The 56,608-nt window shown below is 45.6% G+C and carries 57 protein-coding genes and 2 other RNA genes (1 of these 59 running past the window's edge); 31 read left to right on the forward strand and 28 right to left on the reverse strand.

Going from position 1 to position 56,608, the window contains the following annotated elements; genetic code table 11:
• The 5 genes from rnpB to ABIX36_RS05240 form a co-directional block, all read right to left on the reverse strand.
• Positions 1-115: RNase P RNA component class A (rnpB, locus tag ABIX36_RS05220), an RNA gene on the reverse strand (it extends 259 nt beyond the left edge of the window).
• A 98-nt stretch (positions 116-213) separates the two neighbouring features.
• On the reverse strand, positions 214-855 hold the full coding sequence (gene msrA, locus ABIX36_RS05225) for a peptide-methionine (S)-S-oxide reductase MsrA (protein ID WP_348081106.1): 642 nt from the start codon (positions 853-855) through the stop codon (positions 214-216).
• Between the two features lie 292 nt (positions 856-1,147).
• Entirely contained in the window at positions 1,148-1,381 is a 234-nt protein-coding gene (locus ABIX36_RS05230; RefSeq protein ID WP_348081107.1) for a DUF3820 family protein, read from the reverse strand.
• Positions 1,382-1,410: 29 nt separating this feature from the next.
• Complete coding sequence (locus ABIX36_RS05235) at positions 1,411-2,352, reverse strand: MBL fold metallo-hydrolase (protein WP_348081108.1); 942 nt, start codon at positions 2,350-2,352, stop codon at positions 1,411-1,413.
• Between the two features lie 77 nt (positions 2,353-2,429).
• Positions 2,430-2,876 (reverse strand): SRPBCC family protein, encoded by a 447-nt coding sequence (locus ABIX36_RS05240; RefSeq protein ID WP_348081109.1) that lies wholly within the window; start codon positions 2,874-2,876, stop codon positions 2,430-2,432.
• Positions 2,877-3,283: 407 nt separating this feature from the next.
• On the opposite strand from ABIX36_RS05240, the gene ABIX36_RS05245 reads away from it, so the two are divergent.
• Positions 3,284-4,390: an acyltransferase gene (locus ABIX36_RS05245; RefSeq protein WP_348081110.1), complete on the forward strand. Its 1,107-nt coding sequence runs from the start codon at positions 3,284-3,286 to the stop codon at positions 4,388-4,390.
• Between the two features lie 163 nt (positions 4,391-4,553).
• Here ABIX36_RS05245 and corA read toward each other — a convergent pair whose 3' ends face one another.
• Both corA and ABIX36_RS05255 read right to left on the reverse strand, forming a co-directional pair.
• Positions 4,554-5,678 (reverse strand): magnesium/cobalt transporter CorA, encoded by a 1,125-nt coding sequence (gene corA / locus ABIX36_RS05250; RefSeq protein ID WP_348081111.1) that lies wholly within the window; start codon positions 5,676-5,678, stop codon positions 4,554-4,556.
• Positions 5,679-6,290, reverse strand: a complete 612-nt coding sequence (locus ABIX36_RS05255; protein ID WP_348081112.1) for a WbqC family protein — start codon at positions 6,288-6,290, stop codon at positions 5,679-5,681. It abuts the gene before it with no gap.
• A 41-nt stretch (positions 6,291-6,331) separates the two neighbouring features.
• Between ABIX36_RS05255 and ABIX36_RS05260 the strand changes: the two genes are divergently transcribed.
• Complete coding sequence (locus tag ABIX36_RS05260) at positions 6,332-7,216, forward strand: lysophospholipid acyltransferase family protein (protein WP_348081113.1); 885 nt, start codon at positions 6,332-6,334, stop codon at positions 7,214-7,216.
• Complete coding sequence (locus ABIX36_RS05265; protein ID WP_348081114.1) at positions 7,213-8,250, forward strand: glycosyltransferase family 2 protein; 1,038 nt, start codon at positions 7,213-7,215, stop codon at positions 8,248-8,250. Before ABIX36_RS05260 ends, ABIX36_RS05265 begins: the two co-directional genes overlap by 4 nt.
• A gap of 163 nt (positions 8,251-8,413) precedes the next feature.
• Here the strand turns inward: ABIX36_RS05265 and ABIX36_RS05270 are convergent, their stop codons facing one another.
• Both ABIX36_RS05270 and aroQ read right to left on the reverse strand, forming a co-directional pair.
• Entirely contained in the window at positions 8,414-10,945 is a 2,532-nt protein-coding gene (locus ABIX36_RS05270) for a mechanosensitive ion channel domain-containing protein (protein WP_348081115.1), read from the reverse strand.
• Positions 10,946-11,008: 63 nt separating this feature from the next.
• A complete protein-coding gene (gene aroQ, locus ABIX36_RS05275; protein ID WP_348081116.1) occupies positions 11,009-11,428 on the reverse strand; it encodes a type II 3-dehydroquinate dehydratase in 420 nt (139 codons plus the stop codon).
• Between the two features lie 41 nt (positions 11,429-11,469).
• On the opposite strand from aroQ, the gene xerD reads away from it, so the two are divergent.
• Positions 11,470-12,369: a site-specific tyrosine recombinase XerD gene (xerD, locus tag ABIX36_RS05280; protein WP_348081117.1), complete on the forward strand. Its 900-nt coding sequence runs from the start codon at positions 11,470-11,472 to the stop codon at positions 12,367-12,369.
• A 67-nt stretch (positions 12,370-12,436) separates the two neighbouring features.
• Here xerD and prmC read toward each other — a convergent pair whose 3' ends face one another.
• Positions 12,437-13,348: a peptide chain release factor N(5)-glutamine methyltransferase gene (gene prmC, locus ABIX36_RS05285; RefSeq protein ID WP_348081118.1), complete on the reverse strand. Its 912-nt coding sequence runs from the start codon at positions 13,346-13,348 to the stop codon at positions 12,437-12,439.
• A 33-nt stretch (positions 13,349-13,381) separates the two neighbouring features.
• Between prmC and ribD the strand changes: the two genes are divergently transcribed.
• The 9 genes from ribD (at position 13,382) to ABIX36_RS05330 (ending at position 21,924) form a co-directional block, all read left to right on the forward strand.
• Positions 13,382-14,437 carry a bifunctional diaminohydroxyphosphoribosylaminopyrimidine deaminase/5-amino-6-(5-phosphoribosylamino)uracil reductase RibD gene (ribD, locus tag ABIX36_RS05290; protein WP_348081119.1) on the forward strand — a complete coding sequence of 352 codons (1,056 nt, stop codon included), beginning with the start codon at positions 13,382-13,384 and terminating at the stop codon, positions 14,435-14,437.
• On the forward strand, positions 14,437-15,306 hold the full coding sequence (locus tag ABIX36_RS05295; RefSeq protein WP_348081120.1) for an EamA/RhaT family transporter: 870 nt from the start codon (positions 14,437-14,439) through the stop codon (positions 15,304-15,306). Before ribD ends, ABIX36_RS05295 begins: the two co-directional genes overlap by 1 nt.
• Positions 15,307-15,921, forward strand: a complete 615-nt coding sequence (locus ABIX36_RS05300; RefSeq protein ID WP_348081121.1) for a YigZ family protein — start codon at positions 15,307-15,309, stop codon at positions 15,919-15,921.
• A 183-nt stretch (positions 15,922-16,104) separates the two neighbouring features.
• The gene (gene mgtE, locus ABIX36_RS05305; protein WP_348081122.1) at positions 16,105-17,460 is read left to right on the forward strand and encodes a magnesium transporter; all 1,356 of its coding nucleotides are present in this window, start codon (positions 16,105-16,107) and stop codon (positions 17,458-17,460) included.
• Positions 17,461-17,511: 51 nt separating this feature from the next.
• Positions 17,512-18,528 carry a biotin synthase BioB gene (gene bioB, locus ABIX36_RS05310; RefSeq protein ID WP_348081123.1) on the forward strand — a complete coding sequence of 339 codons (1,017 nt, stop codon included), beginning with the start codon at positions 17,512-17,514 and terminating at the stop codon, positions 18,526-18,528.
• 10 nt (positions 18,529-18,538) lie between these two features.
• Complete coding sequence (locus tag ABIX36_RS05315; RefSeq protein ID WP_348081124.1) at positions 18,539-19,225, forward strand: DUF6624 domain-containing protein; 687 nt, start codon at positions 18,539-18,541, stop codon at positions 19,223-19,225.
• Positions 19,226-19,285: 60 nt separating this feature from the next.
• Positions 19,286-19,600, forward strand: coding sequence for a hypothetical protein (locus tag ABIX36_RS05320; RefSeq protein ID WP_128533661.1), 315 nt, complete (start codon positions 19,286-19,288; stop codon positions 19,598-19,600).
• A 94-nt stretch (positions 19,601-19,694) separates the two neighbouring features.
• The gene (locus ABIX36_RS05325; protein WP_348081125.1) at positions 19,695-19,958 is read left to right on the forward strand and encodes a hypothetical protein; all 264 of its coding nucleotides are present in this window, start codon (positions 19,695-19,697) and stop codon (positions 19,956-19,958) included.
• Positions 19,959-20,319: 361 nt separating this feature from the next.
• Positions 20,320-21,924 carry a hypothetical protein gene (locus ABIX36_RS05330; protein WP_348081126.1) on the forward strand — a complete coding sequence of 535 codons (1,605 nt, stop codon included), beginning with the start codon at positions 20,320-20,322 and terminating at the stop codon, positions 21,922-21,924.
• Positions 21,925-22,018: 94 nt separating this feature from the next.
• Here ABIX36_RS05330 and ABIX36_RS05335 read toward each other — a convergent pair whose 3' ends face one another.
• On the reverse strand, positions 22,019-22,819 hold the full coding sequence (locus ABIX36_RS05335; RefSeq protein ID WP_348081127.1) for a hypothetical protein: 801 nt from the start codon (positions 22,817-22,819) through the stop codon (positions 22,019-22,021).
• Positions 22,820-22,936: 117 nt separating this feature from the next.
• Between ABIX36_RS05335 and ABIX36_RS05340 the strand changes: the two genes are divergently transcribed.
• Positions 22,937-23,281, forward strand: a complete 345-nt coding sequence (locus ABIX36_RS05340) for a phosphoribosylpyrophosphate synthetase (RefSeq protein ID WP_348081128.1) — start codon at positions 22,937-22,939, stop codon at positions 23,279-23,281.
• Positions 23,282-23,351: 70 nt separating this feature from the next.
• On the opposite strand, the gene ABIX36_RS05345 is transcribed toward ABIX36_RS05340, so the two are convergent.
• Positions 23,352-23,912, reverse strand: a complete 561-nt coding sequence (locus tag ABIX36_RS05345) for a hypothetical protein (RefSeq protein ID WP_348081129.1) — start codon at positions 23,910-23,912, stop codon at positions 23,352-23,354.
• Between the two features lie 146 nt (positions 23,913-24,058).
• Here ABIX36_RS05345 and ABIX36_RS05350 point away from each other — a divergent pair, with 146 nt between their 5' ends.
• From ABIX36_RS05350 to ABIX36_RS05365, 4 genes are all read left to right on the forward strand, one after another.
• Positions 24,059-25,324 carry a pitrilysin family protein gene (locus ABIX36_RS05350; RefSeq protein WP_348081130.1) on the forward strand — a complete coding sequence of 422 codons (1,266 nt, stop codon included), beginning with the start codon at positions 24,059-24,061 and terminating at the stop codon, positions 25,322-25,324.
• 24 nt (positions 25,325-25,348) lie between these two features.
• Positions 25,349-26,632 (forward strand): pitrilysin family protein, encoded by a 1,284-nt coding sequence (locus ABIX36_RS05355; protein WP_348081131.1) that lies wholly within the window; start codon positions 25,349-25,351, stop codon positions 26,630-26,632.
• Between the two features lie 170 nt (positions 26,633-26,802).
• On the forward strand, positions 26,803-28,272 hold the full coding sequence (guaB, locus tag ABIX36_RS05360; RefSeq protein WP_348081132.1) for an IMP dehydrogenase: 1,470 nt from the start codon (positions 26,803-26,805) through the stop codon (positions 28,270-28,272).
• Between the two features lie 84 nt (positions 28,273-28,356).
• Entirely contained in the window at positions 28,357-28,941 is a 585-nt protein-coding gene (locus tag ABIX36_RS05365; RefSeq protein WP_348081133.1) for a TIGR00730 family Rossman fold protein, read from the forward strand.
• Between the two features lie 118 nt (positions 28,942-29,059).
• Here the strand turns inward: ABIX36_RS05365 and ABIX36_RS05370 are convergent, their stop codons facing one another.
• Positions 29,060-29,659 (reverse strand): hypothetical protein, encoded by a 600-nt coding sequence (locus ABIX36_RS05370; RefSeq protein WP_348081134.1) that lies wholly within the window; start codon positions 29,657-29,659, stop codon positions 29,060-29,062.
• A 164-nt stretch (positions 29,660-29,823) separates the two neighbouring features.
• Here ABIX36_RS05370 and ABIX36_RS05375 point away from each other — a divergent pair, with 164 nt between their 5' ends.
• The 5 genes from ABIX36_RS05375 to trxB all read left to right on the forward strand — a co-directional run bounded on the left by ABIX36_RS05375 (position 29,824) and on the right by trxB (position 35,022).
• Entirely contained in the window at positions 29,824-31,452 is a 1,629-nt protein-coding gene (locus ABIX36_RS05375) for an acyl-CoA carboxylase subunit beta (RefSeq protein WP_348081135.1), read from the forward strand.
• A 50-nt stretch (positions 31,453-31,502) separates the two neighbouring features.
• Positions 31,503-31,859: a DUF3592 domain-containing protein gene (locus tag ABIX36_RS05380; RefSeq protein ID WP_348081136.1), complete on the forward strand. Its 357-nt coding sequence runs from the start codon at positions 31,503-31,505 to the stop codon at positions 31,857-31,859.
• A 25-nt stretch (positions 31,860-31,884) separates the two neighbouring features.
• Positions 31,885-33,060 (forward strand): dipeptidase, encoded by a 1,176-nt coding sequence (locus ABIX36_RS05385; protein WP_348081137.1) that lies wholly within the window; start codon positions 31,885-31,887, stop codon positions 33,058-33,060.
• 37 nt (positions 33,061-33,097) lie between these two features.
• On the forward strand, positions 33,098-33,967 hold the full coding sequence (locus ABIX36_RS05390; protein WP_348081138.1) for a hypothetical protein: 870 nt from the start codon (positions 33,098-33,100) through the stop codon (positions 33,965-33,967).
• 98 nt (positions 33,968-34,065) lie between these two features.
• Entirely contained in the window at positions 34,066-35,022 is a 957-nt protein-coding gene (gene trxB / locus ABIX36_RS05395) for a thioredoxin-disulfide reductase (RefSeq protein ID WP_348081139.1), read from the forward strand.
• Between the two features lie 239 nt (positions 35,023-35,261).
• Here trxB and purE read toward each other — a convergent pair whose 3' ends face one another.
• From purE to ABIX36_RS05420, 5 genes are all read right to left on the reverse strand, one after another.
• Entirely contained in the window at positions 35,262-35,753 is a 492-nt protein-coding gene (purE, locus tag ABIX36_RS05400; RefSeq protein ID WP_348081140.1) for a 5-(carboxyamino)imidazole ribonucleotide mutase, read from the reverse strand.
• 88 nt (positions 35,754-35,841) lie between these two features.
• Positions 35,842-36,681: a TlpA disulfide reductase family protein gene (locus ABIX36_RS05405; protein ID WP_348081141.1), complete on the reverse strand. Its 840-nt coding sequence runs from the start codon at positions 36,679-36,681 to the stop codon at positions 35,842-35,844.
• Between the two features lie 138 nt (positions 36,682-36,819).
• The gene (locus ABIX36_RS05410; protein WP_348081142.1) at positions 36,820-37,362 is read right to left on the reverse strand and encodes a hypothetical protein; all 543 of its coding nucleotides are present in this window, start codon (positions 37,360-37,362) and stop codon (positions 36,820-36,822) included.
• A 6-nt stretch (positions 37,363-37,368) separates the two neighbouring features.
• Positions 37,369-37,872, reverse strand: coding sequence for a hypothetical protein (locus ABIX36_RS05415; protein WP_348081143.1), 504 nt, complete (start codon positions 37,870-37,872; stop codon positions 37,369-37,371).
• Positions 37,873-38,064: 192 nt separating this feature from the next.
• On the reverse strand, positions 38,065-39,204 hold the full coding sequence (locus ABIX36_RS05420) for a 5-(carboxyamino)imidazole ribonucleotide synthase (protein ID WP_348081144.1): 1,140 nt from the start codon (positions 39,202-39,204) through the stop codon (positions 38,065-38,067).
• Positions 39,205-39,377: 173 nt separating this feature from the next.
• On the opposite strand from ABIX36_RS05420, the gene ABIX36_RS05425 reads away from it, so the two are divergent.
• Positions 39,378-40,832, forward strand: a complete 1,455-nt coding sequence (locus tag ABIX36_RS05425; RefSeq protein ID WP_348081145.1) for an NADP-dependent isocitrate dehydrogenase — start codon at positions 39,378-39,380, stop codon at positions 40,830-40,832.
• Between the two features lie 98 nt (positions 40,833-40,930).
• On the opposite strand, the gene proC is transcribed toward ABIX36_RS05425, so the two are convergent.
• Both proC and argB read right to left on the reverse strand, forming a co-directional pair.
• Positions 40,931-41,746, reverse strand: a complete 816-nt coding sequence (gene proC, locus ABIX36_RS05430) for a pyrroline-5-carboxylate reductase (RefSeq protein ID WP_348081146.1) — start codon at positions 41,744-41,746, stop codon at positions 40,931-40,933.
• Position 41,747: 1 nt separating this feature from the next.
• Complete coding sequence (gene argB / locus ABIX36_RS05435) at positions 41,748-42,539, reverse strand: acetylglutamate kinase (protein ID WP_348081147.1); 792 nt, start codon at positions 42,537-42,539, stop codon at positions 41,748-41,750.
• A gap of 323 nt (positions 42,540-42,862) precedes the next feature.
• On the opposite strand from argB, the gene ABIX36_RS05440 reads away from it, so the two are divergent.
• The 4 genes from ABIX36_RS05440 to ABIX36_RS05455 all read left to right on the forward strand — a co-directional run bounded on the left by ABIX36_RS05440 (position 42,863) and on the right by ABIX36_RS05455 (position 48,209).
• On the forward strand, positions 42,863-43,231 hold the full coding sequence (locus ABIX36_RS05440; RefSeq protein ID WP_348081148.1) for a BlaI/MecI/CopY family transcriptional regulator: 369 nt from the start codon (positions 42,863-42,865) through the stop codon (positions 43,229-43,231).
• Positions 43,228-45,438: a M56 family metallopeptidase gene (locus ABIX36_RS05445; protein ID WP_348081149.1), complete on the forward strand. Its 2,211-nt coding sequence runs from the start codon at positions 43,228-43,230 to the stop codon at positions 45,436-45,438. Before ABIX36_RS05440 ends, ABIX36_RS05445 begins: the two co-directional genes overlap by 4 nt.
• A gap of 180 nt (positions 45,439-45,618) precedes the next feature.
• Positions 45,619-46,917, forward strand: coding sequence for an NAD(P)/FAD-dependent oxidoreductase (locus ABIX36_RS05450; RefSeq protein ID WP_348081150.1), 1,299 nt, complete (start codon positions 45,619-45,621; stop codon positions 46,915-46,917).
• A gap of 47 nt (positions 46,918-46,964) precedes the next feature.
• Positions 46,965-48,209: a sodium:proton antiporter gene (locus ABIX36_RS05455; protein WP_348081151.1), complete on the forward strand. Its 1,245-nt coding sequence runs from the start codon at positions 46,965-46,967 to the stop codon at positions 48,207-48,209.
• A 172-nt stretch (positions 48,210-48,381) separates the two neighbouring features.
• On the opposite strand, the gene ABIX36_RS05460 is transcribed toward ABIX36_RS05455, so the two are convergent.
• From ABIX36_RS05460 to ABIX36_RS05495, 8 genes are all read right to left on the reverse strand, one after another.
• Positions 48,382-48,993 (reverse strand): FMN-binding negative transcriptional regulator, encoded by a 612-nt coding sequence (locus ABIX36_RS05460; RefSeq protein WP_348081152.1) that lies wholly within the window; start codon positions 48,991-48,993, stop codon positions 48,382-48,384.
• Between the two features lie 56 nt (positions 48,994-49,049).
• Positions 49,050-49,997 (reverse strand): acetylornithine carbamoyltransferase, encoded by a 948-nt coding sequence (locus ABIX36_RS05465; protein ID WP_348081153.1) that lies wholly within the window; start codon positions 49,995-49,997, stop codon positions 49,050-49,052.
• A gap of 68 nt (positions 49,998-50,065) precedes the next feature.
• Positions 50,066-51,196, reverse strand: a complete 1,131-nt coding sequence (locus tag ABIX36_RS05470; protein ID WP_348081154.1) for an aminotransferase class III-fold pyridoxal phosphate-dependent enzyme — start codon at positions 51,194-51,196, stop codon at positions 50,066-50,068.
• 22 nt (positions 51,197-51,218) lie between these two features.
• Positions 51,219-51,599 carry a four helix bundle protein gene (locus tag ABIX36_RS05475; protein WP_348081155.1) on the reverse strand — a complete coding sequence of 127 codons (381 nt, stop codon included), beginning with the start codon at positions 51,597-51,599 and terminating at the stop codon, positions 51,219-51,221.
• A 39-nt stretch (positions 51,600-51,638) separates the two neighbouring features.
• Complete coding sequence (argC, locus tag ABIX36_RS05480; RefSeq protein ID WP_348081156.1) at positions 51,639-52,634, reverse strand: N-acetyl-gamma-glutamyl-phosphate reductase; 996 nt, start codon at positions 52,632-52,634, stop codon at positions 51,639-51,641.
• Positions 52,615-52,965 carry a cupin domain-containing protein gene (locus ABIX36_RS05485; RefSeq protein ID WP_348081157.1) on the reverse strand — a complete coding sequence of 117 codons (351 nt, stop codon included), beginning with the start codon at positions 52,963-52,965 and terminating at the stop codon, positions 52,615-52,617. Before ABIX36_RS05485 ends, argC begins: the two co-directional genes overlap by 20 nt.
• The gene (gene argG / locus ABIX36_RS05490; RefSeq protein ID WP_348081158.1) at positions 52,958-54,157 is read right to left on the reverse strand and encodes an argininosuccinate synthase; all 1,200 of its coding nucleotides are present in this window, start codon (positions 54,155-54,157) and stop codon (positions 52,958-52,960) included. The genes ABIX36_RS05485 and argG overlap by 8 nt, the downstream gene beginning before the upstream one ends.
• Before the next feature lie 94 nt (positions 54,158-54,251).
• Entirely contained in the window at positions 54,252-54,911 is a 660-nt protein-coding gene (locus tag ABIX36_RS05495; RefSeq protein WP_348081159.1) for a GNAT family N-acetyltransferase, read from the reverse strand.
• Positions 54,912-55,039: 128 nt separating this feature from the next.
• Here ABIX36_RS05495 and ABIX36_RS05500 point away from each other — a divergent pair, with 128 nt between their 5' ends.
• The 3 genes from ABIX36_RS05500 to ABIX36_RS05510 all read left to right on the forward strand — a co-directional run bounded on the left by ABIX36_RS05500 (position 55,040) and on the right by ABIX36_RS05510 (position 56,566).
• Entirely contained in the window at positions 55,040-55,177 is a 138-nt protein-coding gene (locus ABIX36_RS05500; RefSeq protein ID WP_348081160.1) for a hypothetical protein, read from the forward strand.
• 227 nt (positions 55,178-55,404) lie between these two features.
• Positions 55,405-55,503, forward strand: an RNA gene (gene ffs, locus ABIX36_RS05505) — signal recognition particle sRNA small type.
• Positions 55,504-55,606: 103 nt separating this feature from the next.
• Positions 55,607-56,566: a YpdA family putative bacillithiol disulfide reductase gene (locus ABIX36_RS05510; protein ID WP_348081161.1), complete on the forward strand. Its 960-nt coding sequence runs from the start codon at positions 55,607-55,609 to the stop codon at positions 56,564-56,566.
• The last annotated feature ends 42 nt before the right edge of the window (positions 56,567-56,608 follow it).

Genomic DNA, 56,608 nt, shown 5'->3' on the forward strand with positions numbered 1-56,608 from the left:
GTGGCACTTGCTGTCGCCCGCTGCGGGCGCCTTCCCGTTAGGAAGCAGGATGCTCTGCGTTGCCCGGACTTTCCTCCACCCACTAAGCGCGGGTAGCGATAGAACGTTTTGCGGTGTAAAGATAAGTTTTTAGTTCATAGATGATGGTTGATAGTTCATAGCAAAATGCCAAAAAAGGTTTTTTACTATGAACTATCAACTATTAGCCATGAACTATTTAAACTCCGGTTTCAAATATTCCTTCATCGCTTTGCGCATCTTCAGCACTTTTGGGGTAGATACCGCGCCGATGTAGGGGTTATCGCCATTGGTGCGGTAATAGCCCTGGTGATATTTTTCGGCAGGGTAAAACACTTTAAAAGGCACTACCTGGGTAACCACTGGGTTTGGGTAATGCTTGGAGTCGTTCATTTTTTTGATAGCGGCCTCCAAAGTTGCTTTTTCATTCGCGTTGCGGTAAAAAGCGATAGAACGGTAATCGGTACCAACATCAGGCCCCTGACGGTTAAGCGTGGTTGGGTCGTGGGCCGACAAAAATGCCTCGGCAAGCGTGGCGTAAGTGATCACCTTGGGGTCGTAATATACCTGTACGGTTTCCGCATGGTTGGTTGTGCGGGTGCTCACTTCTTCGTAGGTTGGGTTGGCGGTGTTACCACCGGCATAACCGGCTATTACCTTGTTAACGCCTTTCAATTCGGTCATGGCTTCTTGTGAGGCCCAGAAACAACCGCTGCCAAAGGTGGCTACCGCTTCGCCAGCTGCGGGTTTTGGCAATACGGCCATGCTCTTTGGCTGCCCGTTGGCGCATCCTACAATGAGTAATACCAATGCTACATATAATGCTAATTTTTTCATAATTCTTGTTTTACTCTTTGTAGTAATAAACGTAAAAACCTTACAGGGAAGATGTGAATAGTGAGTGGTGAGCAGTGAATAGTTGGAAAAAGGGCTGAATTTTGCAATCCGCTGACTTAACAAGTAAAACCACTCACTCATCTTTATTGATGGCACCCCTGCGGGCCGGGCTTTTCAGGGCTGCGCTGCGCTCCGGTCCCCAACCCTGGTGAGGACTAAACCCTTCCAATCCCTGTTGCGTTTTAGTTTGGGCAACAAAACCACTCACCACTCTCTATTCACCATTCACCGATTATCTTTTCCCCGCTTTTATCATCCAGAGCAGCTTATCCAGCCCGTTTAGTTTTATTTCGTACGTAGTGCTCATCAGCATCCCAATCTTGCCGGGAGGGAAGCCCTTGCGCTGCATCCACTCCAGGTAACTGATAGGGATATCGCATATCAGGGTATCTTTATACTTGCCAAAAGGCATCCGGGTCTTCACAATATCCACCAAAATCTGCGGGTCGGCATTTATATTTTCCACGGAGTAAATGTAGGGAATTTACAGGCGGGCTACCACAATTTTGTTGCCTTGCTCACCACCAAAAACCCTACCAAAGCCGCGGCTATTGCCAGGGTGGCTTTTGCGCGTTTGTTGCTTACCGCAGGCGGAATATAGCGCACACCGTTCTCATCACTCACTGCCGCGTGGCCTACGTAGCGCCCTTGTTTTGGCACGGCGACCTCCTCGAAACGGTTGGCCAGGAAATTAAGTTCGGTTGCCAATTCGCGGCCTCGCATTACGGGGCCATGCCCTGTTGCCGCTATCCGCGGTTGCAATGCCGCAAGCTTACGTACAGATTTTGCGGCTGCTATCCAGTCGCTGGTGATATATTTTGGCGGGCCGCTTACTTTCTTTTTATAAAGCGCCAGGTGCCAGGCAGATTCTGCCTGCGTGGTGGTGAAGGCATCGCCGGCTATCAATGTGGTATTCAGCGGCATAAACAAGGAAATATGCCCGGGCGTGTGGCCGGGAGTATGGATCACCTTCCATTCGGGCAATACTGGGATCCCTTCAAGCATGTCTATATCTATTAAATTGCGGCGCACATTAATAGGTTTTGTAGGGAATAGCACCGATGCAAGGCTCATGAGCCCGCCGCCGGTTTGCGGGTCGGCAGGAGGGTAGGAGGATTTACCGGTGAGGTAGGGTGCTTCTAAATGGTGCGCGTAAACAGCAACGTTCCACACTTTTAGTAGTTCGTACAGTGAACCGGCATGATCGCTGTGCCCATGAGTTAAGACAATAGCCGACGGACGGGTTCCCGGGCCGAATAGTGCTTCGGCCATAGCGATGATTTTATCCCCGGAGCCCTTGGTGCCGGTATCTACCAGTACCCAGCCTTTGCCCGCGCCACGGCGGTTGGCTATCATATACACGTTTACAAACAGGAGCCTCATGCCCCAAACACCCTGCGCTACCTGGAAATATTTAACATTTTTATTAGCAAACATAATTTATTATAATGGTTGCTAATTAACATGCAGAAGGGGTGAATGGTTTTATTTTAACGGGGTCGCCTCTGTTTTTATCAGGTTGCTTCCACGCATTTCTTCAGGTCTCTTAGCCTTTGCCGTACGTTGAGACGTAACCGGCGTTTAATAATGCCACCCACGATAGTAAATGGGAAACGCAGCCTGTAATTGTAATAAAAGGTAACCTTGGCGGTTTCGGTGCCCGCATCTCTAAACGTCCATGATCCTGCAAAGGTTTTAAACATATAGGGGCCTTTGGTCATTTTTACGGCGGCCACACCCGGGCGGCTAAAAGTTACATACCTGGTTTCCATCCCTATACCATTGCGGGCCACACACCAGGCTTTAACGCCTTTACCTGCTTCGGTAGCGCCGTTTACAAGTTCGGCCTGTTTTAAAAAATTATCCCAATCCAGCCGTTTGGTGTAATCCTGGGTGTAATCAAAAATAATCGCGGCGGGTTTTTTGATGATGATCTTTTCGGAGAAATTGAAAGATGACATGAAATATGATGTGTAGGGGTATGGGTAAAGTTACTGTTTTAAGATGGCTAATTACAGTGTTCCAAAACGTTTTTTTAATTTTTATTGTTTTTCTATAAATTCTTTATAATAAACAACTTATATTAATTGATTAAAGAGGATGGGTGTTCCAAAGTGTTTCACGAAAAACTGTAAAGTATTGATATTCAATATTGTTTTAAAAATAAGTGTTTCACGCGCAAGTTGGAACACTTTGGGCAATAATATTGAATAGTGCCGGAGACCCATCACCATCCGGAAGCTTTAAAAGTGCTAACGCCGGCAAAGCCACCCTTCATGATCTGCATCAACTATCTGCACATCCGTAACTTGCACATTTGTACATCTTCACTTATCTTGCCGCCTCAACCTGATTATTTTAAACTTTGATGAGTAAACCCCATTACCCTATCCTGGATGGCCTGCGCGGTACTGCCGCTGTGCTGGTAGTTGTATTTCACTTGTTTGAAGCGTACTTTCCCGAACTGCCAAAACATCCCATGCATCATGGCTACCTCGCGGTAGATTTTTTTTACCTGCTCTCGGGCTTTGTGGTAGGTTACGCGTATGACGACCGATGGGCAAAGGGTATGACGATAAAGCAATTTTTTAAGATCAGATTCATCCGCTTGCACCCACTTGTAATATTGGGTACCATCGTTGGTGCCATCTGCTTCTGGTTAGACCCTTACAAGGATATGCAGATCATCGATCTCGGTAAGTTTATCGCGGTGATATTGTTAGGTTTTACACTTTTGCCTGCCACTGCAGATGTACGCGGCTGGGGCGAAACACACCCGCTGGATGGCCCCTGCTGGAGTTTGATGCAGGAATACATCGCCAATATATTATATGCTATCATCGGGCGAAAGCTGAGCAAAGGCGCGCTTTGGGCGGTTGTTACCATCAGTGGTATAGTGCTCCTGGTGGTATCTGTAGACCATGGCGACCTGGGTACCGGCTGGGGTTACGCTAAGATCAAATCGGCCTTTATTGCCAGTTGGTTCTACGGAAATGGTGCCGAAGGGTACCCTAATATCTGGGTGGCACCGGTGCGTATGATGTTCCCTTTCTTTGCAGGACTACTGCTTTTTCGTACAGGTAAACTCATCCGCGTACCTATGGCTTATATCGTTTGTTCTCTGTTGTTAGCCGCATTGTTCTTCTTCCCATATTATAGCTGGAACGGTTATTTCGACGCGCTGTGCATTATTATCTTCTTCCCGTTAATTGTTGCGGCAGGGGCAGGCGGGCAAATCAGTGGGCGCTGGGCAAAACTCTGTAAATTTTCGGGCGATATATCGTACCCCATTTACATTATGCACTACCCTTTCATTTACGTGTATACATTCTGGATCATCAAAGCAAAACCCGAACCATCAGCCATTATACCTATCGCGGCAGGTTTGTTCTTCTTCTTTATTATACTGGCTTACGCTGCACTGAAGTTGTACGATGAGCCGGTAAGGAAGTGGTTGAAAGCGAAGTTAGCGTAGTCTGAATTAGAATTTACAGAATTTTAGAATGAACAGAATGTGAGGTAGCCCATTATTCTGTTTATTCTAAAATTCTGCATAATGCACCATCGTTTTGTAACACCCAAAAAAGTGCGAGAAAAGTCGTACCATGCCGAGTTCTGTAAATTCTGATTCGGACAGATTATAGTTTATTAAACCAGCCCTTTTTCCAAAAGATAAACAGCAACCCAACGCCAATGCCGAGCATCAGGATAATGGCGTAAACATAACCGTGATGCCAATATAGTTCGGGCATGTTGTCGGCTATCAGGTGCCCGTGGTCGTCCGTGCGGCTGAAGTTCATGCCGTAGATGCCTGCGATAAAGGTAAGCGGGATAAATACTACCGAGATGATGGTGAGCACCTTCATGATCTCGTTCATGCGGTTGCTTACCATACTTAGATACAGGTCGATGATGCTGCTGGTGACCTCCTTGTAGCTTTCTACCATATCCATGGCCTGAATGCAATGGTCGTAAGCGTCGCGCAGGTAGATCTTTACATCTTTGGTGATCAGTTCGCTTTCGCTACGGATCATGTCGTTTATCTTATCGCGCTCCGGCCAGCAGGAGCGGCGGATAACAATGAGGGTGCGCTTGAGTTGCTGCGCCTCAAACATGATGCTTTTATCCGGGCTCTCGTAAAGCTTGTCTTCGGTTTGGTCTATCCGGTCGCCAATTTGGGAGAGCACCACAAAGTAATTATCCAGAATGGTATCGGTAAGCGCGTAAAAAATATAGCCCGGCCCGGCGGTGCGGATAATGCCTTTGCCTGCCTGTAAACGTGTTTTTACAGGCTCAAAATAATCCATGTTGCTTTCTTCAAAACTGATGATGATGTTATCTTTTACGATGCCACTGAATTGACAGTTAACCAGTTCGTTATCGTCATTAAAGAAAATAATGCGGCTTGTGCCAAACACGTAGTTATCGTATTCATCAAACTTTGGGCGCTGATGCGTATTTACCACATCCTCTAAAACCAGCTGATTGATGCCCATAAACGTGCCGATATCTTCTATCAGTTTGGCATCGCCCAGGCCATTTATCTTAATCCAATGGGTATGGTCGGGACACTTTTTTACCTGCTGCGTTATGGTTCGCATATCACAGCCCTCACTAATTTGCAGGTCGGTTTCGTTAAACGAGTAGATAACTATTTCGGGCGGCAAAGCGTCATCCGGAATATTGATGGTTCCGGGGCGTGCGCCAACCTCAAATTTGTGCTTGCGATTTTTAAAGTGTACCCGTTTGGTATAAGAGCTCATTTATAAATAATTTACAGCCTGCGGCCCCTGGTTAAACAGCAGATCTACGATGCTTTGGTTCTTCAGAAAGCCTATCCGATCTTCAAAAACCTGAAAGTAGGGCTTTTGTTCCATGTCCGCAGGGTTTTTAGCGCTCATGCTATAACGCAGGTCGGTAAGGGTAGGGTATGCGGCCTGGTAAGTTTCGGTAAATTGCAGGGGCAGCTTTATTTTCAGCAGGCGTAGCAGCAATTCCAGCAGCTCTAAATTATAATCGAACAGGTAGGGGTAATGCTTCTCGTAAAAGGGCGCGAAATCAGCCTCGTAATATTCAAAATAAGCGGAACTGCGGTAACAGGCTTGCAGGCTTAGCCAGTGCAGGCGCTGCCATTTAAAATCGTAGCTTATCTGCACTTCCTTTATTTTGGTGTGATTCTTGGCACCTTTTATAACCGGCACCGTAAGCGACAGCGAACCGTCGGGCGAGTAGATGTTTGTGCGGTTACGGTAAGTTTGTTTGGGGAAGTGTTCCTCCTTTTCTATCAGCACATGTGGCTTAAATTGCTGCAGTTTGGTAAAGTACTCCACCGGTGGCAGATAGAACATTGGTAAAACAGCACCATTCTCAATCATATATATTTTTTATGTTTGTGGCAGCAAAATTGGTTAAAATAATGTTAAAAAAGGCGGCAGACAGTATAGGTATATTTTTTTGGTACCTGTTTTCCTTACTCCCCTTTTGGTTTTTGTACCTCATATCAGATGGTTTGTACGTACTAATCTACTATGTAACCAAGTACAGGCGACGTGTAGTACGCGAGAACCTCAAAAATTCCTTCCCGGAAAAAAGCGATGCCGAACGGCTTAAAATAGAGAAGCAATATTTCAGATACATGGGCGATCTGCTGGTGGAAACGTTTAAGATGATCAGCATATCTGAGAAAGAACTGCGCGCCCGTATGCACATGAAAAACCCCGAAATTGTAGAGCATTACTTTAGCCAGGGCAAAAGCATTATAGCGGCGGCAGGGCATTACGGCAACTGGGAAATGGCGGCACTGGAGTTTGGGATGCTGTCGAAAAATAAAACCATAATCGTTTACAAACCATTGAACAACCCGCGGTTCGACGCGTTTTTGAACAAGCAAAGGGCGAGGTTTGGTTCTATGCTGGTGACGATGAAGCAAACCCTGCGCACCATGATCTCGCTGAAGGATGAGCGCACGGTGAGCGTACTCGCGTCCGACCAAACCCCCGGCGTGAATGAGGTTACTTACTTTACTAATTTTTTAAACCAGCCAACCGCCGTATTTTTAGGGATAGAAAAGATAGCGAAAATGACCGATGCCGCAGTGGTGTTCTACCGGATAGAATGCGTAAAGCGAGGCTATTACACCTACGAGTTGGTGCCCCTGGTAGATAACCCAAAAGAAACCGCGCAATACGAGATCACCAATATGCAAGTTGGTTATTTGGAAAAGCAGATACAGGAAACCCCGCAATACTGGCTTTGGAGCCACAGGCGCTGGAAATTTAAGCCAGAGGATTTTAAACGATGAGCACATTCCCAAAAGTTGCCGTTGTGATATTAAACTGGAACGGCTTAAAACACCTGGAGCAGTTTTTACCAAGCGTACTGGCATCTACTTACCCCAATCTGGATATTATTGTTGGCGACAACGCCTCTACGGATGGTTCTATCGCCTTTTTAAAGGGCAGGTATCCATCTATAAGGATAATTGAGAACGATCAGAATTACGGCTTTACAGGTGGCTATAACCGCGTGCTGACGCAGGTGGAGGCCGATTACTATGTGCTGCTGAACTCTGATGTTGAGGTTACGCCCGACTGGATAGAACCCGTGATCACCTTAATGGAAAGCGACGAAAGTATCGCCGTCGCCGGCCCCAAGCTCAAATCCTTCGCGCAAAAAACGCATTTTGAATACGCCGGTGCGGCAGGTGGCTTTATCGACCGCTTTGGCTATCCATTTTGCCGCGGCCGCATCTTTGATGTGCTGGAAGAAGATATGGGCCAGTACGATACACCGGGCGAAGTTTTCTGGGCATCGGGCGCGGCTTTGTTCATCAAAAAGAAACTATGGGATGCTGCAGGTGGCTTTGATGAAAGCTTTTTTGCCCACATGGAGGAGATAGACCTTTGCTGGCGCTTAAAAAATATGGGGTGTAAGGTAATGTATTGTCCGCGGTCTACAGTGTACCACGTTGGCGGCGGTACGTTGAATGCCGAAAGCCCGTTTAAAACTTACCTCAACTTCCGCAACAACCTGTTGCTGCTAAAAAATAACCTACCCTTTTGGAAAGCGTTTTTTACCATAGGCCTCCGCTTTTGGCTGGACCTGCTGGCTTTGGTGAAATTCCTTGCCGATGGTAAAAGTAAAAACGCCTGGGCAATAAGCAAGGCGCACCGGAATTTTGTGCGGCGGCTATTCTCTAAGTCAAAAGTTAAAAGTCAAAAGTTAAAAGTTTCTTCGGGAACTCTCAGTGGATACTACGCGCGCAGCATTGTTTGGGATTTTTTTGTGGGGAAAAAGAAGAAATTTAACGAATTGGTGGAGAAGGAGCTTCATTAAAGCAAGTTCTGGTTTAATGAAGTCGCTCGGCTCCAGCCGAGTGACAAGCTATTGTAAGGCCTCCGGCCGCGGCAAGATGCCTGCTAATAATCGTCACTCGGCTGGAGCCGAGTGACTGCGAAAAATATGTCGTTCAGGCCTTGGACAGGCTCAGACTGACAATTTATATCCCCGTATCCGTCACATCTGTGTTCGTTACTTGCGCTTCCTCGCCGGGTGGCTTGGTATTTTTCCTGGCGGTTTCGGTTACTTTATCATCCATTTTTACATGAATATCGCTCTGCGGGAATGGTATTTCGATGCCTTCTTTAGCGAATATGGTGTAAATATCCGACAGGATATGGCTCTTCAGCGATAGCCATGTGGTAATATCGGCTGCCCAAAACAGTAGCCTGAAATCTACCGAGCTTTGGTTGAGGTTATGCACAAACACAAGTGGGGCGGGCGTTTCCATAATATCCGTACGGCCGCAAAGCAGGTTGGTAAGAATGGTTTTTACCTTTTCAATATCCGAACCGTAGGCCACGCCAATAATCAATTCTATCCGGCGGTTGCTATTGCTCAGCGTCCAGTTAATTACGTGATGAGATATCAGGTCGCCATTGGGGATAATCACCTCGGCGCCGTCGCTGGTGGCAATTTTGCTGCTGCGGATGCCAATTTCCATAATGGTACCGCTGCGGTTGTCCACTTCGATGATATCGCCTATCTGGATCGGTTTCTCAAAAGCAAGTATGAGGCCCGATACGAGGTTGTTCACTATATTCTGCAAGCCGAAACCGATACCTATACCAAAGGCACTGATGATAATGGTGATCTTATCCAACGGAAAGCCCGAAGCGGTAATCGCCACTAAAAAGCCCACCGCGAATACCGCGAGTTTAATGAGCAGGGTAGAGGTGCGGTTCTTCTTTTTCAGGATATCGATATCCGAACCACTTTTGCCCGCAACATCGTACAGGTAACTGATGATCTTGGCCGCTACCGAGGATAGCCAGATCACCGCGATAAATATGATAATACTCTGGAAAGTGAACTGCGTATTGGTGCCGCCAAGGCTGCGGGTATCGGTTAAGAATTTTTGAATATAATCAAAAACGGCGTCCTCAATGCTCAGGTTTTGGGTAAGCATAATTAGCCAGAGCAAACTGGCCAGCACCGTTAAAATACTGCGGAATTTGGTTTGCAGCATTTTAAAATCGATGAAAGAGCTGAGGTTATTGCTGTTCTTATTGGCCTCCAATTGTACAAACAGGCTTTGCATAATAATCTGCACCAGGTAGTACATGCCCAATGCAAGCCATAAATTATACACCGCTGTTACGCCGATAATTTTAGAGAGTGTTACCCTGCCGAAAATATTACAAAGCGCCGAAATTACCAGCAGGATGATGAAGATGCGCAAGATGGTTTTGGTATGCGGCAGGTAATCTTCGGGCGCGTTTTTAACCACCCGGTAAAAACGAACGGTGATAAACGTGGTGGCCAATGCCAGTAATAGCACAATTACCCTATCGGTATTGCTTACCTCTACAAATAGATTGCTGAAGCTATAAACGCATGTAAGGCAGAATAATAGCGCGAGATACTTAAACAGTTGTTGTGGGCAGGTTTTACCAACCAGGTACAAAAGCGAGGCGATGAGCACAGTGAAAAAGATTTCGAGTACCACTACCGGCGGATGGTCATAAAAATTGGGCACAATGGCAAACGCGACGATCATGGCCGATACTACCGGGTAGAACGAAACATATTTAGCGTGGCTGAAAACCGTTTGCGGCGACTCCTTTATTCGCAACAGTTTGCGCCTATTGGAATAGATCCAGGTGTAAAACAGCACCAAAATCAATATACCTGCAAAGTGAATAAGCGGATCGCGGGTTGCGAAAAAGGTTAACAGCCGCGTGTTCATGTTCACCGTTTTGCTGAGCGCTGTTCTGAAAGTACTCTCGGTGTTGCGGTCCATCTCCCAAATGCTGTTGTTCTCGTCAGAGAGGGCAGAAATGCTGAACTCGCGGATCTTCAGGTCAATTTGGTCACGCAGATCAATCAGGGCAATGTATACCGATGTGGCCCTGTTTTGCAGCGAGCCAATTTTGAGCAGCAATTTTTTATTGGTGGTATCCAGACGTTTATACTTGCTGTCGATAGCTATTTTTTGAATGAGGAAAGATGTTGCCAGGGCGCTATCCGCGGGCACCATTTTAAGCGATGAGTCTTTGCCCATCGCCGAAAGTTCGTTTTGGTTTTGGATGAGTTTGGAGTTAATCACCGCAAGGCGTTCCTGCCATATATCCAGCTGGTCGTCGCTGCGGGTAAGGATATCGCGGATAGCGTACAAGTAGCGCAGGGTACTGCTACGGTCGTTATCTATCAGGGTTTTGATCATCCCCACGCGTTTCTCAAACGACGGCAGCTTAGCGCTGATATCCACCGTATCAATATTGCGCGACAGGCTCGTTTTTATCTGGTTGAAGGACGAGGTGTAATACTCTATCTTTTGCAGCAGCCCGTTGATGGAGGTGTCGGATTTTTTAAGGCTCCGCATCATCGAATCGCGCCGCAGAATGGTTTGCCGCAACGAATCGCGAACGCTTAGTTTTTTGCCCTTCTTGGTGGTTTGCCCCAAGCCGTCAGCTGTAAATAACGCGAATAGGAACAGCAGGGGAGCGGCTATTTTGAGGACTTTATTCATGGGACGGGCTAAGCATAAGCAATGTGGAAACTTACCAACTGAAAACGTTTTAATTATTTCGGGCTAAGCCAGTTGAAGGCTCTCAATAGCCAACCGGTACGAGTGCATTCCGAAGCCTGCAATAACCCCACGGCAACTGGCGGCCAGCATAGAGGTATGCCTAAATTCCTCGCGCTTGTAAACGTTGGAAATATGCACTTCTATCACGGGTGTGTTGATGGCCGCGATGGCATCGGCAATGGCAATGGATGTGTGGGTATAGGCACCGGCGTTCATCACAATGCCATCGCAAGTAAAGCCAACTTCGTGCAATTTATTTATTAATTCGCCCTCAATATTACTTTGGTAATAACTAATGCTGATGTTTGTAAAATGCTTTTGCAATTCGGTTAAATAGTCCTCAAAGCTGGCGCTGCCGTAAATAGATTTTTCGCGCACGCCAAGCAGGTTTAAATTTGGGCCGTTTATAATTTGTATATTCATTTGTTTCAAACTTAGGTATAAATCATCAAAACTAAAATCTATTGAACTGGGCTTCGGCAATAAAGGGATTTAAGGCTTACCTCAAACTGGAAAGGAGTTTGGCCGGTAACTCTATCGAAGCTTATAGTAGAGATTTAGAAAAACTATATCAATACGCTGATTCACTGTTAGATAAAAAATCGCCTAAAGATTTTTCTTTACATGATCTGCGCCAATTTATTGCTTGGGTAAACGAATTGGGCATGATCCCTTCCACCCAGTCGCGGATAATTTCGGGCATCAAAGCTTTCTATAAATTCTTGCTGATGGAGGACTACATCAGCGCCGATCCGTCCGAATTATTGGAAACACCCAAGATCCAGCGCAAGCTGCCGGACACTTTAAGCGTGGTAGAAATTAACGAACTCATCGCCGCTATCGACCTCTCCAAACCCGAAGGTACCCGCAACAAGGCGATGCTGGAAGTACTCTATGGTTGCGGCCTCCGCGTATCGGAATTAACTGAACTAAAGCTCTCCAACCTGTACCCGGAAATAGAATTTATAAAAGTGACCGGCAAGGGCAGTAAAGAGCGTTTGGTACCCATTGGCGGCGAGGCTATCCGTGCCCTAAAAATATGGACTGACTTTGTAAGGGTGCACATCCCCATTAAAAAAGGAGAGGAGGACCTGGTTTTCCTCAACCGCAGGGGCAGCAGGCTAAGCCGGGTGTATGTGTTTTTGATGATCAAAGATTTGGCGGCGACCGTCGGCTTAAAAAAGAAGATCAGTCCGCATACCTTTCGCCATTCCTTCGCTACCCACCTCGTAGAAGGAGGTGCCGATCTTCGCGCCGTACAGGAGATGTTGGGCCATGAGAGCATCACCACCACGGAGATATACACGCATCTGGATAGGGAATATCTGAAGAGTACCATCATAGGGTTTCACCCGAGGAATTGACCGGTGATTTTAATGATTTAAAGATTTCGTCGATGAGTTTGAAAAGACATCAGCGAAATCAAACGAATCAACGTAACTCAGCGATCACCATCCTATCCCTGCCACTCATATCCTTACGTAACTCAATGTTAGTAAATCCTTTATTAGCTAATAGTTCAATGATTTCTTTGCCAAATGCTTCGTTGATCTCAAAGAAAAGCAGACCGCCTGTTATAAGCTTATCCGCAGCAAAATCAGCAATCGCCTTGTAAAAAAGTAAGGGGTCATCCTCGGGCACAAACAAAGCCGAATGTGGCTCAAAATCGGTTACGTTAGTATGCATTAAGGTTTTATCGTGCAGGGTAACGTAGGGAGGGTTAGAGATGATTAGTGAGTAGTGAGTGGTGAGTAGTGAATGGTTGGCGGTGAGTGGTGAGTGGTGAGTAGCGAGTAGTGAGTGGTTGGGTTGAAGAATATCTACCTCAATAAACGCTACATCAACCTCGTTGATAACCGCGTTTTGCCTGGCAGTTTGCAAGGCTTCTGCAGAAATATCTACAGCCGTAACCGCAGCATCAGGCAGGTTCTTTTTCAAGCTGATGGCAATGCACCCGCTCCCAGTACCGATATCTAAAATTGAAAACGACTTTTGACTTTCAACTTTCAACTTTAAACTTAATAAAGCCCACTCTACCAATTCCTCCGTTTCGGGGCGGGGTATGAGCGTGGCGGGGTTCACTAAAAAGGGGAGTCCGTAAAACTCGGTACTGCCTAAAATGTACTGTATGGGCTTGCCGGTTTTGAGTTCGGTAAGTATAGCGGGGACCTTTTCCTGAGCCTCCGCGGGGACATCATCCTCCGGAAAAGCTTTTATTTTTGCTCTGGATAAGTCCGTTATTTCGCTGAGCACCATAAGCGTTATGGCTTCTGTTTCCTGTACGCCGTAAAGTTCGTCAAGCACCTGGTGAAAATTGAGGAACACATCCTTAATAGTTTTCATGCAACAAAGTAACATAAAACCTACTTTTGTACCATGCCGCAACACCAAATATATATGCACCGCTGCCTGGAGCTTGCCGCTTTGGGCGCAAGCCGGGTAAGCCCGAACCCAATGGTTGGCGCTGTAATTGTGCATAACGACAAGATAATAGGCGAAGGTTACCACCAAAATTATGGTGAAGCACATGCGGAGGTTAACGCCATTAACATGGTGATAAACAGCTATGATAACTATGCCGAACTATTAAGTGAAGCTACCATTTACGTTTCCCTGGAGCCCTGTGCGCATTACGGTAAAACGCCGCCTTGTGCTGATCTGATCATTAAACATCATATCCCAAACGTGGTTGTTGGCAGCCGCGACCCATTCCCCCAAGTGGATGGTAAGGGGATAGAAAAACTGATAGCCGTTGGTGTGGATGTAACCGTGGGCGTGCTGGAAGATGAATGCCGCTGGCTGAACCGCCGCTTTTTTACGCGTGTGCAAAAGCATCGGCCTTATATCATTTTAAAATGGGCGCAAACTCTTGATGGCTTTTTTGCGCCTTCAGATGGTAGCCAGCATTGGATAACAGGCGCCGAAGCACGCAAACTGGTACACCAATGGCGTGCCGAAGAAGATGCCATTTTAGTGGGCAAAAATACCGTAATGGCCGATAACCCGCAACTTAATACGCGCTACGCCGAAGGGAAATCGCCGAAGCGGGTGGTGATAGACAGGAGGCTTGAATTGTCACCTGATCTTAACATCTTCGACAGGTCGGTTGAAACCTTGATTTTTAACGAAATTAAAACCGATATTGACGGGAGTATAAAATACATAGCTCTGGAAGACTTTGACCGCTACGTACCGCAGTACATGATGTACCAGTTGTACCTGCAAGATATCCAGTCGGTTATTATTGAGGGCGGCGCTCATACGCTAAATTCGTTTATAAAAGATGGATTGTGGGATGAAGCACGTATTTTTACCGGGGCGGATGTTTTAACCAATGGCATACCGGCACCAAAAATAAGTGGCCAAAACGGCGGGCAATATCCCGTAGGGCACAACCAATTACAGGTGTTTTATAATAAGCCTAAAAGCTAATGTTATACGTTTTTCTGAGTGTGTGCTGCAGTGTTATCGTGTCGGTTTTACTAAAACTGGCAAGGCGGTACAGTGTTGATATTTCGCAGGCCATCACCTGGAACTACCCGGTAGCTATTTTGCTTACCTGGTTCTTTTTTCGCCCCAAATTAGATGTTACCGCGCTGCAGACCGGCCCTGTATCCATCTACATTGCCGTAGGTGTTTTGCTGCCGGTGATATTTATGGTTATGGCATCATCGGTAAGGGTGGCGGGCATTGTACGTACGGATATAGCCCAGCGGCTCTCGCTGTTGATACCATTGGTAGCTGCGTTCTGGCTGTTTAAAGAGCCCTTAACTCCTATGAAAATTGTAGGGATCGTTATCGGTTTCGCGGCTATTGTATGTTCTATCCCCTGGCAAAAACAAACGGCAAACCGTAAGGTACTCAGCAACGCCTGGTTTTACCTGCTCATTGTTTTCTTTGGTTTTGGGACGATAGATATCCTGTTTAAGCAAGTCGCCGCCCATAAGGAAGTTGCATACACCACTTCGCTGTTCGTTATTTTTATACTGGCATTCATCATCGCGCTGATAGGCTTGATCTTCCGAATATTAACCAAAGGCGCACGTATTTCCTGGCCGCACGTCATGTTCGGCTGGATCATCGGTGTGGCCAATTTTGGTAATATTCTGTTCTACCTAAAGGCACACCAGCAATTATCTGCAAGCCCTTCGTCCGTATTCTCCGCCATGAATATTGGTGTAATTACCGCCGGTGCTGTTGTTGGCCTGGTGGTGTTTAAAGAGCGGCTGAGCCTGCTCAATAAAATTGGCATAGCTTTAGCAATAGCTGCCATTATTGTTATTACCCTTTCGCAAAAATAAATGCTTTTCGACGATACGTACAAAACTATTACCCAACCAGCGGAGGGCATCTTTCGCGACCGTGGCAGTAAATTTCTGGGCTACGCTTATCCCATCAGCTCGGATGCTGATATAAAACCCATCATAGCCAAACTAAAGGCAGAGCATCCCAAAGCCAATCACCATTGCTGGGCCATCCGACTGGGTATCGACCGCTCCGTTTTCCGCGTGAATGATGATGGCGAACCTTCCGGTACTGCGGGCAGGCCTATCTTGAATATCCTGCTATCAAAAAACATCACCAATGTACTGGTAGTGGTGGTGCGCTATTTTGGCGGCACACTGTTAGGCGTTCCCGGCTTGATAAACGCCTATAAACTCACAACCGAAGCCGCGCTGGAACAGGCCGAGGTTATTGAGAAAACAGTAAACGATATTTATACCATCACTTTTGAATACCCGCAGATGAACGATGTAATGCGCATTATTAAAGAGGAGCAATTGCAGGTGCTAGAGCAAACTTCGGAGTTGAACTGCAGTATCAGGTTCTGTATCCGCAAAACGCAGGTGGAGCAGGTGATGAGCAAATTAAACAAGGTAGAGAAGGCGAAAGTGGTTTACAATTACAGCGGCTAATACACGATTAAGGGATTTTAGGATTAACACGATTTGATTTTGTGGAATGATCAAAACACTCGTCCACTTCATTGCCGCCGGTTTCAACCGGCGGAACACAGCCCACAGGCATTGCCCTAAAACGTTTCTAAATTGCATTTTTAAGGCGCTATTACTCGCCAATTTTGCCTAATTTGCCTCCATATGCAATCTTTTGAAATAGATAAATCGGACCTGCTGCGCATTAAAACCGCGCTTGAAGGGGATGATGCTGGTTTAGAGGTGGTTCTGCAAGAGTACCACGCCTCTGAAATAGCTATCCTATTTGAAAAGCTGCCGCAAGAAGCCAAGGAGCGCATCATTAACATGCTGCCGGCTGATATCGCCTCGGAGGTATTGTCCGAAATGACAGAGGAGTCGCACCCGGAGGACTTGTTGCTGAACATGCATCCCGATAAGCGGTCGGACATTGTTGAGGAACTGGATTATGACGATGCTACGGATATTATTTCGCAGCTGGAAGAGCATGAGCAGCACGAGATCCTGCAGGATATTGATCAGGAGGATGCCCACAATATCCGCGCGCTTTTAAAGTACGACGAGGACACTGCGGGAGGTCTGATGAACTCCGAAATTATCAAGGTGAACATCAACCTCGATAAAAAAGAAGCGCTGGAAGAGATCATCCGCCAATCGGAAGAGATGGAGGAGTTTTACACTATTTACGTGGTGGATGATGAAAACGTGTTACAAGGCATACTTTCCATCAAATCAATTATAAAAGCTCGTTCAGACGCTCGCGTAAGCGACCTGGTAGATAAAAACTTTATCTACGTAAAGGCAGAACTCGACCAGGAGGATGTTGCCGGCCTGATATCGCAATACAATCTCACTACCATCCCCGTGGTGGACGATAATATGAAACTGCTGGGCCGTGTTACGGTAGATGATATTATCGACGTAATGGAGCAGGAGAGTACCGAGGATATCCTGAAGATCTCCGGCGTATCCGAAGACGAGGAATTAAGCGGTAACTGGAAAGAGGCCGTAAAAAGCCGCTTACCCTGGCTGGTTATCAATTTGGGCACGGCATACCTGGCGGCATCCATCATCAGGCATTTTGATAGTACAGTATCGCAATTACCGCAGATAGCGGCATACATGACCATTATTGCCGGTATGGGTGGGAACGCCGCCACGCAATCATTAGCGGTAACTGTCCGTAGGATCTCTTTAAGCGATCTGAGCGATGCACAGGCCTACAATACTGTGCTGAAAGAGTTTTTGGTAGGTTTGTTAAACGGTGCAGCCAACGGATTAATTGTTTTTGCCATCGCCATGTTTTATGATGCCGACCCGTTACTTGGCCTGGTACTGTTTTTGGCCATGACAGGTAACCTGGTGATAGCCGGCTTAACGGGTGCATCCATCCCGCTGGTGCTGAAAAGGGTAGGGATAGACCCCGCGGTGGCATCATCCATTATCATTACTACCTTTACAGATTGTGCCGGCTTTTTGCTGCCCCTGTGGCTGGCAAGTAAGTTTTTACTGCATAGTTAGCGCAAAATAATTTTTATTATAAATTTGACCCATCAAAATACCTATATAGAGATGACTGAAGTACGTTACAACTGGACACACGACGAAATAGCAGAAATATACCACGCTCCCTTGCTTGACCTGGTTTACCGGGCGGCAAGCATTCACCGCGAAAACAAAGATTACGCCGAGGTGCAGATCAGCTCGCTGATCTCTATCAAAACAGGCGGTTGCCCCGAGGATTGCGCTTATTGTCCGCAAGCCGCGCGTTATAATACAGGTGTGGATGTACACGCCATTATGCCTAAGGAAGAGGTAATTGCCGTTGCGCAAAAAGCAAAGAACGGCGGTGCAAGTCGCCTTTGCATGGGCGCTGCATGGCGCGAGGTACGCGATAACCGCGATTTTGACAAAGTGATTGATATGGTTAAAGCCGTAAACGCCATGGATATGGAAGTTTGCTGCACACTGGGCATGCTTACCGAAGGACAGGCGCAAAGATTAGCCGATGCAGGCCTGTATGCCTACAATCACAATTTAGACACCTCTGAAGACGATTATAAACGCATCATTACCACCCGTACATACGACGATCGCCTGCAAACATTAGAGCATGTGCGCAAAGCAAAGATCTCGGTATGCAGCGGTGGTATTATCGGCCTTGGCGAAACCGTTGCTGACAGGGTTTCCATGCTGAAGACCTTATCCAACATGCCAAAGCACCCCGAATCTGTGCCGATCAACGCCTTGGTACCGGTTAAGGGTACACCACTGGCAGATCAGCCAAGGGTATCTGTTTGGGATATGGTAAGGATGATCGCAACGGCCCGCATCGTGATGCCGAAGACCGTAGTAAGGCTTTCTGCAGGCCGTACCGAAATGAGCACATTGGAGCAGGCATTTTGCTTTATGGCGGGTGCAAATTCCATTTTTGCGGGCGAGAAACTACTCACCACGCCAAATCCATCTTTTGATGAAGACATGGCCATGTTCGAACTGTTGGGCTTAACACCACGCAAAGCCTTTAAAGACGGCAGGCCGAATGTTTCCAAAGAAATAAAGGAAATGAGCATAAATGAGGTGATATAAAACTGTATAGATGAAACAGATTTTTGTTGGGTTGGCGCTATTATGTTCGGTTGTTTTGGCAAAGGCTCAAACCAAAATCAACCTGCCGCTCAAACACGAATTGGACAGCATCTATGTTCTCGACCAAAAGTACCGCGAGCTGGCATCTATAAAACTGGATAGCAACCAGGTGGATTCCTTGTCGAAGCTTTACCATCTGAGTAAAAAGAATCTTACTTTTGGGTTGATGTCGCTGCAGTCAAAGATCGATTCTACAAATTTAAAACGTATAGAAGAGATCATTGTGCAGTACGGCTATCCCGGCAAATCGTTAGTGGATACGCCGACTAACGAAGCCGTGTTTTACGTTTTGCAGCACTCTACCGTTATTGATAAATACTTACCACTGGTAGAGAAAGCGGCTAAAGCCAAAGAACTCCCGTTTCACCTTTACGCCATGATGAAGGACCGCTCGCTGATGTATAATAAGCAGGAGCAGATATGGGGTTCGCAGGCGAGAGGGCAGTCTATCATGAACAAAACAACCCGCCAAAACGAGTTCAAATTCTTTATTTGGCCAATAGCCGATCCGCAAAACGTGAACAAGCGGCGCAAGGAAGCTGGCTTTAAACAAAACGTTGAAGAGAATGCAAAACGGTTAGGGATTACCTACAAGATTTATACCCTCAGCCAGGCGCTCAATAACGAAATAGAATAAGCTTTCCGTAGCAAAACAAAATGCCACAATATCTCTTTTATACTCAAAAAAAGAAATATTATGGCATTTGACCAATACCACGAACCACCCGAAGAACTATCCGACAAAACCAGAACCTTCGCGCGCATGATCGTTTCTCTCGGTGAGGAAGCTGAAGCGATAAACTGGTACGAGCAGCGCATCTCGGTAGAAAAAGATAAACAGGCAAAAGCAATTATGCAGAACGCTCAGCACGAAGAGTTTAAACACTTTGGTATGGACCTGGAGTTTTTGCTTCGCCAGAAACCCGTTTGGCGCAAAACCCTGCAAGCTATTTTGTTTAAAGAAGGCGATATTGTAGAATTAGGCGAAGAGGGCGAAGAAGCGTCGGAATAGATTAATATTCGATTTTTTATAATCGAATATTAGAAATGCCTATTTTCATAACATGAAAATTTTATGGTGCTGGCGGTGCAAAACGGAAGTGCCGATGCTCGATGACGAAGAAATGCTAATAGCACGGAATCTATATTCCGCCGCTTTCAAGAATGCTCATCATGACCGTTTTAAGCCGTTATTAGATTATTATAATCAAGTGACCGGTTTCGCTGAAACCAACCATAATGCCGTAATGCACCACATCGTTGGTTTATATGGGCCTGCTTGCGAGGTTTGTTCTAAACCATATAGAACGCCGCAGGCTGCCTTTTGCGCTGCTTGTGGCAATAAACGGATTGACTACAGTCATGCCTAAATACATCACTTTATTTAATCTCCTGTTTTCCTTAAACCCCGCCTCCGCATAAAACAACATTATCGTTCTCCAACCCGATTTTGGCTTAAAAGATGGCGCGGTATCAGCTATGAAGCATAATGCTCAGAGCTAAACTTTTTGTACCTTACGTATAAGTATCCGGTATTCAAACAGGTGAACTCCAAAGGTTTAATCACACCGAAATAATCAGTGTAATCCCCTCTCTCCAATAGGTGTAATCACCCTAAATCAATAGCTTAACAATAAGTTAATAAAGTGTGCATAACTTATTGAAACTTAACTCACACCTTTGAGCGTATAATTATAACTTAACAAACATTCACTTACACTACAAACACTTATGAATTATTTCTTTAAAGCGAAATTCTCGTTGTTGCTATTGGCAACAGCAGGCGTATTGGCCACGGGCTGCCAAAAAAATGAAGGCGTTAAAACCGAAAAAGCCGACACGGAAACCGTTGCGTTAAAAACAGACGCGGTTACTTTAACCCAAGGTTTTGAAGTTGGCGCAACCAGCCCAAAAACAGCCTACGATGTATCGCCAACCGGCTCATCAAGCGGCGACAATGTTACCCTGTCGGGCAATTCCTGGAACGTGTACGATGCTCTGATTGGTAACCTGGCGGCTGATAAAAGGGCCGGATCATGGTCTGCACGCATCCGCAACACGGGTAAAATTACCATGCTGTACAATTTAACCACCGGCATCAGCAGCGTTACGGTTAAACATGCCACGTACGGCACCGACGGTAACAGCACCTGGGGGCTGTTTTACTCTACAAATGGCGGCAACAGCTGGACTCAGGCCGGCAGCAATGTTACCACCGGCACAACGCTTGTAACACAAACATTCACTTTTGCAGTTACCGGTACAGTGCGCTTAGAGATTCGCAAACTAACTGGCGGCACCAACCGGATCAATATCGACGATATCACAGTGAATGATAACGCTGGTGGCGGCACAGGCGGCGGCACGGTACTTACGGGTAAGAAATTCCTGTTTGATGCCAGCCACCTGGAAAATGCAGGCAGTGCCGATTGGCAAATTGATGCCGACGGCACCGAGAACGTGCCGATGTACACCGGCGGTACTACCGTAGAAACCAAGGCACAGCGTTACCCAACACCATCATACACCGGCATTACCTCAACCACTGCCGAAAACTACTGGAAAGGCGCCATGTCTGCCTGGGCGGTTGAATTGGTTAAAAAAGGCGAACTGGTAGAAACTCTGCCCGTTGGTACAGCACTTACTTACGGTAATGCATCAAACCCGCAGGATCTGAGCAATTATGATGTTTATGTGGTAATAGAGCCGAACCGCTTATTCACCGCGGCCGAAAAAACAGCCATCATGACCTTCGTGTCAAACGGTGGGGGGCTTGTTATGGTTGCAGATCATACGGCGGCTACAACAGCCGGTACTGATGCAAATGGCTACAATCCGTCTGACCGCGACGGTGATGGCTACGATTCGCCCCGCGTTTGGAACGATCTGATGACAAATAATGGTATTAACAACAACAATCCTTTCGGTTTTACCGTAAACTACGTTGATATCAGCGAAGGGCCGTCAACCAACGTGTACACAGGCACCAATGCCAACGCTACACTTGTTTTAAATGGTGCTGCAGGCTCTGCTACCAAGCTGGCTTTTTATAATGGCGCTACGGCTAATTTAACTCCTGCTACCAATGCAACGGTGCAGGGCTTGTTCTGGCGCAATAGCGCAACCAACGGTGGTACGGCTAACGCAATGGCGCTATTGGCCACTTACGGTACAGGCAGGGTGTTCTTTATAGGTGATAGCTCACCATCTGACGATGGTACCGGCGATACCGGCGATAACCTGTTTAACGGTTGGAGCGGCGATTCGCCTTCAGGCTTCACCTCGCATCCGGCACTGCATTTGAACGCGGCACTATGGGCGGCTAAGGCACAATAAAAAGGATATTCAAGATCAGTTTTCGTTTATATAGTTCAAAGCGGCGGGCCTTAAAAACCCGTCGCTTTTGTTTTACCAAGCTATGGTAACGATGTTATTTCGCTTTGATATAACTATAAGTAATTGTAGAGTTACTAACGGAACCGCCTGTTGTAGATGCTTGCACAACGGTTGGGTAACCATTGGAATCATACGTATTATTGTAAACGGTAGGGACTACAGTGCCATCACTTGTGACGTAAGAACTTTTAATAATTTCGTTTTTGTTGGCAAATTGAAGGTCGGGTAATATCCATTTATAACCGCTATACAAATAGGGGTTCTTCCTGGTGCCGTACTCGCGGGTAAAATTAAAGTAGTATTCCTTAACACCCGCACTTGTGAGATGCTCGTTATTCTCGGTTGTATTATTGCCGTTTATATAAGCATAGGCAACTGTACCTTTTCCTTCCGATGGGATAGTTGTTATTACATGATTGGTAACAACCAGATTTGCCGTTGTAATGGCTATGTTGTGAAAGTCGGAGGCGTTGGCGGGCATCGAATAAGCTACAGACACGGGTGCGTTGTCTTTGTAGGTATAGTCAAATATGGATATAGTGCCTTCCCTTGTAATGGTTGATTTGATGAGGTTACCTTGTCCGTCGTATATGTAAACATGGTCTGAGTTTGGACCGGCATGATCGTCATAGCGCTCGTGCATTGCGGTCATCTTGTTGCTATTGTCATACTCGTAAGTTAACACCACCCGGATAGTTCTTCCGCCAGTATTTTCAATTGTTGTTACCGATTCAACAAGCTGTTTTACCTCCTGAGCTGGCGTTGGCTCATTGCTGTCGTTTTTGCAGCCGAATAACATAATACAGATAAAAGCGAATAGTAGGGTTTTCTTCATTTGACAAGGATTAGTGGCGCAAGATAGCAAATAAATTTAGCCGGCATCCCAAAACAAACCCCGCACTTTGAAGTTACCATGATATAAACTACGTCACACCCAATAAATATAACCGTTATGAAAAACTTTGAAACCTTAGTGGATGCCACTAACGACCTCACCAAACGCGGATACGAAGCCAACCTTAGCCTGGAAGGCGACACTATAGATGATAAATCTAAGGATATACATATGACAGCCGACGACTTCGAGATAGACGAGTTCTACCGTTTCGAAGGGCAAAGCAACCCGTCAGACATGTCGATAGTTTACGCCATCAGTTCATCAAAATACAATCTGAAGGGTATCCTGATAAATGCTTACGGTACTTATGCAGATGATAGTTCATCAGCTATATCGGCAAAATTGCACCATAACCAGGTAAGTACTAACCTACACGGCAGCGACAGGCCGGTTGAGTAAGTTGATAAGTAAAAAGTCAAAATTCAAAAGTAAAAAGCTTGTTATGCGATCTGTTTTGAATTTTGACTTTTTATTTTTGATTTAAAGCTGCCAGTAATTTCTTTCCCCTTACCTGTATGGCAGGCCCGCCCGTGCGCATCAGGAACTCCAATTGATTGGCCAGTTCCTCGGCTATCCAGTCGTAACGCTCACTCAGGTTAAACAGGGCGTCAGCGGCAAACACTTTTACAGCCGGTTTTACTTTAGGGTGTATTATCCAATCGAAAAATTGCTCTACAGTATCTTCCAGGTCTATTTCTTCCAAAGCAGCCTTTACCACATCAGGTGCATTAGGGGCCGTCATAAACATCATAATGCGGGCGTAGTGCCGTTTGCAGCTTTCGTTGTTCACCTCTGTAATGCGCGAAAGGAAGTGCTTTAAATTGGCAGAGTATCTTACTATATCGCTCAGCATTACGCTATCCAGCAGCCACATAGCGCGGAAACCGAGGATTTTATCCTGGTGAAATGTGAGGTCGATCAAATCATCTACACTTAAAGCCTGCTCATTTACAATGGCCGTTAATTTGGCGATTTTGGTTTTGCCAAAGGTTTTGTAAAGTTCCTGTATGAGCTGATCTTTGCTGAGCATCGGGTTGATATCGAAAAACTAAATTTAGGAAAAAATAAGACCGCGCTAAACAAAAAGAAGTAAAACTTTACAACCTTTAAACATTATAGCCTTGCAACAACTTCAACAAAAAGTATACATTTGTCGGGTTAAAAATTTGTTAGTTCATGGTTAAATTCAACCGTTTCACACTGGATAATGGCCTTAGGGTTATTGTTCACGAAGATAGTACCACGCCTATGGCGGTGCTTAACATCCTATATGATGTAGGCGCCCGCGACGAGGATCCGGAGCAGACCGGATTCGCGCATCTGTTTGAGCACCTGATGTTTGGGGGCTCGGTAAACATCCCTAACTACGATGCTCCTTTGCAACGGGTAGGGGGCGAAAACAACGCCTTTACCAGCAACGATATCACCAATTATTATATCACACTGCCATCCGCCAACCTCGAAACCGCCTTTTGGCTGGAGAGCGACCGGATGCTTAGCCTTGCCTTTAGTAAGAAAAGCCTTGAGGTTCAGCGTAATGTGGTAATAGAGGAGTTTAAACAGCGCTACCTCAACCAACCTTACGGTGATGTTTGGTTGAAGTTGCGCCCTATGGTTTACAAGCAGCACCCGTACCGTTGGGCCACCATCGGAAAAACTATAAAGCATATAGAAGATGCTCGTATAGAGGATGTTAAAGCCTTCTTTAAGAAGCATTACAACCCGCAAAACGCCGTTATGGTAGTAGGCGGTGATGTAAAGACCGAAGACATAAAAGTGCTCGCCGAAAAGTGGTTCGGCCCAATACCAAAAGGGGAGAAGTACATCCGCCAACTGCCGCAGGAAGCCCCTCAGCAGGAGGAGCGCCGCGATACGGTTACCGCCAAAGTGCCTCTGAATGATGTATATATAGCTTTCCAAATGGAGGGCAGGCTGCACGAGAGCTTCCACGCGGTGGAGCTGATGTCGGATATTTTGTCGCGCGGAAATTCTTCGAGGCTTTATAAAAGTTTGGTTAAGGATAAGCAATTGTTCAGCGAGGTACACGCCTACATTACCGAAAGCATGGATAAGGGCATGTTTGTAATGCAGGGCAAACCGGTTGCCGGCGTAAGCACCGGGCAAGCGGAAGCAGCCCTTTGGCAGGAACTCGAAAAGCTGAAGAACGAAGAAGTACCAGCAGATGAATTGACCAAAGTGAAGAACAAAACCGAATCTACCATGGTGTTTTCGGAGATGTCGCTTTTGGATAAGGCGATGAATCTGGCGGTTTACGAACTGATGGGCGACGCGGATAATTTTAACCAGGAAGCAGCTAAATACCTGGCAGTTACGCCCGCGGCTGTCAAGGAACAAGCCAATCTGCTGTTCCATAAAGATAACTCTTCTACGCTGATCTACCTGGCGGAGAAGGTAGAAGAATTAGTTGAAGCAATAAGCTAATTACATCATCATTAATTATTGATAATGAGTGTTTTAAATAGAAAACAAGCGCCACAGTTTAACGGCGTCGAAAATATAATTTTAATAAAGCCGGAACATAAAAAGCTGGCCAACGGGTGCAATGTTTACGCCTTCAACTCTGGTGGCCAGGAGTTGGTACGCATAGAATGGATCTTCGGTAATCCGCGGTTTAACCCGGATAAACCGCTGTTGAATGTAGCTGTAAACACCCTGCTCACCGATGGCACGGGAAATATGACCGCCGCCCAAATAGCCGATCATATTGATTTTTATGGAGCGTTTCTGCAGGTAGATTACAGTTACGACCACTCGCAGGTCACATTGTATACGCTTACCAAACATTTGGCAAGCACGCTGCCGGTAATTAAAGATATTATCACTAATTCTGTTTTCCCGGAGAAGGAACTGGAAACCTTCGTGCGTAATCAGCAGCAAAAATTGCAGGTTAGCTTGCAAAAAAACGATTTTGTAGCCCGCCGCATTTTTAATAAAGCTTTAAACGGCGAAACCATTTACGGCCTTGCTGCAGAGCCTGAAGATTTTAAAAGCCTCAAAAGGGAAGACCTGCTGGTGCATTTTAAACACATGTATCAGCCTGCCAACTGTACAGTGGTAATTGCCGGTAAAGTAGATGAGGCAGCGCTTGACTTGTTAAGCGATACTTTTGAAAATGGTTGGGGCAACCAGGCCACATCTGCAGATACTATGCAGCCGCCACTAAACCCATCGTCAGAACGGTTCTTTTATACCGAAAAACCTGCCGCTTTGCAATCGGCCATACGTATAGGGACGCCGTTCATTAACCGTACCCACCCAGATTTTCCGGCTGTGCAGGTATTAAATACGGTGTTGGGCGGTTACTTTGGTTCGCGCCTAATGGCCAACATCCGCGAGGATAAGGGGTATACTTACGGCATTGGCTCCGGCATGACCTCCTTTAAGCAAACCGGCTCGTTCTTCATCGCCTCGGAAGTTGGCGCTGATGTATGCCGCTCGGCAGTAACAGAGATAGAGAAGGAGGTAAACCTGCTAAAAACCGAGTTAATAGCCGAAGACGAGCTTTCGCTGGTGCGCAACTTTATGCTGGGCTCGCTTTTGGGCAGCCTGGAGAATGTTTTCTCACATGCCGATAAGTTTAAAAACCTCTATTTCGCAGGGCTTGATTACGATTATTACGAACGATATACATCTACCGTAAAAAACATCACCGCCGAGGAGTTACAAGCATTAGCCAATAAATACTGGGATTTTGAAAACTTTTATAAAGTGATAGTAGGGAAGTATTAATTTGAAGATTTGGTAATTTGAAGATTTGAAAATGGACTTAAACCTGTTTTCAAGTCTTCAAATTGAAATCCCAAAGTCATTTTCAAATTAATCTTATTTTCAAATTCTCAAATTCCATAATTAATGCTACCTTTGCCCGGCAAATAATAACTCCAAAATAATTATTTGCTATGCAGTTAGACCCATCTAAATTTGTTGCCGAAGGATTAACTTACGACGACGTTTTACTACTCCCCGCTTATTCAGAAGTATTACCGCGCGAAGTTAACACGAGTACTTTTTTAACAAAAACTATCCGTTTAAACATTCCTATCCTGTCGGCAGCGATGGATACGGTTACCGAGGCTGGCTTAGCCATTGCTATTGCGCAAGCCGGCGGTATCGGCATACTGCACAAAAACATGACCATACAGCAACAAGCCGACGAGGTGCGTAAAGTAAAACGCTCTGAAAGCGGCATGATACAGGATCCGGTTACGTTGCTGGAAGACGCCTTATTGTCCGACGCCGTGAATATTATGCGGGAAAACAGCATCGGTGGTATTCCGGTTATTGATGCCGAGCACCGGCTGAAAGGTATTATTACCAACCGCGATCTCCGTTTCCAAAAAGATTTAACTGTGCCGGTTAGCGAGGTGATGACCAAAACCAACCTCATTATAGCACCAGAAGGGACCGACCTTACCGAAGCCGCTTCCATATTGCAGGCTAATAAAATAGAAAAACTGCCGGTGGTAAACGCCGCTGGTAAACTTGTTGGGTTAATTACCTATAAAGACATTCAAAAAGTAAAGAACTTCCCTAATGCCTGTAAAGACCAGTACGGCCGCCTTCGTGTTGGCGCAGCGGTTGGTGTGGCATCAGACAATATAGACCGTGTAACGGCTTTATACAACGCCGGTGTGGACGTGGTAACGGTTGATACCGCGCACGGTCACTCTAAAGGTGTAATAGAGATGGTAAAGGCCGTAAAAGCCCTTTATCCCGAACTGCAGGTTATAGCAGGCAACATTGCCACCGGCGAAGCTGCCATCGCACTTGCCGATGCAGGTGCCGATGCTGTAAAAGTGGGTATCGGTCCGGGTTCTATCTGTACCACCCGTATCATTGCTGGTGTGGGTGTTCCGCAACTATATGCCGTGTACGAATGTGCTAAGGCTTTAGAAGGCCGCGGTATCCCGGTTATTGCCGATGGTGGTATCAAACAAACTGGCGATATTGTAAAAGCTATCGCGGCCGGTGCAAGCTCTATTATGGCAGGTTCGTTATTTGCCGGGGTGGAAGAATCACCCGGCGAAACCATCATTTACGAAGGCCGTAAGTTTAAATCGTACCGCGGTATGGGTTCAGTAGAAGCCATGGCGAAAGGTTCTAAAGACCGTTACTTTCAGGACGAAACCGATGTGGTAACCAAACTGGTACCCGAAGGCATTGTAGGCCGGGTACCTTTCAAAGGCAATATGGCGGAGGTAATATTCCAGTACATCGGCGGTTTACGTGCAGGTATGCACTATTGCGGTGCCGCGAATATCGAAGACCTGCAACGCGCCAAATTTGTACGCATCACCGCTGCCGGTATGCGCGAAAGCCACCCGCACGATATTACAATTACTAAAGAGGCCCCGAATTATACGCGATAAGTTAATGGTGAGTGGTTTATTAAGTGTATAGTTAATGCTAACCCATTTAATGCAACCATTCACCTAATCAATCAACCAGCAACCATGAAAGCAATCTGTGTCTTCTGTGGCGCCAACTTTAACGGCGACCCGGTTTTAAAGCAATCAGTTGAACAACTGGCCGAAATTATGGTCGGCCGCGATATCGAACTGATCTACGGTGGCGGCAAGGTAGGCGTAATGGGAATTTTAGCCGATGCGATATTGAGCAGGGGCGGTAAAGTTACCGGTGTTATCCCACAGTTTTTGATGGATAAGGAAGTAGGGCATACCGGCATTACCCAATTGCACATTGTGGAAAACATGCACCAACGCAAGCAGCTAATGAACGATCTTTGCGATGCCATCATTATGCTCCCCGGCGGTTTTGGTACACTGGAAGAGTTTTTTGAGGTACTTACCTGGCTGCAATTAGGCTTACATAACCACCCGGTTGGGATACTAAACACGGGCGGCTTTTATGATAACCTGCTGGCACAGATGGATGTAATGGTTGAGCAGCGCTACCTGAAACCCACCAACCGCAAATTGGTTATTAGTTCTGCCGACCCGATCGAACTGATCAACCTGATGGATAAGATCGAAATAAAACCTGATGAGGTTTGGTTTAGGGACAGGAATTTGACGTAAATGCTATGTAGAGACGCAATATTTTGCGTCTTGCGCATGCAAATCGGGCATTTCGTGCGGTTGCAAATCCGTTACCCGTCCTGTGGGAGACGCAAAATATTGCGTCTCTACGATGGAATTAATTTTCCGCAGTTTCCGTCTTCACAAACATCCTTACCCTGTGAGTTGGCATAATGCTGACGATGCCGTTGGTTTCCTGCTTGTTGGATAGTACGATGTACATCTCAACATATACGCCGTCCTTCACAAAATTATCTTTCCGTTTAAACCGCCCGGTTTCTATCAAGGCAACATCATTTACCGAGCCACTTGTTTCGGCTTTGCCAAAAAATGCTTCAGCCTGCTTTTTAATGGTTTGATACTTGTCGATATAGGGTTGGAGGGCGGTTAAAGGTTGCTTCACCGTTTGGCGATTTTTGGCAAAATTCGTGTCGTCCCATTCATATAAAATGTAATTGATGGTAGAATCTTTTACGTTGGGGAAATAATATACCAGCAGGTTGGGCAATAACTTTTCCTGTCGGCGGAATATTAGGGGCTGTCCAACACCGGGTCCGTCGATGTAGGTCTCGGTGGTTTCAACGGGGATGCCTCTCGCCGCTTTTTCATAGCCGCGGGCATATTTCATGGTTTTTCCTTTGATATCGAAAACGTATTGAGCGTAGGACTGAACAGCAAAGCCAGTCACAAAAAACACCAGAAGCGCTATTTTCTTCATATTCATTTATAACGTTAGCAAAAGTAGATACTTATCTGTTAAACACGAGAACATTAAAAACTTCGATTTTTTGCGGTAAATTTTGTTGATGCAAATCAATTTATTATGCACGCATAGAATTTCCGTTTATTTTCCTAAAATTACATCACCTATTATAAATACGTATGGATCTGGAATTTAATAAGAATGAGGATGTTAACAAACAACTCGTTTACGAATTTAACACTAAGCTAAAAAAAATATTCATGGGTGGCGGCGAAAAGGCAGCAGCTAAACAAAAAGAAAAAGGCAAAATGCTTGCCCGCGAGCGTGTTGCCTACCTGCTGGACGACGATAAACCCTGGCTGGAGGTTGGCGCTTTTACAGCCGATGATATGTATGCCGAGCATGGCGGCTGTCCAAGTGGCGGCGTGGTATGCGTCATTGGCTATGTAAGCGGCAGGCAATGCGTTGTTGTGGCTAACGATGCTACGGTAAAGGCTGGTGCATGGTTCCCTATTACGGCTAAAAAGAACCTGCGTGCGCAGGAAATAGCGATAGAGAACAGGCTGCCTATTATCTACCTGGTAGATTCGGCGGGGGTGTATTTGCCTTTGCAGGACGAGATCTTCCCGGATAAGGAGCATTTTGGGCGCATTTTCCGCAACAACGCGCAGATGAGCAGTATGGGTATCATCCAGATAGCAGCTATCATGGGTTCCTGCGTGGCTGGCGGCGCGTACCTGCCCATCATGAGCGATGAAGCGATGATCGTAGAAGGCACTGGCTCGGTTTTCCTGGCGGGATCATATTTGGTAAAATCGGCTATTGGCGAGGATGTGGATAACGAAACACTTGGCGGGGCAACTACCCAGTGCGAGATAAGCGGTGTAACCGATTATAAGCATCCAAACGATAAGGCCTGTCTCGATTCTATCCGCAACATCATGAACAAGATAGGCGATTATAATAAGGCCGGCTTCGACCGGATCAAACCCGCGCCGCCAAAATTAAATGAAAAAGATATTTACGGGATTTTGCCTGATAACCGCGAGAAGGCTTATGATATGCGCGAGATCATCTTCCGACTGATTGATGATTCGGAATTTGAAGAATACAAAGCGGGTTACGGCCAATCCATTATTTGCGGGCTTGGCCGGGTGGACGGCTGGGCTGTTGGCATTATAGCCAATCAGCGTAAGGTGATCAAATCGAAAAAAGGGGAAATGCAGTTTGGCGGCGTTATCTATTCCGATAGTGCCGATAAAGCCACGCGCTTTATCATGAACTGCAACCAAAAGAAGATCCCGCTGGTTTTTTTACAGGACGTTACCGGTTTTATGGTAGGCAGCCGCAGCGAACACGGCGGCATTATAAAAGACGGCGCTAAAATGGTGAACGCCGTTGCCAATTCTGTTGTGCCCAAATTCACTATCGTGATAGGCAACTCCTACGGAGCGGGCAACTATGCCATGTGCGGCAAGGCTTACGACCCAAGACTCATATACGCCTGGCCATCAGCCAAAATAGCAGTAATGGGTGGCGCACAAGCTGCCAAAGTTTTGGTGCAGATGCAGGCAGCAGGCCTCAAAGCAAAAGGTGAAGAAGTGGACGATGTAAAAGAAGCAGAACTGCTAAAACAAACTACAGACCGCTACAACGCCCAAACCACACCATACTACGCTGCCGCCAGGCTGTGGGTAGACGGGATTATCGATCCGCTTGAAACGCGTAAAGTGATATCTATGGGAATAGAAGCTGCTAACCATGCGCCGATAGAGAAAGCTTTTAATGTAGGGATAATACAAACATGATAGGCATTGTACTCCAGTCGGGAGCAAATGATATTAAAATAATAATGGCGATGCTCGCTGTATTTGTTATTGGCGCCGGACTTACTAAGATATGGTTACGGCGCCAATTAAGAAACAGAGGCATTAAGGTGCAGGGCACCATTATAGCGCTGGAGGTGAGTTATAGCAGCGAAAACAAGCGGTTGTGGCACCCTGTGTTTCAGTATACTACGCTTGATAATGAAGTTGTAACCCATCGTAGTGCTTTGGGATATAGTCCCTGTCCTTATAGTGAAGGTGATAGCATATTCATTTTATACGATTCTACAGAGAAAGACAATTTTATAGTAGACAGCTTTTGGGGTGATTTTGTAGGGTATGCCATCACGTTAGTAGGAGTGATATTGTTGATCGCCTTTTTGCAATAACTACTTTTTTCCCTATCTTCCAAACATGAAAAAAATATTTCTGCCTCTTTTGCTGTTATCTGCATTAAAACTTTCGGCGCAGGATGTGGAGAAGATCCACCGGAAAGCTATCTTAATTGATACCCATAACGATATCATCTCTAACGAACTCATCACCGGCAACGATGCCGGTAAACTGCAAACTACCGGTAATTTCGACTTGGTACGCGCCAAAACCGGGGGGCTGGATGTACAGGTTTTCTCCATCTGGTGTGGCGACCAATATGGAAATGGTACCGCCTATGCCTACGCTAACCGGGAGATAGATTCGCTGCAGGCGCTCATCAACCGCAACCCGGATAAAATGATGCTGGTTACCAATGCTAAAGAACTAAAAAAGGCCGTTAAGCAAAAGAAATTGGCTGCCATGGTTGGCGTAGAAGGCGGCCACATGATAGAGGACAGGCTTGATTATATAGATAGCCTGGTGAAACGCGGTATGTGCTACCTCACCCTCACCTGGAACAACAGCACCAGCTGGGCAACCTCGGCACGTGATGAAACCCTGCATGGCGATACGCTGCAACACAAAGGCCTAACCGAACTGGGTAAGCAAATTATACATAAACTGAACGACGCGGGGGTAATGATAGATCTCTCACACCCCGGCGAGCAAACCTTTAAAGATGTGATGGCTATAACCACCAAGCCGGTTATCGCATCGCACAGCTGCGTATATGCATTAAACCCGCACCGCCGCAACCTGAAGGACTACCAACTGAAAGCCATTGCTGATAACGGAGGAGTGGTGTTCATTAACTTCTACAGCGGTTTTATAGATAGTACCTACGAGAGCAAACACGCCGCCTTTATGGCCCGGCACAAGCCGCAATTTGATTCCCTGCGGGTGATCTATAAAGATTACGACCTCGCCAGCATCCGCCTGAACGAACTGAATAAAGGCGAGGCCGACCAGCTGCGCCCGCCGTTAAGCATGCTCATTAAGCACATCGACTATATGGTGAAAATGATGGGTGCAGACCACGTAGGTATCGGTTCAGATTTCGATGGCGCCGAATCTTACCCTTTAGGACTGGATAGCGTTACCGATTATTATAAGATCACTGCCGAACTGGTTAAAATAGGGTATTCTAAAAAAGATATCGAGAAGATATTGGGTGGCAACTTTATCAGGGTATTGAAGGCTAATAAGGGCAAGTAGGGTGATGAAGAGAATATTGTTAATCGTTTTTTTTCTCATGACTTTGATAGGTGCCCAAGGCCAGGTGCATAAGCGCTTCATCAATAAATTTGGCGAGGCCACTAAAGATTCTACCAGGGCTGTATCCTATATTCTTTACCAACACCTTCCCGATTCGTCGTGGTTTGCCATAACATACGATATGAAAAAGGTAGCTAAGCTAAAAGCAACCTACTTAGACGAAGAACTGACCATGATGCATGGAAAGGCTGTGTATTATCATACCCTATACCGCAAATATATTATGCAGGGTAAGGGTTCTTTTATTGATACTACCCTGGGTGTTAAAACAGCTGGATATTATGCTAATGGGCGCAGGGAAGGTGTGTGGGTAGATTTTTTTGATAACGGCCGGAAACACCAGATGCAAACCTTTACGGCCGATACCTTAGATGGCGAAGATGAGGCTTTTTATGAGAGTGGAAGTATTTTTCATAAAGGGGTATATGTGAAAGGGGTAAAAGAAGGCGACTGGTATAATTATTATCCGGACAGCACCGTTCATTTTAATGATTATTACAAGCGGGGGCGAAGGGTAAAATCAGACACTTACGATGTTGCTGACAGGATGCAAAGTGCCGATCCGGGTTTTAATGTTACCTACCGCATATTTAAACAGTTAAAAAAAGCTGGTTTCCCGGTTATTAAAGGGTTTGTGCCTATCTCGTTTACGGTTGGTACTGATGGCAGAATAAATAACGCCACAGCGGAGACCGATGACCTGCCATTAAAGAACGCAATAATAGACGCTCTTGTAAGCGGGCCACGTTGGTCACCGGCCAAACTGAAAAGCCAGCCGGTTGAGCAAAAAATAAATGTAATACTTATGTATCGTTATTCCGACGACGACCCAAGGTTTCCCAACTAATTTGGCACCAATAACAATGGCAATATGCTGACTAATACCTATTGCCCTGCACCGTTTTAAACCGTAAATTCGCATCATAATTTCAGAAAGAAAATAAAATGTCACAAGATACTGAACACGTTAAATGTTTGATCATAGGTTCGGGCCCGGCGGGCTACACAGCCGCTATTTACGCTTCGCGCGCCGACCTTAAACCTGTAATGTACACAGGTATGCTGGCTGGTGGCCAACTCACCCAAACTACCGATGTAGAGAACTTTCCAGGTTACCCTGATGGCATCATGGGCCCGGAGATGATGGAAGATTTTCGTAAACAGGCTGAACGTTTGGGTACCGATATCCGCTTTGGCTACGTAAGTTCGGTTGATTTTTCGTCATTACCGCACAAGGTGGTAGTTGATGAAAGCAGAACCATACTGGCCGATACGGTTATTATCTCTACCGGTGCCTCTGCCAAATGGCTGGGCCTGGAGTCGGAACAAAAATATAGTGGCTTTGGTGTTTCCGCATGCGCGGTATGCGACGGGTTCTTTTTTAAAGGAGAGGACGTAGCTATCGTTGGGGCGGGGGATACCGCTGCCGAAGAAGCTACCTACCTGGCTAAATTAGCCCGCAAGGTTTACATGATAGTTCGCCGCGACGAGTTCCGCGCTTCAAAAGCAATGGTTCACCGCGTGTTGAATACAGCCAACATCGAGATACTTTACAATACTGATACCACCGAGATCTTAGGCGATGGCCAAAGCGTTAACGGCGTAAAGGTTTGCAATAATGTAACCAACGAAACCACTGTTTTAGATGTAACCGGTTTCTTTGTCGCCATAGGCCATAAGCCCAATACAGATATTTTTAGGGGTGTGATCCATATGGATGAGACAGGTTATATTTTAACCCGCCCCGGTTCTACAGAAACCAATGTAGAAGGCGTGTTCTGCTGCGGCGACGCTCAAGACCACATCTACCGCCAGGCAGTAACTGCTGCAGGTACGGGCTGTATGGCCGCTATTGATGCAGAGCGTTACCTTGCTGCAAAAGAGCACGTGGTAACGGCGTAACTGCTAATAGAATTTTTAGATATAATAAAGGCGCTTTCCGGGTAGGCGCCTTTATTTGTTTTATATCGAGATAGTCGATCTTGTCTCCTTACCACAGCGTCATAATGTACGAAGCAATCTCTAAACTATGCATGACTGCCTTGCAATTCGCCGACATTTCTGTCGGGAGATTGCTTCCTTCCTCGCAATGACGGTGTGGTGATGTTTTTTACAATCTACTTTCGATTTTTAACTTAAACCTATCCCTCCATACTCTTCGCCGACTCCTCCACCTTCTTGGCCAGGTCTTCTTTAAAGGCTTTGAGGTTGGCAACGATATATTCATCAGCTGTAGATAATATCTGTGCGGCCAATATTCCGGCGTTCTTAGCAGCATTAAGCGCTACAGTGGCAACAGGGATGCCGTTTGGCATTTGCAGGATGCTAAGGATAGAATCCCAGCCATCGATAGAATTGCTCGATTTTACAGGCACGCCAATTACAGGCAGGTGAGTTAATGACGCCACCATACCCGGCAAATGTGCTGCACCACCTGCACCGGCTATAATTACTTTAATACCACGGTCGGCAGCGGCACGGGCGTAGCTAAACATACGGTCGGGCGTGCGGTGGGCCGATACAACGGTCATCTCATATTCTACACCCAGTTCCTTTAAAACATCCGCAGCATCCTGCATAATATTCAGATCGGATTTGCTGCCCATGATGATGGCTATTTTTGCTTGGCTCATAATTTAGTCAATAGTCTATAGATCATAGTCCATAGCAGTAGAATGTCGTTGTTTATTCAATATTAATAAAGCCCAAAAATGCTAAATTTTATTTAAAGCTTAAATACTTATCGATCTTGTTGTAAATAGCCGTGGCATCGCTTGGCCGCGGGGCGTTGGTTTCTGCTATTTTACCGGTTTTATCTATGATCAAATACCGTGGCATTTGCACGGTGGTGTCTTTATCGCCGGTAACGGCTTGTTTAAATAGAGCCTCATATTCCTTACTGTTCAGAAAAATATGGGTACCGGCTACATCGTACTTTTTTACTTGCTGTTTCCATATCAGCTTATTACCCCCGCATACATACAGGTAGGCAATATCCTTGCGGTTGTGGTATTTTTCTTTTAGCGGTTTGGTGAAATTCCTAAATTCTTCCAGGCATGGGACGCAGGTAGTACCCCAAAAATCGACATACACTACTTTGCCCTTAAAATTGGCGTTATAGATTTGCTGTAACGAAGTGTCTGAAAGGTTTAGCTCCAATAGCGCTATCCTGTTATCCCCGCTAAAGCTCGTCCATGAATATAGTTTTAGGCCTATGGTACTGATGAATATCAGCACGGCGATGACGGCTGGCTTCCAAAACTTGGCGTTACCTTGCTTTTTATACTTTCTCCAGAAATAGATGGCGAGAAACAACAGTATAATACCCGCAAAGCTTTTGAGATACATCTGCGCCATCAGGCTATTGTTGGCGGCCAGTATATTATCCAGCACGGTTGCTTTTTGCGCGCGGGAAAAGGTATAGGTGTTTTGTACGGCGGAGATCATTTCGTCATGAACCTCGCGCGTCCAATCCACATAGTGTTTAGGGATGTCCATTACTACCAACGGAAGCATAGCCATGAAGAAAGTGCTGAGCCAAAAATATTTTGATGGTGCCATTGGGTTTGTTATTTATGAAAAGGTTGGTAAAGCGTTAATCTGCTCAATTTTAAATAACAAATGGCAATTGGCTAACTAAGTGGGACGAAACGTACCACCTGCGTGACGAATTACACAAGCCAATGTGAGCTCGTCCAACTAAGGTTGCCGTGCGGTTTGTTTGGTAACCGCAAAGGAGTTTAAGAACTTCTCGCGTTCGGCGCTCATTCCCGGCAAAGTATCATCGTAAACGGTAAAGTTATACATGAAAAGCACCTGGTCGAGGTAAATGATCCGTTGATAAACGGTGAATTTTCTGGACGTAGAAGCATCGAGGTATTTAAACTCAACCGCTTTGTATTTTCCTACAGTGATCTGTTTGGTATAAACCAGCTTACGGTTTTGGGTGGAATCTGCTGCGCCTTCCACCACGCCCGAGTAAAACAGGTCGAGATCCTGACTGTTTTTAATGGCAACCTGCGTGGTATCAATATTAATGGTAACAACAATATAGTTTTGGGTAGGCTTAGTCAGTTTATAGAGTTTGCCCGTGCCGTTGGCTATGTCAGCAACCTCCGGAGCGGCCGAAAAATCAATAGTGGCGATGCCGGAAAGGCTTTGTTTAACAGGTGCTTGGCCTAAAGCCGCATTGGCAGCTACTAACGCGCACAGAAATAAGATCGATCTAAGTTTTTTTATCATCTCCAATTATTTAAAGTCATCCTCGCTCCATTCCTTTTTGCGTTTTCTGTACACTAACTTTCTAATCAAAAACACAATACCACCACCTATCAGCAATAAAATAACCACAAATATTATTTTCGCAAGTACCCTACCACTTTCATAAGCCAGGGCCGAACTGCCGTCCTGCCGGATATCGTCTGCACTTATCTTTAACTTAAAACTATCGAAAAACGAACGGATCTTTTTATCGTCCTTTTTCATTGGCTCGGGAGAAAGTATCACATAGTTTAACAGGGTGTCGTTCAAAAAAACGGCTTGGTTGTAGGCGATGAGGGTTTGGCCTGAGATCTCTGCCTGGTAAGAAAATTCAATACCATCAAGCTGGCGGATGCTTGCTTTTTTTTTATAAAGCAATTTTCCCTTGGTGCCTTTTAAACTTCCGGTAATAAAATAGCTGTAGATGGAGTCAACGGAATTGTCGGTCAGCATCTCCTTAACGCTTTGTTTAATAGGGGATACTTGTGCCATATAAATAACGCCATCGTCATTAAAAACATAAACTGCAACCCCGGCAGCAAGCGCTTTTATTTTTGGCGTATCCGGGAAATTTATTTGCGCGATACCCTTCAGGTCCTGCTTGTATTTAAGCTGGCAAAAGGCAGTGATGGAACAGAGTAAAAGTGATAGGGTTAGGAGAGCCTTTTTTCATCATAGCTAAAGCTATGCAATTACCTTCAAAGTTTCCTGCACAAATCTCGCTTTCTCTATGGCTTTTTCCCGGTCGTTATCAATAATAGTAACATGCCCCATTTTGCGGAAAGGCTTGGTTAAGGCTTTACCGTAAAGGTGCACGTATACGCCGGGGCATTTTAATATTTTCTCTATTCCCTGGTAAACAGCAGGCCCTTCATAACCAGCTTCGCCCAAAATATTTACCATAATGGCATTGCTCAGGCAGGCGGTATCGCCCAGCGGCTGGTTAAATATGGCGCGCAGATGCTGCTCAAACTGCGACACTACATTGCCTTCTATACTTTGGTGGCCGCTGTTATGCGGGCGGGGTGCCAGTTCGTTCACCAATATTTTGCCGTGTTTATCAAGAAACATTTCCACGGCAAGCAGCCCCACAATATTCAGGGTCTCGGCAATTTTTTTGGCTATGCTTTCGGCTTCCTGCTGCACTTCAAATGGCAGGGTAGATGGCGATATTAAAAACTCTACCAGGTTGGCTTCGGGGTTAAACTCCATCTCTACCAGCGGGAAGGTTTTTACTTCGCCGTTTTCGGTGCGGGCAACTATTACGCCAATTTCCTTTTCAAAATCTATCATGCGTTCTACCAGGCTCGGCTCGGTAAAAGCGCCGGCAAGATAGCTTTCGTCTAATACTTTATAAACTCCTTTGCCATCGTAACCATCCCTGCGGAGTTTTTGAATATAGGGGAACGGTATATGGCTTTCTTTTAATTGCTGTGCCGACGCGATGATCTGGAACTCGGCAGTGGGGATCTCATTCTCTTTAAAGAACTGCTTTTGCAAGCCCTTATCCTGGATCAAGCGGATAATGCGCGATTGCGGGTAAACAGCAACGCCTTCTTTCTCCAACTGCTCCAGTGCATCTACATTAACCTTTTCTATCTCTATGGTAAGCAGATCTACCTTTTTGCCGAAGTTGTAAACAGTTTCATAATCACTCAATGAACCAATTACAAACTCATTGCACAGCTTGCGGCAGGGTGCTTCGCGGTCGGGGTCTAAAACCTTAACGGTAACATTGTAATTGATTGCCTGCTGTATCAGCATGCGGCCAAGCTGGCCACCGCCTAAAATTCCTAATCGTAAATCGCCGTAGAATGCTTTCATAGTTTGCGCAAATTTAGCCTAAATGTTTTAAAAAGGGATGTAAGCGTATCACAATATAGCAATTTGTTTGTATTAGTAATGGCGTTCGGAGCGTAACAATAAGCTATGCATACGTAGGTAATAGCCTTAAAAACCCTACCTTTGCGCCGTTTTTTAATAATATATACTTTTCTATGAAAACCAAAATAGCAGTTGCAAAAGGCGACGGTATAGGGCCCGAGATAATGGCCGCCGTGCTGAGGATATTTGATGCCGCAAACGTACAGCTCGAATATGAGTATGTAGAAATGGGTAAATCATACTTCGACGCAGGGCACTCCACCGGGATGACCGCCGCCGCCAAGGAAACTATCGAACGCCTGGGCTTATTATTTAAAGGCCCAATGGAAACGCCAAAAGGTAAAGGCGTAAAAAGCATCAACGTAACCGCCCGTAAAGTGTGGAACACCTATGCAAACCAGCGCGATTTCCGCTCGTTGAACGGGGTAGATACTGTTTTCTCTAAAGCAGGCATTCCTATTAACTTGACCATCGTTCGCGAAAATATTGAAGATACCTACGGAGGCATTGAGCACTTGCTAACCAGCGATGTAGCTGTTGGCCGCCGTATTATTACCCGCCCGGGCTCTGCCCAGGTGATCCGTTATGCTTTTGAAATGGCACGCCGTAAGGGTTATACCAAGTTAGCTTGTGGCCACAAGGCAAACATTATGAAACTAACGGATGGCCTTTTCCTCGAAACTTTCCAGGAAATAGCTAAGGAATACCCGGATATTGAATCATCAGATATTATTGTAGATGACCTTTGTATGAAACTGGTTTCGCGCCCGGAAATGTTCCAGGCTATCGTTTTAACCAACCTGCAGGGCGATATCGTATCCGATCTTTGCGCGGGTTTAGTTGGCGGGCTTGGTTTTGCGCCGTCTGCTAATATTGGCGATAATATCTCCATTTTTGAGGCGGTACATGGCACCGCGCCGGATATTGCAGGGCGGGGTGTTGCTAACCCTACGGCGTTGTTGTTGTCGGGTATATTGATGCTACGCTATTTAGGCGCTACAACGGCAGCTGCAAGTATCGAGAATGCCTTATTATATACTTTGGAGCAAGGTATCCATACAGGCGATTTTGGCGACCGCTCTACACCATCTGCCGATACCAATACATTCGCCGATGCCATTATAGCCAACCTGGGCCAATTGCCGCAAAAAGGCGTTGTGATTGCTCAGCCGGATTTTGAGGTGAAAGCTAACCACGATCATCCGCTGAAAAACAAATTAACCGTGAGCACCAATGTGCAGGAAGAGATGGTTGGTGTGGACGTGTTTGTTGAATCGAAAGCGCAACCTACCGAACTGGCCGAACTGGCAAAACGCAAATCAACCGATAATTTTCAATTGGTGATGATCTCTAACCGGGGTACGCAGGTATGGCCAACCGGTTCTATTTTTACCGAGCTGGTGAATGAGTACCGGATGCGTTTCGAAAAGAAGGATGGTACAACCATTACCCAAAAAGAGATCCTGCACATCGCGGCGGACCTGTCCGAAGATTTTAAAGTGTGCTCGGTAGAGTTTCTGATGAAATTTGACGGTAAGATTGGTTATACTTTGGCGCAAGGACAATAGTTTAGAATCAAGATTTAAGAATCAAGAGATAAGAGACAAGAATCAAGATAGGAAAAAAAATCTATTCTTTCTTGTCTCTTGATTCTTGTTTCTCGGCTCTATTCACTCTTATAAAGCACTCCCGCTTTTTCAGCGGATACTTTAATACCCTTTATCATGGCCGAGCTAAAACCGTTATGCTCCATTTCGTTGAGCCCGGCTATAGTACAGCCTTTTGGCGAGGTTACTTTATCAATTTCCTGTTCGGGGTGCGATGCAAGCTGTAATAGCAGGTCGGCAGCACCTTTAGCAGTTTGCGCCGCCATTTTAAGCGCGTCATGTGCGTGGAAGCCAATCTCGGTACCACCCTGCGATGCCGCGCGGATAGAACGAAGAAAGAAGGCAATGCCACAGGCGCAAAGCGCGGTAGCAGAGGTCATTAGCTCTTCGTTGATCTGGATAGTAACGCCAACAGTGTCAAACAACGATTTTACGAGGCTGACATTCGCATCCGAAGCGGTATCGGTAGCAATACAGGTCATGCTTTGGCCAATGGCAATAGCGGTGTTCGGCATTGCACGGATCACCTGTACATCTAAAGCAAGCTGTTTGCGGATGTCCGCACAGCTTACCCCTGATACTACCGATATTAACAAGTGTTTGCTTTCTTTGGTAGCGGGCTGTATCTCGTCCAGTAATTTATTTAACTGTTGTGGCAGAATTGCTAAAACCATAATATCGGCCTTGCTAACCGCGTCTGCGTTATTGGCAGTTACGTTATATCCCTCGGCTGCCAAAACGGCCAGGGCTGCGGTGTTGCGGCGTGTTAAAGTAATTTGCTGCGGGGTAAATATGCCCGCTTTTACCAATCCTTTAGCCAGGGCTAAACCAATGTTTCCGCTGCCTAATATGGCAATATGTTGTTGTGTGTTCATTTTATTTGCTTAAACGTGTGCCAAATCCCTTTTTATTTTCCATTTGCCCCAAGTCGTCCGAATGACCGATAATAACCGCTTTAACCCCGCAGGAGATGGCTGTAAAAGCATTATCGAGCTTGGGCAGCATACCGCTGTGGATCACCTTTTCTATTTTTAATTTGTCGTAGCGTGCCGGGTCTATCTCTCTTATCAGCGAATCCTCATCGTTAATATCCATCAGCACACCTTTCTTTTCAAAGCAATAAATCAGGGTAGTTTCATACGTTCCGGATAGCGCTACCGCCAGTGCCGAGGCAATGGTATCGGCATTGGTGTTGAGCATTTGCCCTTCGCCATCGTGGGTTAAAGCGCAAAAAACAGGGGTGAACCCACTATCGAGCAATTTACTGAGATTATCCGGGTTGATGGAGCCTTCAAATAGATCGCCTACAAAACCATAGTCTATCGTTTTAACCGGTCGTTTTTTGGCACGGATAAAATCACCGTCGGCACCGGTAAGCCCTATGGCGTTGGTGCCATATCGTTGCAATTGCGCTACAATGTTTTTATTGATTAGACCCGCATACACCATGGTAACAATGCGTAGCGTGTCTATGTCGGTTATGCGCCGCCCGTCAACCATTTGCGCTTCAATACCCATGCTTTCTGATATTTGGGTGGCCACTTTTCCGCCGCCGTGAACCAGGATCTTGCAGCCTTTTAAAGCCGTAAAATCCTTCAGGAAACGGTGCAGGTTCTCCGAGTTATCAATAACGTTGCCGCCAATTTTTATGATGTGCAGGGCTCGCATGGTATAATATATAAGTTCGATGGCAATAATAGGGATTTTTTGGGGGATAGGGAAGGGGTGTTGAGTATACGAGATAGCGAGGGTGATAACGTAGAGACGCAATATTTTGCGTCTCCTTGATGCAAATCACCTATGCAAATCAATACCTAACCCTATGAGAGAGGCAGAATATTGCGTCTCTACAAGAAGTTATAATAAATACCATCAATGCAATTGTTTTTTATAATATTCATTATCAATTATTTATATTTTAAAACTGCAAAATCAATTATGTAACTTAAAATATAGTTGTAAAACTGAAAACTAAGTTATACATTTGGTTTATGGAAGAGTTAACCCGTACAGAAGAACGCGTAATGCAAATTTTATGGAAGCTAAAGAAGGCTTTTGTAAAGGATATTATTGATGCCCTGCCGGATGAACCGAAGCCGCCTTACAACACCATCTCGTCGGTAGTAAGGCTGCTGGAGAAGAAGGGGTATGTGGATTACAAGGCCTATGGCAAAACGTATGAATACTTTCCGGCTATCAGCAAAGCGGAGTACCGGAAGGAATCATTCAAAAAAATGTTCACCGGGTATTTCGATAATTCAGCGGAGAGCCTTTTATCCTTTATGGTGAAAGAGCAAAAGCTGAGCGATGCGGACATCAAAAAAATTCAGGAAATGATTGATAAAAACACCAAAAAATGAAAGCAATAACCTACCTGTTGCAGGTATCGGCATGTACCGGTATTTTCTACGCATTCTACTTCCTGTTTTTAAGGAGGTTAACATTTTTCACCCTAAACCGGTGGTATTTACTGATAACCCTGTTGCTGAGCTTCATCATACCCGCGTTAACTTTTACGGTTGATACAGTGGCACCTTCGCCTATGATGGAGCCCGTAATGTATGTGCAGAACATCCAAACAATACCACAGCCGCAACAAATTGTAAACGTTACCAATTCCGCCCCGCCGTTCGATTGGATGAGCACGCTGCAAATATTTTATATAACTATCGCGGTAATCTCTGTGGCCCACCTGCTGTTTACTCTGGCGGCATTCTTCCTGCGCATGGGAAATAAAAAGCTGATGCAGATAGGCCATGTAAAAGTACTTAAGGGCACTAAAAAACAGGGCAACAGTTCCTTTCTCAACGTAATATTTATTAATGATGAAGAATTGCAACCCGAAGAGATAAAGCAGATCATCACCCACGAAATGCTGCACGTGAAGCTCATGCATTCGGCCGACAGGATAATAGCGCGCATAGTACAAATAGTTATATGGTTTAACCCTTTCGCATACCTGTATATTCGTTCGATAGAAGAGAACCACGAATTTGAAGTGGACCGGATCGCCGCTGGTGAAGACGAAAAGGGTATGTACGCGCAACTGCTGTTTAAACTTGCCGTGTCCGGGCAAAGTTACCTGTTCCACAGTTTTAGTAAAGTACCGCTTAAAAAGCGTATCGCAATGTTATTTAACAAACCAACCTCAAATATGAAAAAGATAATTTACGTGCTTTTTTTGCCCGTAGTGCTGATAAGCTGCCTGGCATTTGCCAACCTGCGGTCCGACGAGAAACTGAGCGTTGTAGACGACCTGAGCTCATTGGGTAAACACCCGCTGGTAATTATCGACGGAAAAGAATACAGCGATGATATGCTTTATAAAATAGGCGCAAAATGTGTATTGAGCATAAGCACTGTTAACCCACCCGTTGTGAAACGCGAATTTGAAAAATATGGCGAGAAGATAAAGGACGGCCTGGTTATTATCAGCACCAAAAACCACGAGATCACCTATCAAACCGCCATCGAGCGGGAAAATCTTGCGAGAAAGGCGACAGTGCCCAATAACCAGTTTTATGCGAGGTTAAGGCTTAAAAAAGAGGATGGGAGCGGCTTTGATAAATGCATGGTGCGTTTACCATCCGGCGGATGGGTAACCACCGACCTTAAAACCGATGAACCGATCGTATTTATCGCTGACGGGAAAGTTTTTACCGAGCAGGAAATAAGCAAGGTGGAGGACTATGTAAAAACGCATAAAATTTACACCTGGACTGCGGGCGAAACCAAGGGTTACAGCCGTAAAACAGATCGGGATATCAGCGCCTATGCCAAATATTTTGGTTTTTTAAACAGAACCGGCGATACAACCATCGGCCTTAATAAATATCGCCAAAAAGTATGGCGAAATGGCAAACGTTTACTTCCGGAGGCTAACAATCGTAAGGCTTTTGAAGATTATAGAAACTCTGATAAAGGAAAACAAGACCGGGCAGCTTCTAAAAAAGTATCAGACAAGGCCCTCATTTTTAAAGTAACTGGAACAGTAGATACCACCTATCATAATATGTTTGCCGGTGAGCTACGCGGCTTTAAAGTAACACAGGGCAATGATGAGTATGTTTTGCAAACAGGAGGAAAGTATCACGCCATAGAAGGCTTAGTGAAACCGGGAGACGAAATACAAATTAAAGTTAATATGTGTTTGTACGGTAACGATTCTCCACTGATCATTTCACCGGAAACGGTTACCAAAGACGGAAAAGTCATTTACCAGGCTGAAAAGGAGAAAGCAGCGGATTACGCGTTCCTGTACGAAGCCAACCGCGTTCGTTTTACCGATGGAAAAGTAACCGGTGTACAGAAATATCCAAACGGCAATTGGAAAAGCGCCGTAGTGGAAGTAGCAAATGGATATAAAATAAAATTCAACCTAAAACCATCGGCACCGGCTATAAAGAGTATCGCTGCCGGCGACCATGTATGGCTGCGCTTTGTGCACGAAGTAAAAACCGGCGCAAAAGAGTACACGGTTAACGATTGGGTAGCTTTAAGTAGCAACATGAAAGACTACGGTATTAAAAACCCCGATTATTTTTATAAGTATTACGAAAAAATATAAGGTTGTACAGTTGTAGCAGAAATATGAAGCCGTAAAGTTTACTCTTTACGGCTTTGTTATTGGACATCAAAAATAGTCTGTTAAAAAATACTGCCATTCAAAACACATATTTAATTTATCCTGTTAAGCTAAACACAAACCGGCGGTTTAATGAGTAATTTGCCGCCCTTATACATAGCTATGGATAAAAAACATCAGGCAAAACCCCGCGTATTAATTATTGGAGGCGGTTTTGCAGGCGTACAACTGGCCAAGAATTTAAAAAACGCGCCGGTTGAGGTTTTACTGCTCGATAAACACAACTATCATACTTTTCAGCCACTACTTTACCAGGTAGCCACGGGTGCCCTGGAGGGCGACTCCATAGGCTTTCCCATCAGGAGGATCTTCAGCAGACAAAAGAATTTTACCTTCCATTTGGCGGAGGTGCAGAAGATAGATACCGAGGCGAGAATTGTAACGGCGAACATAGGCGATATTCATTACGATTACCTGGTGATAGCCACCGGGGCAAATACCAACTATTTCGGTAATAAAGAGCTGGAGCATTATACGCTCCCCATGAAAAATATTGCGGAGGCGCTCAATGTGCGCAGCCTCATTATTCAAAACCTGGAAAAGGCTTTGGTAACTGTTGACGAAGTGGAACGAGAAGCGCTGCTAACCTTTGTGGTGGTAGGCGGCGGGCCAACAGGGGTGGAGCTTTCCGGTGCTATTGCCGAACTGCGGAAGTACATCCTCTGTAAGGATTACCCGGGGCTTTGCAAAGAAGATATGAAGGTTTATTTGGTAGAAGGGAAGGATAGAGTGCTAGGCGCTATGTCCGAACAAGCATCTGCCAAAGCCGGGAAATTCCTGACGGATATGGGTATTTTTATTTATAACGGCGTACACGTATCAAGTTATAACGGTGATATCCTGAAGATAGACAACGGCGTGGATATAAAAACCCGCAATGTATTTTGGGCAGCCGGCGTACGCGGCGAAATGCCCGAGGGCTTATTGCCGGAAGCTATTGCCAAAGGGGGACGCATTCAAACTGATGAGATAAACCGGGTAAAAGGCTACGAAAATGTATTTGCCATAGGCGATGTTTCTTCCGTGGTAAGCGAGGCTAATCCAAACGGCTTTCCCGGTGTAGCGCAGGTTGCATTGCAGCAGGGTAAACAACTGTCCAATAATTTGTTATGTATCATAAATAACAAACCTACAACGCCGTTTGAATACAAAGACCTGGGGACGATGGCTACCATTGGGCGCAACAAAGCGGTGGCGGATCTGAAGCATTGGCACTTCCAGGGTTTTTTTGCCTGGATCCTGTGGATGTTTGTACATCTGCTCTCGCTGGCCGGGTTTAGCAATAAGTCCATCGTGTTTTTTAACTGGGCCGTTAATTACCTTACCCGCAACAGCGATAACAGGCTGGTTATCCATTCATTCGACACCAACACCATGATGACCGACCCTGTGGCGAAATAGTAAAACTATTTAAGCATTCCTGTGGTTGTAGCATTTAACCACAAAATATGCACTTGTTTCTCATTATTGCGCTGCTGGTAATAGTAAGCGCGCTTTACTCATACATTAACGCCCGGTTTTTAAAACTACCGGGCACCATTGGTATTATGGCGCTGGCGATAATCGGCTCCATATTAACCATTGCCGTTGATAACCTCGACCCTAAAATAGCGCGATACCTTACGCTGCTTGCCAAAAACATCAATTTCTCTACAACGGTATTGAATATTATGCTGGGTTTCCTGCTGTTTGCCAGCGCGTTCAATTTGAATGTACGTAAGCTTAAGCGAGAGATGCGCCCGGTGCTCATATTAAGTACTTTGGGTGTTATGCTTTCCACGGCCATATTTGGCACGCTGCTTTATTATGTGGTCGGTTTTATTGATATAAAGATCCCGTACGTTTATTGTTTATTGTTTGGCGCGCTGGTGTCCCCAACCGACCCCGTGGCTGTAGGGGCCATTATAAAGGGCTCTAAGCTGCCATCGAGCCTGGAGACGATCATATCAGGGGAATCTTTATTTAACGACGGGATAGGGCTTGTTTTGTTTATTACTTTATTGGAGATAACCCGTACCGGGCCAGAAAACATAGATTTTGCCAAGGCGGTGATGATATTTGTACAAGAGGTATTCGGCGGCCTTGCGCTGGGGGCTGTAACGGGATTTTTGGCCCATCGGTTAATGCTATCCATCAAGGATTTCCAAACCATCGTATTGGTGTCGCTTGCATTGGTGATGATCAATTCCGTGGTTGCGGAGATGCTGCATCTCTCCATTCCCTTATCCGTGGTTACAGCTGGGTTATTAGCCGGCGGCAGATCTATCAACGCCGATAACAAAGAACACTCGCACGAAGCGCTGGAAAGTTTTTGGAACCTGATAGATGAAATGCTAAACACCATGCTCATCGTAATGATAGGGCTGCAGATGGTTAATTTGCCTTATATCAAAAATTATTACCTCACTGGCGCTGTCGGTATAGCGCTGCTCCTGATCGCCCGATGGCTGAGTATAGCGCTTCCGCTAACTTTTCTAAGACGCTCATTAAATGTAAGTTATAGTAATGTGAATATACTCACCTGGGCAGGAGTGAGGGGTGGTATTACTATTGCCTTAGCACTGGCCCTGCCTGTATCTCCCTATCGCCATTTTATCCTTTCGGGAAGTTATTTCATTGTGATATTCTCCATCATCGTGCAGGGGCTTACGCTGAACAGGGTGATCAATGCGTCCTATAGAAGCAAGGATTAGGCGACCGGAGGTGTTAATAGTAGAGCATCACTTCCTTTCCCACATCGTCGTTGCGAGGTACGAACCAATCTCTAAACAGGACAAGTCCGCCGCGCATGTCACCTACTTACCTATCGGGAGGTTGCTTCGTTCCTCGCAAATGACGGTTGGGGACAATCGGCACAGCGGGGGATTAATCCTTCAACCCAGCCATATATCCCGCAATATCCTTCTCGTTCTGATCTGCAGAATTGCTGAACGACTTAATAATATTCTCCCTTTCTACCTCAGTTCTATTTTGACTCAGCTTCTTTTTACCCTGGATGTCTTCAACGACAATTTCGAACCCGACAATCCCATTCATCATCTTAAACTTGTAATCATCAGGCAGTTGCGCCCATTTCTTTAAGTAGTTGGCCTCGTAAAAGCCGATCATTTTTTCCAGCAGTTTGCCTACTTCGGCTTTGTCCTCTATCAGAGTAGCTTTGCCATAAGCGTGCACCGCAAGGTAATTCCAGGTGGGTACGTTTAGTTCCTTTTCGTAATTGGATGGGGAGATATAGGCATGCGGTTCGGTGAATATTACCAGCGAAGTATCGTTAAAAACTACTTCGGATTGTAGGTTTGCCTTGGCAAAATGAGAAACTAAAACCAGTTTATCATCCCGCTGCTCTATCAAAAAAGGCAGGTGTGTGGCTTGTGGTACACCATCCATATTCGTAACAATTGTTGCGAAGCTGTACTTCTGCATAAAGGAAACAATCTCTTTATGGTCAGTTATTTGGAAGTATTTTGGGGTGTACATGGGAGTAGAGTCAAGAGTTAAAAACCAAGAGACAAGAGAGAAAGAAGGAGGCTTTATTACAGCGCTTCAAGCATCTGTTTCAGCACGGCTTGTGCCGCCCAAACACGGTTGCCGGCTTCGTGGATCACTACGGATCTATCGCTGTCCAATATTTCGGATGACAGCTCCAAATCACGGCGTACGGGCAGGCAATGCATTATTTTAGCGTTTGGCGCTTCTTTTAGTTTATCCAGCGTGAGCATCCAATCTTCATTACCCGGCAGAATTTTGCCATAAGGCTCGTAGGCCGACCAATTCTTCACGTAAATAAAATCAGCATCCTTCAGCGCTTCTTCCTGGTTGTGGGTAATAGTAGCGCCATTGGTGAATTCCCCGGAAAGCTCGTATCCCGCCGGCTGAGCGATCACAAAATCTACATCACCCTTGCACATCCATTCGGCAAAAGAATTGGGTACAGCCTGCGGTAGGGGCTTTATATGCGGTGCCCAGGTTAATACTACCTTGGGGCGGGCGTTTGTTTTTAGTTCTTCAATGGTTACTAAATCGGCCAGACTTTGCAAAGGGTGGCGTGTTGCCGATTCCAGGCTCACTACCGGTACTTTACAAAACTCCACAAACTTGTTGAAGATCATCTCGCTATAATCTTCCTCGCGGTTTTTCAACCCGGGGAAGGAGCGTACGCCGATGATATCCGAATACTCGCCCATAACGCCGGCAGCTTCGCGGATATGCTCAACGGTAGTGCCGTTCATGATCACGCCGTCCTGCAACTCCAGCGCCCAGCCTTCTTTATCAATGTTAAGCACAATAACATTCATGCCCAAGTTCTGACCAGCCTTTTGGGTGCTGATACGGGTACGCAGACTTGGGTTTAAAAAAACGAGGCACAGGGTTTTATTCTCACCCAGCTGCTTATGGACAAAAGGGTTTTGTTTCAGCTGCAATGCTTCGGCAACCAGTTGTTGCACATCGCTAACGTCATTAACAGAAGTAAATAATTTCATGGCCTCGTTTTTGCCTCACCCTAACCCTCTCCAAAGGAGAGGGACTTGGAAGAGTTGTTCTTATTATATTATGAATTTTTCAATGTTGTTGCAAATGCTTCCAGGAACCTGTCGGCATAAGTTTTTGTTAAATTAAGCGCAGGTAAAAGCCTCACAACGTTTGGCTTAGCTTCGCCGGTAAATATCTGGTGCTTAAACAGCAGGTCTTTTTTCACGTTGGATAATTCGGCGGGCAGGTCGATGCCTATCATCAATCCACGGCCACGCACTTCCTTTACCTTGTCAAATTTCCTTAACTCGTCAATCAGGTAAGCGCCTAATTCGGCTGCATTTTGCATCAGGTTATCCTGTTCAATGGTTTCTAAAACGGCTAAAGCAGCTGCGCAAGCCAAATGATTGCCACCAAAGGTAGTGCCGAGTTCGCCATACCATGGTTTTATTTTTGGCGAGATAATGATACCACCAACCGGGAAGCCATTACCCATGCCTTTAGCCATCGAATAGATGTCGGCATCAATGCCCGCAAAATCGTGCGAGAAGAATTTACCTGTCCGTCCGTAACCGCACTGTACGCTATCAGCAATAAATACCGCGTTATGCTCATCGCAAAGGCTGCGAATCTTTTGCAGGAATGGCAGCGGCGCAACCTGTATGCCGCCAACGCCCTGTATACCTTCGATGATAACAGAGGAAATCTCATTATTAACAAAGGCCTGCTCCAACGCAGCTTCATCAGCCCATGGCAGGAATATTACGTTATCGGTTTCGTTTACCGGGGCAACTATCTTCGGGTTATCGGTAACGGCGACAGCCAATGAGGTACGCCCGTGGAAGGCATTTTTAAAGGCAATAATCTTCTTTTTGCCATTGTAGAACGAGGCCAGTTTTAAGGCGTTCTCGTTTGCTTCCGCGCCGGAGTTACAAAGGAACAGCTGATAATCTTCTTTGCCGGATACTTTGCCCAGCTTTTCGGCCAATTGTTTTTGTAAAGGTATTTCGATAGAGTTGGAATAAAAGCCTATCTGGTGTAGCTGATCCTCCAAACACTTTACATAATGTGGATGGGTGTGACCGATAGAAATAACGGCATGGCCGCCGTAAAGGTCCAGATATTCGGTGCCTTTGTCGTCATACACAAGGCTACCCAGGCCTTTAACAATATTGATTGGGTTGATAGGATATACGTCGAATAAATTCATCTTAAAAGTTGAAAGTTTAAGGTTAAAAGTTTAAAGTAAAAAACTGAATCAATCTCTTACTTTCCTTTATTAATGAAATGAGCATCGCTTTAATTTCATTAATCTGCTGTGAATAAACATTATACTGTTCCATGATCAAAAACCCTAAATCCTTTGATAGTAAAATTAAGTACCCAGTTTCGTGAGTTGAACCTAATGCAATTTGCAGGAAACTTGCAAAGTCTTTTTGGGTGAATCTTCCAGTTCCTTCGGCGATGTTAGTCGGAATTGATGTTGCGGCCCGCCTAAGCTGGCTCACAAGGTTATAAGCTTCGTCTTTAGGAAAATATGTAAAGGACTTATATAATCCCAGTACAAATGCGTGCGTCTTTTGCCAAATTATTAACTCTTTAAAATCCTGCACGTTCTTAAAACTTTATACTTTCAACCTTTAACTTTCAACTCAGAATCCAATCGCCTTAAGTCGTAATCCTGCGCGCTCATCCAAACCAAACATCAGGTTCATGTTCTGAACTGCCTGCCCGGAAGCGCCTTTAAGTAAATTATCCATAATGCTGATAATGAATATTTTATTATCATGTTTTTTAACCTGTATAAAGCATTTGTTGGTGTTCACAATTTGCTTCAAATCGATATCCCTGCTGGTAACATGCGTGAACGGATGCCCGGCATAATAATCCTTGTAAAGCTGCAAAGCCTCGGCTTCACTCAAATCGCTTTCGGTATAAATAGACGCAATGATGCCCCGGGTAAAGTCGCCACGATAAGGCACAAAGTTAATGGCTTGTGCAAATCCATCTTGCAGTTGCCTCAGCGATTGCCCTATCTCATTTAAATGCTGATGGTTAAAAACCTTATAAACCGATAGGTTATCATTCCTCCACGTGAAGTGCGAAGTTGGCGACAGGCTTTGTCCGGCACCAGTAGAACCCGTGGTAGCGGTGATATGCACCTCGTGGTTGAGCAAACCTTTTGATGCTAATGGCAACAAGCCTAACTGCAAACAAGTTGCAAAGCAACCCGGGTTGGCGATATTGTCTGCAGACTTAATGGCCGCCCTGTTTAACTCCGGTAAACCGTATACAAAGTTTTTACTTTTTAATTTTGAATTTTGACTTAATCTGAAATCCTGGCTCAGGTCTATTACCTTAATTCCATCTGGTATTTCGTTAGCCTCTAAAAACTTTTTGGCATCACCGTGACCTACGCAAAGGAACAGTACATCTATGGCGTTGGATAACTCGGATGCAAACTGTAGGTCAGTATCGCCAAACAGATCGGTATGTACATCGTAAACGTGCTTGCCGGCGCTGCTGGTGCTATGTACAAAAACGATATCTACATTAGGGTGGTTGATGAGGATCCGCAGCATTTCGCCGCCGGTATAGCCCGCACCGCCAACAATGCCCGCACGTATTTTAGAGGTTGATTCTGTCATTTTTTGTTGATGGAGTAGAGTAAAGTATAAATTCCAGGTCGCTGCTTTCTTTATTAGCTATAAAGTGCTTCTGACCAGGTTTAATTTCTATACCCTGTTCGGGTTTTAAAACGCATATTTCCCCGTCGATAGAGAATGTTGCCCGCCCTTTCAGTATAAAAAAGAACTGCGATGCCGTTTCGTGGAAATGCAATTTCTCGGCGGTATCCGGCGGCATCAATTCCTGCTTAATGGAAAGCGCATCGGTATCCACATAATTCCAGCCATAACAATCATCACCCCAGCGGTAATGGCTTATACATTCGCTCCGCGAAAAAACGGGGTTATTCATTGCCGCCGTTCACTTTATGGTAAATCATTACCTGGTTACCAAATATCTTAGAAAAACCTTTTACATCTTCGCCGCTCCAGGCGTTGTTCATTTCGCCGTAACTGCCAAATTTGTTCGACATCAGATCGTGATCAGATTCGATACCCACCACCTGGAAACGGTATGGGTTTAGCTGAACAAATACTTTACCGCTCACGTTCTTCTGAGTATCGGTCAAGAAAGCCTCCATATTGCGCATAATAGGGTCGTGGAACTGCCCTTCGTGCAGCCAGTTGCCGTAAAACATGGATAGCTGGTCTTTCCAGGATAGCTGCCATTTGGTTAACACGTGTTTCTCCAGCGTGTGGTGAGCCTTAATAATCACCATTGGCGCAGCGGCCTCAAAGCCTACGCGGCCTTTAATACCGATGATAGTATCGCCCACGTGGATATCCCTGCCAATGCCGTAAGGCTGAGTAATGGCTTGCAATGCTTGTATAGCCTTAGTTGGATGGTCATATTTTTCGTTATCGATACCAACCAGTTCGCCCTGCTTAAAGGTTAATTCGATGTCGCGGGTGCCGGTTTCGGTAACCTGCGTAGGCCATGCTTCCTCGGGCAAGCCCAAATTAGACGTTAAAGTTTCTTTACCGCCTACAGATGTACCCCAAATGCCTTTGTTGATAGAGTACTTCGCTTTTTCGAAGTTCATCTCCACGCCATGTTTCTTCAGATATTCTATTTCCGCTTCCCGACTTAGTTTTAAATCGCGGATAGGAGTGATGATCTGTACTTCAGGTACTAATATGTTAAAGATCATATCGAAACGCACCTGATCGTTGCCGGCGCCGGTGCTGCCGTGGGCAACGTATTCGGCACCGATTTCTTTGGCGTAGTTTGCAATAGCAGTTGCCTGGCTTACACGCTCGGCACTAACCGACAGTGGGTAGGTGTTATTTTTTAACACGTTACCGTATATCAAAAACCGCACGCAGGTATTGTAGAAGTTCTCGGTTTCATCAACCACGTGGTGGCTGGTAACACCCATTTGGTAAGCGCGTTCTTCAACGCCCTTTAGTTCTTCATCGCTAAAGCCACCAGTGTTTACAATTACAGAGTGTACTTCGTAACCCAGGTCGCGGGTTAAATAAATGCAGCAAAATGAGGTGTCTAACCCGCCGCTGTATGCTAAAACTACTTTTTTCTTTGCCATTTTTTCTATTTGCAGAGCCGCGATACTTCGCTGCTTTAACAGTTTGTATTTTATATTTCGTGAGACGCGAAGGATCGCGGCTCTACAGTTTTTCTTAATTAAAATCAAACGCCATCACGTGTTCCAGGCGTTTCTTAATCGCAGCTTCAATCCGCTCCAGTAGCGTGGCCTTATGCGTAATTTTTTGCATCTTCTCTTCATACTGCTTTTGAACCTCGGCAGGGTCGAACAGCATGGCGGTGCACATGCAGTTTTTGCGGCCTTTGGCTGTAAGGATGTCGAAGTTTACGCAGCTTGTGCAGCCTTTCCAAAAGTTTTCATCCTGCGTTAATTCAGAATAAGTAACCGGCTCGTAGCCCAGTTCTGAATTGATCTTCATTACAGCAAGCCCGGTAGTTAATCCGAAGATCTTGGCTTCCGGGTATTTTTCGCGCGATAGAGCAAATATCTTTTGCTTAATAGCCTTAGCCAAACCTGCCTTGCGGTAAATTGGATTTACAATAAGGCCCGAATTGGCCACGAAATCGCCGTGACTCCAGGTTTCTATGTAACAGAAACCTGCCCAGGTACCGTCTTTATGCAGGGCGATAACCGCCTTGCCTTCCAGCATTTTATTGGCGACATACTCCGGCGAACGCTGTGCGATACCTGTACCGCGTGCCTTTGCCGATTCTGCCATTTCATCGCAGATCATTGGTGCAAAGTCGGCATGTTGTGCCGTGGCTACCTGTATGTCAAAATCTTGTATGGTCATTATAATAGAGAATTACCGTTAAATTATTGGCTGTTTAAGCCATAAATAATTAGAGGGACTTTGGTTAAAGAAGTTTAATAAGGCTTCTTTTGGGGCGGGAGAACTAAAACCTAATTCACACGCGCGGGATGAAAACCCGTCGTCGGCTGGGAGAGAAGAGCAAAACAAATGAAACTAAAGCAGCAGCAACCGGAGCAAATATTGCCCTGGCAACCGTCATGTTTGAGTTTTTTGTATTCATTATGGATGAATTTATTTGCTTTTAATTATTGTGCAAATTATTGCATAATAATTTACTTATGCAAGAAAAAACTGTGATTATGATTTTCAGGTGGAAATTAACCCCGTCATTATACCGTGGATGGGTAATTTAACCGGTAAACGCTGCCTCGCCTCTAAATTTTTATGCTTGATAATCAAGGCGTAGGTGAGCATTTCGGCAATTTTAACAATTTATTAACCTCAAACGCATCATTTTTCTATCTTTGCGCCGGGGTAAGTCTTTTACGGCCAGCTCCTCTTGAACTCCCCCAGGGTGGGAACACAGCAAGGGTAGAGAGTTGAGCGGCGCGATAAAAGTAGCTTACCCTTTTTTATGCCCAAATTTTTCCAAGGGGGCAATTTTCGATATCCATACCCACCGATATCAACATTCAAAATACATTTCTTCTACCTAAACTAATTATCTTCGCATCATGCTTGATATACTCATCATAGGTGCCGGCCCAATTGGTTTGGCTTGCGGACTGGCAGCACAAAAGGCAGGGCTTAGCTTTGTTATCATCGAAAAAGGCTGCCTGGTAAACTCGCTTTACAATTACCCCGCCACCATGACCTTCTTTTCCACCAGCGAACGGCTGGAGATTGGCGGTGTACCCTTCGTTAGCCTCAACAAACAACCTAACCGTAACGAGGCGCTTGAGTACTACCGCCGCGTAGCGCTTGATAATAAGCTCCCTATTAACCTTTTCGAAGAGATTACCGATATAAAAGGCGATGCCGATGGCTATACCATCACCAGCAACAAGCAAACCTACCAGGCAAAAAAGGTGATTCTGAGTACCGGGTTTTACGATATTGCTGTAAAGCTCGATATCCCGGGCGAAGACCTGCCCAAAGTAAAACATTACTATAAAGACCCGCACTACTACGCCATGCAAAATATTGTGGTGGTAGGCAGCAGTAACTCCGCCATCGATGTAGCTTTAGAAACCTTCCGCAAGGGCGCGCACGTTACGCTGGTAGTACGTGGCCCCGAAGTAAGCAGCCGGGTAAAATACTGGGTTAGGCCCGATATTATTAACCGCATCAAAGAGGGTAGCATTACCGCTCACTTCAACTCCAGCCTGGCAGCAGTACGCCAAACCGAGGTAGATATTCAAACCCCCGATGGGCTCATAACCATCCCCAACGATTTTGTAATGGCCATGACGGGCTATAAACCAAATTTCGACTTTTTGGCCAAACTGGGCATTAACCTCACCAAAGATAAATTCGTCCCCCAGTACAACCCTGATACCATGGAAACCAACCTGCCGGGCATGTACCTCGCCGGCGTAGTTTGCGGTGGCTTGGATACCCACCTCTGGTTCATCGAAAACTCCCGCATCCATGCCGAGATGATCATTGGCGATATAGTGGCGAAGGGGAAGTAAGCGTTTAAAAATCTTTTATAAACTCAACGTCTTTGCGAGGAA

It is taken from the genome of Mucilaginibacter sp., assembly GCF_039925265.1.
Lineage (GTDB): Bacteria > Bacteroidota > Bacteroidia > Sphingobacteriales > Sphingobacteriaceae > Mucilaginibacter.

What these genes read in the sequence shown, in the direction of transcription:
- aroQ (WP_348081116.1), bottom strand. Translation starts at nt 11,428, where the DNA reads ATGAATATACAAATTATAAACGGCCCAAATTTAAACCTGCTTGGCGTG.
- ABIX36_RS05425 (WP_348081145.1), top strand. Translation starts at nt 39,378, where the DNA reads ATGAAAACCAAAATAGCAGTTGCAAAAGGCGACGGTATAGGGCCCGAG.
- ABIX36_RS05345 (WP_348081129.1), bottom strand. Translation starts at nt 23,912, where the DNA reads ATGCTCAGCAAAGATCAGCTCATACAGGAACTTTACAAAACCTTTGGC.
- ABIX36_RS05245 (WP_348081110.1), top strand. Translation starts at nt 3,284, where the DNA reads ATGAGTAAACCCCATTACCCTATCCTGGATGGCCTGCGCGGTACTGCC.
- bioB (WP_348081123.1), top strand. Translation starts at nt 17,512, where the DNA reads ATGACTGAAGTACGTTACAACTGGACACACGACGAAATAGCAGAAATA.
- ABIX36_RS05445 (WP_348081149.1), top strand. Translation starts at nt 43,228, where the DNA reads ATGAAAGCAATAACCTACCTGTTGCAGGTATCGGCATGTACCGGTATT.
- ABIX36_RS05370 (WP_348081134.1), bottom strand. Translation starts at nt 29,659, where the DNA reads ATGAAGAAAATAGCGCTTCTGGTGTTTTTTGTGACTGGCTTTGCTGTT.
- argG (WP_348081158.1), bottom strand. Translation starts at nt 54,157, where the DNA reads ATGGCAAAGAAAAAAGTAGTTTTAGCATACAGCGGCGGGTTAGACACC.
- ABIX36_RS05440 (WP_348081148.1), top strand. Translation starts at nt 42,863, where the DNA reads ATGGAAGAGTTAACCCGTACAGAAGAACGCGTAATGCAAATTTTATGG.
- ABIX36_RS05350 (WP_348081130.1), top strand. Translation starts at nt 24,059, where the DNA reads ATGGTTAAATTCAACCGTTTCACACTGGATAATGGCCTTAGGGTTATT.
- ABIX36_RS05330 (WP_348081126.1), top strand. Translation starts at nt 20,320, where the DNA reads ATGAATTATTTCTTTAAAGCGAAATTCTCGTTGTTGCTATTGGCAACA.
- ABIX36_RS05255 (WP_348081112.1), bottom strand. Translation starts at nt 6,290, where the DNA reads ATGATTGAGAATGGTGCTGTTTTACCAATGTTCTATCTGCCACCGGTG.
- ABIX36_RS05450 (WP_348081150.1), top strand. Translation starts at nt 45,619, where the DNA reads ATGGATAAAAAACATCAGGCAAAACCCCGCGTATTAATTATTGGAGGC.
- ABIX36_RS05260 (WP_348081113.1), top strand. Translation starts at nt 6,332, where the DNA reads ATGTTAAAAAAGGCGGCAGACAGTATAGGTATATTTTTTTGGTACCTG.
- ribD (WP_348081119.1), top strand. Translation starts at nt 13,382, where the DNA reads ATGCCGCAACACCAAATATATATGCACCGCTGCCTGGAGCTTGCCGCT.
- prmC (WP_348081118.1), bottom strand. Translation starts at nt 13,348, where the DNA reads ATGAAAACTATTAAGGATGTGTTCCTCAATTTTCACCAGGTGCTTGAC.
- ABIX36_RS05470 (WP_348081154.1), bottom strand. Translation starts at nt 51,196, where the DNA reads ATGAATTTATTCGACGTATATCCTATCAACCCAATCAATATTGTTAAA.
- corA (WP_348081111.1), bottom strand. Translation starts at nt 5,678, where the DNA reads ATGAGCTCTTATACCAAACGGGTACACTTTAAAAATCGCAAGCACAAA.
- ABIX36_RS05240 (WP_348081109.1), bottom strand. Translation starts at nt 2,876, where the DNA reads ATGTCATCTTTCAATTTCTCCGAAAAGATCATCATCAAAAAACCCGCC.
- purE (WP_348081140.1), bottom strand. Translation starts at nt 35,753, where the DNA reads ATGAGCCAAGCAAAAATAGCCATCATCATGGGCAGCAAATCCGATCTG.
- ABIX36_RS05415 (WP_348081143.1), bottom strand. Translation starts at nt 37,872, where the DNA reads ATGGCACAAGTATCCCCTATTAAACAAAGCGTTAAGGAGATGCTGACC.
- ABIX36_RS05485 (WP_348081157.1), bottom strand. Translation starts at nt 52,965, where the DNA reads ATGAATAACCCCGTTTTTTCGCGGAGCGAATGTATAAGCCATTACCGC.
- ABIX36_RS05455 (WP_348081151.1), top strand. Translation starts at nt 46,965, where the DNA reads ATGCACTTGTTTCTCATTATTGCGCTGCTGGTAATAGTAAGCGCGCTT.
- ABIX36_RS05390 (WP_348081138.1), top strand. Translation starts at nt 33,098, where the DNA reads ATGACTTTGATAGGTGCCCAAGGCCAGGTGCATAAGCGCTTCATCAAT.
- argC (WP_348081156.1), bottom strand. Translation starts at nt 52,634, where the DNA reads ATGACAGAATCAACCTCTAAAATACGTGCGGGCATTGTTGGCGGTGCG.
- ABIX36_RS05385 (WP_348081137.1), top strand. Translation starts at nt 31,885, where the DNA reads ATGAAAAAAATATTTCTGCCTCTTTTGCTGTTATCTGCATTAAAACTT.
- ABIX36_RS05335 (WP_348081127.1), bottom strand. Translation starts at nt 22,819, where the DNA reads ATGAAGAAAACCCTACTATTCGCTTTTATCTGTATTATGTTATTCGGC.
- ABIX36_RS05265 (WP_348081114.1), top strand. Translation starts at nt 7,213, where the DNA reads ATGAGCACATTCCCAAAAGTTGCCGTTGTGATATTAAACTGGAACGGC.
- ABIX36_RS05300 (WP_348081121.1), top strand. Translation starts at nt 15,307, where the DNA reads ATGCTTTTCGACGATACGTACAAAACTATTACCCAACCAGCGGAGGGC.
- ABIX36_RS05495 (WP_348081159.1), bottom strand. Translation starts at nt 54,911, where the DNA reads ATGACCATACAAGATTTTGACATACAGGTAGCCACGGCACAACATGCC.
- ABIX36_RS05375 (WP_348081135.1), top strand. Translation starts at nt 29,824, where the DNA reads ATGGATCTGGAATTTAATAAGAATGAGGATGTTAACAAACAACTCGTT.
- ABIX36_RS05510 (WP_348081161.1), top strand. Translation starts at nt 55,607, where the DNA reads ATGCTTGATATACTCATCATAGGTGCCGGCCCAATTGGTTTGGCTTGC.
- ABIX36_RS05340 (WP_348081128.1), top strand. Translation starts at nt 22,937, where the DNA reads ATGAAAAACTTTGAAACCTTAGTGGATGCCACTAACGACCTCACCAAA.
- msrA (WP_348081106.1), bottom strand. Translation starts at nt 855, where the DNA reads ATGAAAAAATTAGCATTATATGTAGCATTGGTATTACTCATTGTAGGA.
- guaB (WP_348081132.1), top strand. Translation starts at nt 26,803, where the DNA reads ATGCAGTTAGACCCATCTAAATTTGTTGCCGAAGGATTAACTTACGAC.
- ABIX36_RS05380 (WP_348081136.1), top strand. Translation starts at nt 31,503, where the DNA reads ATGCTCGCTGTATTTGTTATTGGCGCCGGACTTACTAAGATATGGTTA.
- ABIX36_RS05500 (WP_348081160.1), top strand. Translation starts at nt 55,040, where the DNA reads ATGAAAACCCGTCGTCGGCTGGGAGAGAAGAGCAAAACAAATGAAACT.
- ABIX36_RS05465 (WP_348081153.1), bottom strand. Translation starts at nt 49,997, where the DNA reads ATGAAATTATTTACTTCTGTTAATGACGTTAGCGATGTGCAACAACTG.
- ABIX36_RS05235 (WP_348081108.1), bottom strand. Translation starts at nt 2,352, where the DNA reads ATGTTTGCTAATAAAAATGTTAAATATTTCCAGGTAGCGCAGGGTGTT.
- ABIX36_RS05420 (WP_348081144.1), bottom strand. Translation starts at nt 39,204, where the DNA reads ATGAAAGCATTCTACGGCGATTTACGATTAGGAATTTTAGGCGGTGGC.
- trxB (WP_348081139.1), top strand. Translation starts at nt 34,066, where the DNA reads ATGTCACAAGATACTGAACACGTTAAATGTTTGATCATAGGTTCGGGC.
- ABIX36_RS05295 (WP_348081120.1), top strand. Translation starts at nt 14,437, where the DNA reads ATGTTATACGTTTTTCTGAGTGTGTGCTGCAGTGTTATCGTGTCGGTT.
- ABIX36_RS05270 (WP_348081115.1), bottom strand. Translation starts at nt 10,945, where the DNA reads ATGAATAAAGTCCTCAAAATAGCCGCTCCCCTGCTGTTCCTATTCGCG.
- ABIX36_RS05405 (WP_348081141.1), bottom strand. Translation starts at nt 36,681, where the DNA reads ATGGCACCATCAAAATATTTTTGGCTCAGCACTTTCTTCATGGCTATG.
- proC (WP_348081146.1), bottom strand. Translation starts at nt 41,746, where the DNA reads ATGAACACACAACAACATATTGCCATATTAGGCAGCGGAAACATTGGT.
- ABIX36_RS05355 (WP_348081131.1), top strand. Translation starts at nt 25,349, where the DNA reads ATGAGTGTTTTAAATAGAAAACAAGCGCCACAGTTTAACGGCGTCGAA.
- ABIX36_RS05410 (WP_348081142.1), bottom strand. Translation starts at nt 37,362, where the DNA reads ATGATAAAAAAACTTAGATCGATCTTATTTCTGTGCGCGTTAGTAGCT.
- argB (WP_348081147.1), bottom strand. Translation starts at nt 42,539, where the DNA reads ATGCGAGCCCTGCACATCATAAAAATTGGCGGCAACGTTATTGATAAC.
- mgtE (WP_348081122.1), top strand. Translation starts at nt 16,105, where the DNA reads ATGCAATCTTTTGAAATAGATAAATCGGACCTGCTGCGCATTAAAACC.
- ABIX36_RS05315 (WP_348081124.1), top strand. Translation starts at nt 18,539, where the DNA reads ATGAAACAGATTTTTGTTGGGTTGGCGCTATTATGTTCGGTTGTTTTG.
- ABIX36_RS05325 (WP_348081125.1), top strand. Translation starts at nt 19,695, where the DNA reads ATGCTCGATGACGAAGAAATGCTAATAGCACGGAATCTATATTCCGCC.
- ABIX36_RS05320 (WP_128533661.1), top strand. Translation starts at nt 19,286, where the DNA reads ATGGCATTTGACCAATACCACGAACCACCCGAAGAACTATCCGACAAA.
- ABIX36_RS05365 (WP_348081133.1), top strand. Translation starts at nt 28,357, where the DNA reads ATGAAAGCAATCTGTGTCTTCTGTGGCGCCAACTTTAACGGCGACCCG.
- ABIX36_RS05460 (WP_348081152.1), bottom strand. Translation starts at nt 48,993, where the DNA reads ATGTACACCCCAAAATACTTCCAAATAACTGACCATAAAGAGATTGTT.